At 73.4% G+C, this 57671-nt stretch carries 13 protein-coding genes and 1 pseudogene; 9 read left to right on the top strand and 5 right to left on the bottom strand.

Going from position 1 to position 57671, the window contains the following annotated elements; translation table 11 throughout:
- The first annotated feature begins 621 nt into the window (after positions 1 to 621).
- From CU044_RS06670 to CU044_RS06645, 6 genes are all read left to right on the top strand, one after another.
- Entirely contained in the window at positions 622 to 7833 is a 7212-nt protein-coding gene (locus CU044_RS06670; RefSeq protein WP_129767511.1) for a type I polyketide synthase, read from the top strand.
- Between the two features lie 5 nt (positions 7834 to 7838).
- Positions 7839 to 12380 (top strand): type I polyketide synthase, encoded by a 4542-nt coding sequence (locus CU044_RS06665; RefSeq protein ID WP_129767510.1) that lies wholly within the window; start codon positions 7839 to 7841, stop codon positions 12378 to 12380.
- The gene (locus CU044_RS06660) at positions 12370 to 12705 is read left to right on the top strand and encodes a phosphopantetheine-binding protein (protein WP_205124054.1); all 336 of its coding nucleotides are present in this window, start codon (positions 12370 to 12372) and stop codon (positions 12703 to 12705) included. Before CU044_RS06665 ends, CU044_RS06660 begins: the two co-directional genes overlap by 11 nt.
- 4 nt (positions 12706 to 12709) lie before the next feature.
- Positions 12710 to 13519: an alpha/beta hydrolase gene (locus CU044_RS06655; RefSeq protein ID WP_129767509.1), complete on the top strand. Its 810-nt coding sequence runs from the start codon at positions 12710 to 12712 to the stop codon at positions 13517 to 13519.
- Entirely contained in the window at positions 13516 to 14706 is a 1191-nt protein-coding gene (locus CU044_RS06650) for a glycosyltransferase (RefSeq protein ID WP_129767508.1), read from the top strand. Before CU044_RS06655 ends, CU044_RS06650 begins: the two co-directional genes overlap by 4 nt.
- A 79-nt stretch (positions 14707 to 14785) precedes the next feature.
- Complete coding sequence (locus CU044_RS06645; protein ID WP_129767507.1) at positions 14786 to 16645, top strand: ABC transporter ATP-binding protein; 1860 nt, start codon at positions 14786 to 14788, stop codon at positions 16643 to 16645.
- Between the two features lie 89 nt (positions 16646 to 16734).
- Here the strand turns inward: CU044_RS06645 and CU044_RS06640 are convergent, their stop codons facing one another.
- From CU044_RS06640 to CU044_RS06620, 5 genes are all read right to left on the bottom strand, one after another.
- Positions 16735 to 17535, bottom strand: coding sequence for an SGNH/GDSL hydrolase family protein (locus CU044_RS06640; protein ID WP_129767506.1), 801 nt, complete (start codon positions 17533 to 17535; stop codon positions 16735 to 16737).
- Positions 17536 to 17610: 75 nt separating this feature from the next.
- Positions 17611 to 18294, bottom strand: coding sequence for a 4'-phosphopantetheinyl transferase superfamily protein (locus CU044_RS06635; protein WP_129767505.1), 684 nt, complete (start codon positions 18292 to 18294; stop codon positions 17611 to 17613).
- Positions 18291 to 19139, bottom strand: a complete 849-nt coding sequence (locus CU044_RS06630; protein WP_129767504.1) for a metallophosphoesterase — start codon at positions 19137 to 19139, stop codon at positions 18291 to 18293. Before CU044_RS06630 ends, CU044_RS06635 begins: the two co-directional genes overlap by 4 nt.
- Positions 19140 to 19229: 90 nt before the next feature.
- On the bottom strand, positions 19230 to 21068 hold the full coding sequence (locus tag CU044_RS06625) for an ABC transporter ATP-binding protein (protein ID WP_205124053.1): 1839 nt from the start codon (positions 21066 to 21068) through the stop codon (positions 19230 to 19232).
- A complete protein-coding gene (locus tag CU044_RS06620; protein ID WP_129767502.1) occupies positions 21037 to 22803 on the bottom strand; it encodes an ABC transporter ATP-binding protein in 1767 nt (588 codons plus the stop codon). The genes CU044_RS06625 and CU044_RS06620 overlap by 32 nt, the downstream gene beginning before the upstream one ends.
- A 275-nt stretch (positions 22804 to 23078) precedes the next feature.
- Between CU044_RS06620 and CU044_RS06615 the strand changes: the two genes are divergently transcribed.
- The 3 genes and pseudogenes from CU044_RS06615 to CU044_RS39390 all read left to right on the top strand — a co-directional run.
- Positions 23079 to 24110, top strand: coding sequence for a GDP-mannose 4,6-dehydratase (locus tag CU044_RS06615; protein WP_129767501.1), 1032 nt, complete (start codon positions 23079 to 23081; stop codon positions 24108 to 24110).
- Between the two features lie 183 nt (positions 24111 to 24293).
- Complete coding sequence (locus tag CU044_RS06610) at positions 24294 to 52928, top strand: type I polyketide synthase (protein WP_129767500.1); 28635 nt, start codon at positions 24294 to 24296, stop codon at positions 52926 to 52928.
- 132 nt (positions 52929 to 53060) lie between these two features.
- Positions 53061 to 57671 (top strand): annotated as a pseudogene (locus CU044_RS39390) (beta-ketoacyl synthase N-terminal-like domain-containing protein); the annotation flags it as partial.

The raw sequence follows: 57671 nt of genomic DNA, 5'->3' as shown, positions 1-57671 counted from the left end.
GTGATCGTGAGGGGGCGTTAACCGGTCATGCCCGCACCGTTTTCCGGAGCTGTCACGGAAAGAGGGGACGCGCGCGGGGATCTGTTACGTCAACGGGCAGCGGCGGGCGGGCATATGGGCAGGAAGAGCTGTGATGGAACGTTCCTCACTCTTCTTCCTCCGGTTCACGCCGCGTTCACTGATGCGGTGGCAACTATAAGATTTATCTATCACCTGCTCAAGCGTCACCACGGCATGGCGCCGAGGCAGGTGAAGCGTTTCTGCGGCATTGTCACGCCGTGTAGGCATGCCCCGTGGGTGACAGAATGCGAGACCCGGGTACTGTGATCTGCGGCACAGCCGATGACCCGGAGACAGATCCTGCATTTCATGGGCATGACAGGTCGATATCACGCACATGATCCGCGGATTGCGGTCCTGGTAAGGCGTCCGATTACTGCCCCCTCGCGAGGTTCTTCGACTACGCAGTGTGTGGGGCAGCGGCTACGCGTAACTCGTTGCGCAGCGTGACCAGTTGACCCCCGGGAGGGAGGGCCAGTTAACTACCGGCCAGTCAACCTCACGGTCTGCCCCCCACGGCCAAGCCCTCGGTCAACCCCCCACCTCGATCCGGGAGACTTCATGCGGATGCCGGAATCCGTCGCGTCCATTGAGTTCTCGCTGCCTCAGTCGGTCATCGCCGTCAACCCCCTGCACCGCTCGTCGCCACGGCTGACGGCCGCCGCGGCACGGGCGGGTGCGCTCAGCGTGCTGGAGCTGACGACCGGTGACCCCAGGAGCGTCGCCGACACACTCGACCGCACCCTGCGCTGGTCGTCGCTCCCTTTCGGTGTGCGGATACGTCCCGGCTGCACCGTCACCGCGGCGGATCTGCCGGAGCCCGTGGACACCGTGCTGCTGGCGGACCCCGGGCGCACACCTGAGGAGTTCGCCGGCCGCCGGGTCCTCGTGGAGGTGACCGGTCTGGCGGGCGCGCGGGAGGCCGCGGGAGCCGGGGCGGCCGGGCTGATCGTGCGTGGCGCGGAGAGCGGTGGCAGGGCGGGCGAGCTGAGTACGTTCGTCCTGCTCCAGCAGGTGCTGGCGGACCCGGACATCACACTGCCGGTCTGGGCGTGCGGTGGCATCGGGCCGCACACGGCCGCCGCCGTCGTCGCGGGAGGCGCGGCGGGTGTCGTACTCGACACCCAGCTCGCGCTGTTCGACGAGGCGGGCCTGCCGGCGGAGCTCACCGGCGCGCTCACCGGACTCGACGGCTCGGAGACGGTGCTGCACCACGGGACGCGGGTGCTGCGCCGCCGTGGTCCCGGTGCCCCCGAACTCCCCCAGGATCCGGCCGAGTTCGCGGCCAGGGTGGGAAGCGACGATCTCCGCACACAGTTTCTGCCGGTGGGCCAGGACGCGTTTCTCGCGGCTTCCTTCGCCCGGCGCTGGAAGTCGGTGGGCGACGCGGTCCGGGGCGTCAGGGCGGCGATATCCGCCGCCGTCGAGGACGACCTGCCCGCCGCCGCGCTGGCCGCGGGATCGGCGGGCGCACGGGCACTCGGCACCGAATTCCCCATCGCCCAGGGGCCGATGACCCGGGTCAGCGACGAGCCGGCGTTCGCCGCCGCCGTCGCGGCCGGGGGCGGCCTGCCGTTCCTGGCGCTCGCGCTCGCGAACGCGGACCGCACCCGGACGATGCTGGAGCGCACCCGCGACGCCCTCGGCGACGCGCCCTGGGGCGTCGGTGTCCTCGGGTTCGCGGACGAGGAGATCAGGTCCGCGCAGCTGGAGGTGGTACGCGAGCTGAGGCCGACGCACGCGATCATCGCGGGCGGCAGGCCGGCCCAGGCCGCCGCGCTGGAGGCGGAGGGCATCGCCACCTTCCTGCATGTGCCCTCCCCGGGGCTGCTGCGACAGTTCCTCGCGGCCGGCGCGCGCCGGTTCATCTTCGAGGGCGCCGAGTGCGGCGGGCATGTCGGACCGCGCAACAGCTTCCCGCTGTGGGAGGCGCAGACCGAGGTCCTGCTCGACTTCGTGGCCGAGGCAGGCGACGAGGCCGCCGCCGAGCTGACCGTCCTGTTCGCCGGAGGCATCCACGACACCCGCTCGGCCGCGATGGCGGCGGCCCTCGCCGCCCCGCTGACCCGCGCGGGAGCCGCGTTCGGCGTGCTGATGGGCACCGCGTATCTCTTCACGGAGGAGGCGGTCGCGGCCGGTGCCATCCAGCCGCTCTTCCAGCGCAGCATCGTCGCCGCCGAGCGGACCGATCTGCTGGAGACCGCCCCCGGACACGCCACCCGCTGCGCCCACAGCGCCATCACCCAGGACTTCGCGCACCTCAAGGACGAACTGCGCGAACAGGGCGTGCCCGACCGGGAGATCTGGGAACAGCTGGAGCGGTTCAACGTCGGCAGGCTCCGGCTCGCCAGCAAGGGCATCGAGCGGGTCGGCGACGAACTGCGGCCGGTCGACGAGACGCGCCAGTCCGACGAGGGCATGTTCATGGCGGGGGAGGTCTGCGTCCTGCGTGAATCCGTCACCACCGTCGCGGCGCTCCACGAGTCCGTCGCCGAAGGGGCCGCCGGATGGCTGCGCTCCCGGGCCGCGGGACTGCGTACCGCACTCGGACTCGACCGGGTGGACGAGGACGCGGAGAGCGCCCCCGAACCGCTGCGGATCGCCGTGGTGGGCATGGCCGGCATGTTCCCCGGCGCCCCCGACCTCGCCGAGTTCTGGGCCAACATCCTGGCGGGCAAGGACTGCGTCACCGAAGTCCCGGCGCACCGCTGGGACGCGGAGCGGTACTACGCGCCCGACGGCGACGGCGAGCGCACCCCTTCGCGCTGGGGCGGATTCCTGCCCGAGATCCCCTTCGACCCGCTGCGCTACGGCATCCCGCCGGCCTCGCTGGCGAGCATCGAACCCGTACAGCTGCTCGCGCTGGAGGCGGCGCGGCGCGCGCTCGCCGACGCCGGGTACGACGGCGCGGACACCGATCACGCCCGTACCTCCGTGGTGTTCGGCGCGGAAGCGGGCAGCGATCTGTCCAACGCGACGACCCTGCGCACGGTGCTGCCCGGATACGTCGGCACCATCCCGTCCGCACTCGACGAGCAGCTGCCGCGGCTGACCGAGGACTCCTTCCCCGGGATGCTCGCCAATGTCATCGCGGGCCGGATCGCCAACCGGCTCGACCTCGGCGGCGCCAACTACACCGTGGACGCGGCCTGCGCGTCCTCGCTCACCGCCGTGGACGTGGCCTGCAAGGAACTGGTCACCGGCACCAGCGATCTGGTGCTCTGCGGCGGCGCCGACCTGCACAACGGCATCAACGACTATCTGCTGTTCTCCTCCGTGCACGCGCTCTCCCCGACCGGCCGCTCCGCCACCTTCGACGGCGCCGCCGACGGCATCGCGCTCGGCGAGGGGGTCGCCTGCGTGGCGCTCAAGCGGCTGGCCGACGCCGAGCGCGACGGCGACCGGATCTACGCCGTGATCGACGGCGTCGGCAGCGCCAGCGACGGCCGGGCGCTCGGCCTGACCGCGCCCCGCCCGGCGGGCCAGCGCTCCGCGCTCACCCGCGCCTACCGCAACGCCGGTGTGTCCCCCGCCGATGTCGGACTGATCGAGGCGCACGGCACCGGCACCGTCGTCGGCGACCGCACCGAACTCGCCACACTGACCGAGGTGTTCACCGAGGCGGGGGCCGAGCCGGCCGGCTGCGCGATCGGCTCGGTGAAGTCCCAGATCGGCCACACCAAGTGCGCGGCCGGACTGGCCGGACTGATCAAGACCACACTGGCGCTCTACCACGGGGTGAAGCCGCCCACCCTGCACGTGCGCCGGCCCAACGAGGCATGGGACGGCGCGAGCAGCCCGTTCGTCTTCCACACCGCCGCCCGTCCGTGGGCCGCGGAGCCCGCCGACCGTGTCGCGGGAGTAAGCGCTTTCGGATTCGGCGGCACCAATTTCCATGTCGTTCTACGCGCGTATGACCAGGCGCCACCTGCCCATACGCTGGACGCCTGGCCCGCGGAGCTGTTCACGTTCCGTGGCCGGGACGCCGCCGCGGCGCGCCGCGCGGCCCGCGCGCTGCTCGACCTGATCCAGCGCGGAGGCGACTGGCGGCTGCGCGACTACGCGCGCCACGCGGCCCACCGCGGCGACCAGGCGGCGGTACGCGGCGAGCCGGTACGGATCGCCGTGGTGGCCCCGAGCCTCGCGGCGCTGCCCGAACTGCTGCGCAGGGCCGCCGAAGGGGAGCGCGACCCGGAGGCCGGGCTCCATGTCTCCGACGACACCGCGCTCGACGGCACCGCGACCGGTGCCCCGGACAGCGACGGCGAGGGAGCCGGGAAGCTGGCCTTCCTCTTCCCGGGCCAGGGCAGCCAGCGCCCCGGCATGCTCGCCGAACTCTTCGTCGCCTTCCCCGAGTTGCAGCGCTACCTCCAGCTCGGCGCGCGCTGGGCGGACGCGCTCTACCCGCCGGCCGCCTTCGACGAGGAGACGAAGGCCGGCCAGCTGGCCCGGATCACCGACACCTCCGTCGCCCAGCCCGCGCTCGGTGTGGTCGAACTCGCCGCCGCGGAACTGCTCGCCTCGGTCGGCGTACGCCCCGCCATGGCCGCCGGTCACAGCTACGGCGAACTCGTCGCGCTCGGTGTGGCCGGGGCACTCGCGCCGCAGGACGTCCTCAGCGCGAGCGCCGCCCGCGCCGAGGCGATCCTCGCCCAGGTGGCGGACGGCGACGCCGGCACGATGGCGGCCGTCACCGCCACCGTCGAGCAGGTCGAGGAGGTACTGCGGCTGGCCGGTCTCGCCGAGGACGTCGTCGCCGCCAACCACAACGCGCCCCGGCAGACCGTCATCTCGGGTCCCACCGAGCCGATGGCCGCGGCCGTCGCCCATCTGCGGGACGCCGGCCACCCGGCGAAGCCGCTCCAGGTGGCCTGTGCCTTCCACAGCCCCCTGCTGGCCGGCGCGGGCGACGCCTTCGCCGACCGCCTGGAGTCCATGACCGTCTACCCGACCGCCTTCGACGTCTGGGCCAACCGCACGGCCGAGTTGTACCCGGCCGAGCCCGCGGCGATCCGGGCCGGCCTCGCCGCTCAGATCGGCGCGCCGGTCCGGTTCACCGAGCAGATCGAGGCCATGTACGCGGCGGGCGCCCGGGTCTTCGCCGAGGTAGGCCCCGGACGCGTACTGAGCAAGCTGGTCTCCGCCGTCCTGGGCGACCGCCCGCACCGTACGATCCCGCTCGACGGCGGCCGGGGCGCCGGACTGACCGGCTTCCTCACCGCCCTGGCCCAGCTCGCCGTCAGCGGAGCCGACGTCCGCGCCGGACGGCTCTTCCAGGGACGCGACGCGGTCGACCCCGAGACCGCCGTCCCCGGGCGCACCGCCGGCTGGACGGTGGACGGCCAGCTCGTCCGCCTCGCCGACGGCACCATTCCCCCCAACGCCCTGCACCCCGCCAGACCCGTTACGGAGCTGATCGTGCCGGAGAACTACGCCCCCCACGGCGCCGCGGCGTCCGGTCCCGACGCACTCGTCGCCGAATTCCTGCGCACCAGCCGGGACTTGGTGGCGGCGCAGCGAGACGTCATGCTGAGCTATCTGGGCGGCCCCGCGGCCGTCCCCGCGGACCGGCCTCTTGTCTACGCCGCCGCACCACAGCTGTCCGCCCCCGCCGCGCTGCCCGCGCCCGTCCCGGCGACCGCTGTCGTCACGGCCGCCGCCGCGGCCCCCGCTGCCGCTGCTCCGGTGCTGGATCGTGAGGCGGTGCTGGGTGCGGTGTTGGCGGTGGTGGCGGAGCGTACGGGTTATCCGGTGGACATGATTGAGCCTGATCTTGATCTGGAAGCGGATCTGAGTGTGGACTCGATCAAGCGGACGGAGATCGCGGGTGAGCTGGCGGTCAGGCTGGGTCTGCCGGTCGATGGCGGTGCGGAGCTGGACGGGCTGAGTGCCGCCCGTACGGCCGCCGGGATCGCCGGACTGCTCGCCGCGAAGGTCGCCGAACTGCCCGCGCACTCACCGGCCCCCGCGGTCGCGGCGCCCGCTGCCGCCGGTCCGGTGCTGGATCGTGAGGCGGTGCTGGGTGCGGTGTTGGCGGTGGTGGCGGAGCGTACGGGTTATCCGGTGGACATGATTGAGCCTGATCTTGATCTGGAAGCGGATCTGAGTGTGGACTCGATCAAGCGGACGGAGATCGCGGGTGAGCTGGCGGTCAGGCTGGGTCTGCCGGTCGACGGCGGTGCGGAGCTGGACGGGCTGAGCGCCGCCCGTACCGCCGCGGGCATCGCCGGACTGCTCACCACCCGGCTCGGCGGAGGGGAGACGACCTCCGGGACCAGTGACGCCCAGGCCGCGCCCGCCGCCGTATCCGCCTCGCCCGCCGGACCGGCGGCCGAGGTCGTGCCCCCGCAGCGGCTGGAGTTCACCGAGGCCGAACTGCCCGCCGTGACCGGGACCGTGGAGAGCGGCAGTACGGTGCTGATCCTGGGCGGCGGCGAGCTGGCCCCGGTCGTGGCCGAGCGGCTGCGCGCCGCCGGCGCCGAGCCCCGGCTCGTACCCACCGGAGAGCTGCCGGAGACCGGCGCCGACGCCGTGCTCTACCTGGACGCCCTCGACGCGGCCGAGGCGCCGCTGCCCGAGGCCTTCCCGCTCTTCCGGACCGTGCTGGCCGGCGCCCCGCGCCGACTGCTCGCCGTCGAGCGCAGGACCGAGGGCGCGGCCAGCGGGCTGCGCGGCTTCTTCCGCAGCGTCGACCGCGAATACCCCGACCTCGCCGCGACCCTGGTCGAGGTGGCGCCCGGCGCGGCACCGGACGCGGTCGCCGACGCGCTGGTCACCGAACTCGCCGCCACGGACCGGGAGCCGGTCGTCCTGACCGGCGGCGGCACCCGGCGCGCCCTGCGGCTGACCCTCACCGATCTGGGCGCGCTGGCCGCCACCGGCGCGGGCCCGGCCGGTGACGGGGTCGCCGAGGCCGAGGCGGCGGGGCTCGACCGTGACGCGGTCGTCCTGCTGGTCGGCGGAGCCCGTGGGATCACCGCGCGGTTCGCCCGTACGATCGCCTCCGTCAGCCGGTGCCGTATCGAACTGATGGGCCGCACACCGGTCCCCTCCGACACCGAGGACCCGGCGACCGCCGGAGCCACGGACCGCGCCGGGCTGCGGGCCGCCTTCCTCGCCTCCGGGCTGACCTCGCCCGCCGAGGTCGAGCGCCGGGTGTCCGCCACGCTCGCCGCGCGCGAGGTGCGCGACACCATCGCCGGACTGCGGGCGTACGGCAGCCAGGTCCGCTACCACTGCGTCGATGTGCTCGACGCGGAGGCGGTACGGGCGACGGTGAAGGACATCCACGCCGAGCACGGCAGGCTCGACGGTGTCGTCTACGCCGCCGGGGTCATCGAGGACAAGCTGATCGCCGAGAAGCCGGTCGAGTCGTTCCGCCGGGTGTTCTCCACCAAGGTGGGCGGGGCGCGCGCGGTGCTCGACGCGGTCGACTCGCTGCCCACCGGGCCGCGCTTCGCCGTACTGTTCGGCAGCATCGCCGCCGCGCTCGGCAACCGGGGCCAGTCCGACTACGCCGCCGCCAACGACGCGCTGGAGGAGCTGGGCCGCCGCTGGTCCACCGCGGACCGGCGCGGGCTGACCGTCCACTGGGGCCCCTGGGCGGCCTCCGAGACGAACGGCGGCATGGTCACCCCGGAGCTGATGCGGTCGTACGCGTCCCGCGGGATCAAGCTCATCGACCCGGAAGAGGGACCGCTGAGCCTGCTGCGTGAACTCGCCTGGGGCGCCCCCTCGGTGCACGCCGCGGTCTACACCGCCTCCGGCTGGTGACCGGGATGGATCCCCGGACGCCCGCCGGCTCCGCGACACCGGTGGCCATCGTCGGGATGGCCGCGTTCTTCCCCGGCGCGAGGGACCTGGACGGCTACTGGCACAACATCGTCAACGGGGTCGACGCGATCAGCGACGTACCGGCCGACCGCTGGGACGGCGAGTTCTACGCGCCCGACGGGCCCCGGCGCAGCGACCGGGTGTACTGCCGGCGCGGCGGATTCGTCGACCAGGAAGCCGAGTTCGATGTCACGCGGTTCGGCATCATGCCCACGTCCGTGGCGGGCACCGAGCCCGACCAGCTGATCGCGCTGGATGTCGCCCACCGGTCCATCGAGGACGCCGGCGGGGACCCCGTACTCCCCGTCGACCGGCAGCGCGCCGGGATCGTCCTCGGCCGGGGCGGGTATCTGACGCCCGGCCTGGTCAGGCTCGACCAGCGGGTGCGTACGGCGGGCCAGCTGGTCCGTACGCTCCGGGAGCTGGCGCCCGAGCTGGGCGAGGACAGGATCGAGGAGGTACGGGCGGCGTTCGCCGCGCAACTCGGACCGGAACAGCCGGAGTCGGCCATCGGGCTGGTGCCCAACCTGGCCGCCTCGCGCGTGGCCAACCGGCTCGATCTGCGCGGCCCCGCCTACACCGTGGACGCCGCCTGCGCGTCCTCGCTGGTGGCGGTCGACCACGCGGTCCGCGAACTGGCCGCCGGCCGGTGTGATGTCATGCTGGCCGGCGGTGTGCACCACTGCCACGACATCACCCTCTGGAGTGTGTTCAGCCAGCTCGGCGCGCTCTCGCCGAGCGAGCGGATCCGCCCGCTGCACGCCGGCGCGGACGGGGTGCTCATCGGCGAGGGCACCGGCATCGTGGTGCTCAAGCGGCTCGCCGACGCCGAGCGCGACGGCGACCGGGTCTACGCGGTGGTGTCCGGGACCGGAGTGGCCAGCGACGGCCGCTCCGCCAGCCTCTTCAACCCCGACCCCGGCGGCCAGATCCGCGCGGTGCGGCAAGCGTGGGACGCGGCGGGGCTCGACCCGCGCGCGGCCGACGCCCTGGGGCTGCTGGAGGCACACGGCACCGCCACCGTCGCCGGTGACCGCGCCGAACTGACCACGCTCGCCGAGGTGTTCGGACCGGCGGTGGGCGAGCGGGCGGCGATCGGCTCGGTGAAGTCCATGATCGGACACACCATGCCCGCCGCCGGGATCGCGGGGCTGATCAAGGCGGCGCTCGCGATCCACCACGGGGTGCTGCCCCCGACCCTGCACTGCGACGAGCCGAACCCGGCCCTGGACGGCACACGGTTCGCCCCCCTCGCGAAGGCCAGGCCCTGGGCGGAGCCGGCCACCGGCGCCCCGCGCCGGGCGGGCGTCAACGCCTTCGGCTTCGGCGGCATCAACGCCCATGTCGTCCTGGAGCAGCCGGGCACCGCCCCGGCCGCGCGGACAGCCCGTACGACGGTGACCGAGCCCGAGCGGGTGCTGCGGCTCGCCGCGGCGGGCCCCGCGGAGCTGGCCGCGCTGCTGGACGCCGACGACTCCACGGTCCTGGCGGCCGGGCTCGACGAGCGCGACCCGGCGGCAGCGGGCCCCGTCCGCCTCGGCATCGTCGACCCGACCGCGCGCCGGCTGAAGCTGGCACGCAAGGCCGTGAGCAAGGGCAACGCCTGGCGCGGACGCAGCGACGTGTGGTTCAGCCCGCGCCCGCTGCTGGGCCCGGCGGGCGGCGGGCGCACCGCGTTCGTCTTCCCCGGCCTCGAAGCGGAGTTCGAGCCCCAAGTGGCCGAACTCGCCGAGCGGTTCGGCCTTCCATGGTCGGCGGGCGAGGACGCCAGGGTCGGCGATGTGGGCCGGCACGGCGCCGCGGTGTTCCAGCTCGGCCGCGTCCTCGACACCGCGCTGCGCAGGCTCGCCGTCGTGCCCGACGCGGTCGCCGGGCACAGCGTGGGCGAGTGGACCGCCATGGCCTGCGGCGGCATCCACGCCGCCGACGAGGTGGACACCTTCCTCGCGGGCTTCGACCCGGACGCGCTGCGCGTCCCCGGCGCGGTCTTCGCCGTGCTCGGCATGCCCGCCGACAAGGTGCTGGCCGAGCTGGGCGGACGTACCGATGTGGTGCTCTCGCACGACAACGCGCCCAACCAGTCGATGATCTGCGGCCCGGAGGAGGCCGTCGGCGAACTTGTCCTGCGGTTCAGGGGCCAGGGGGTGATCGGGCAGGTGCTGCCGTTCCGCTCCGGCTTCCACACCCCGATGCTCGCGCCGTACCTCGATCCGATCCGGCGCGCGGCGGAGACGTACACCCTCCATCCGCAGACCACCCCGGTCTGGTCCGCGACGACCGCCGCGCTCTACCCGGCGGAACCGGCCGCCGTACGCGAGCTGTTCGTCCGGCATCTGCTCGAACCGGTGCGGTTCCGGCTCATGATCGCCGCGATGCACGAGGCGGGGTACCGCGCCTTCATCCAGCTGGGCGCCGGGCAGCTCGGCTCGCTCATCGACGACACCCTCGCGGGCGAGGACCGGCTCGTCGTCTCCGCCCACTCCACGGCCAGGGACAGTCTGGCGCAGCTGCGCCGGGTGGTCACCGCGCTCTGGGTGGACGGCGCCGCACCCGAGGTCGCGCCGCTGCTGGGGCCCGCGACCGCCACGGCGGCCCGTACGGCGACCACGTCCGCACGGCCGGTCCGGGCAGGCGTACGGCTGGATCTCGGCGGGGCGCTCGTCTCCCTGCCCGAACAGACCAGGAAGGCGCTGGCGGGGATCGTGCCCCGGCCCGTCACCCCCGCCGCCTCGCCCGCGCTCGCCGTCGCCGACGGCGGGGCGCTGGAGCTGCTCGGCCGGGCCGGCGCGCGCTTCCCGGTGGCGGCCGAACTCTCCGCGCTGCTCAACGACACCGCGGCCGTCGCGAACGAACTCATCGGCGCGGGCGCCGCGCACCGGCGTACCGCCCCGGCCCGCCGGGGACCGTCGACGGGCACGCCCGCTCCCGTCCCCGCTCCGGCCGCGGCGCCGGTCCCCGAGGTGCTGCGGGTGGACGTCGCCGCGATGCCGTATCTGCTCGACCACTGCTTCTTCCGGCAGCGCCCCGGATGGCCCGACGAGGCCGACCGCTGGCCGATCGTCCCCGCCACCACGGTCATCGGCCATCTCATGGAGATCGCCGAACGCGTTGTGCCCGGGACGCGGGCCGTCGCCGTGCACGAGGTGCGGCTGCTGAAGTGGATCGAGGCCATGCCGTCCGTCGACGTACCGGTGGTGGTACGGCGCCAGGCGCCCGACCGGGTCGAGGTCGGCCTGACCGGCTACTCCCGGGCGGTGGTCGAACTGGCCCCGCGCTACCCGGAACCGCCCGCGCCCTGGCCGGTGGACCCGGCCGCCGAGCGCACCCCCGGGCTGCGGGCCGAACAGCTCTACAGCGAACGGTGGATGTTCCACGGGCCGCGCTTCCAGGGCGTCAGCGAACTGACCGCCCTCGGCGATCTGTCGGTGCGGGGTGTCATCACCGCGCCGGACGCCCCCGGTGCCCTGCTGGACAACGTCGGGCAGCTCCTCGGTTACTGGATCATGGCGACGCTCACCGAGCGCACCACGGTCTTCCCGATCGGGATGGACCGGATCCGCTTCCACGGGCCGGAGCCGAAGCCGGGCGAACGGCTGGACTGCCTGATCCGTATCACCGAGGTCACCGACCTCACGCTCACCGCGGACATGCAGCTCGTCCACGAGGGCCGGGTCTGGGCGGAGTTCACCGGCTGGCAGGACCGGAGGTTCGACACCGACCCCAACATCCGCGCGGTGGACCGCTTCCCGGGCCGCAACACCCTCTCCACGGCCGAGCCCGAGGGCTGGACGAAGGTGCACGAGCGCTGGCCCGACCTGGCCACCCGCGAACTGATCATGCGCAACATGCTCGGGGGCGCGGAACGCGGGGGATACGACGGGCTGTCCCCCGTCCGCCGCCGCCAGTGGTTGCTCGGCAGGGTCGCCGCCAAGGACGCGGTCCGCGGACTGCTGTGGGGCGAGGGCGCGGACGAGATCTATCCGGCCGAGATCGCGATACACAACGACGACACGGGGCGGCCCGTCGCCCACGGTGTGCACGGACGCGTCCCCGGCGAGCTGACCGTGTCGATCGCGCACTGCCGGGAGACCGGCGTGGCCATCGCCCGGCGCGGCGCGTGCGGGATCGACATCGAGGAGATCACCGACCGGCCGAGGTCCGCCGTCGAGATGGCCTGCGACAGCGGTGAACTGGCCCTGCTGGACGGGCTGGTGGCGGCGGACCCGGACGGCGGACCCGGCTGGTTCACCCGGTTCTGGACGGCCAAGGAGGCCGTCGCCAAGGCACGCGGCACCGGTCTGCGCGGCCGGCCCGCCGACTACCGCGTGGAGGCGGCGGACGCGGGCAGGCTGCGCGTGGTGACCGAGGGCCGGGCGTACGGGGTGAGTGTGCGGCAGGTGGCCAATCCACCGGGACTGCCCGAGCGGCAGTACATCGTCGCCTGGACGACCGATGACAACGAGACAGGAGAGTCTGATGAGCACTGAGGCGATCGGGTTCATGACCACGGAGCCGCTGGACACCGATGATGCCGCTGTGCTGGCGGACATCACCCGGATGCTGCGCGAACTGCTGGAGGAGGATGGTCTCGACGACGCCGAGATCACCCGGGAGACCACCTTCCACGACGATCTCGAACTGGAGAGCATCGACCTGGTGACGCTCGCCGGTGTCCTGCGCGAGCACTACGGGGACCGGGTCAACCTCGCCCTGTTCATCGCCGATCTCGAACTCGACGAGATCATCGCCCTCACCGTCGGTGAGCTGGCCGACTATGTCGCGGCGTCGCTGCGCGCCGACGGGCAGGGCTGATCCGATGACCAAGATTCGTACCGGCGAGATCACCACGCATGTGCAGCGGCTGCCCGCCGCCACCCGGCCCGCCGACGGGGGTGAACCGGACGTCGTCGTCTTCGTGCACGGCCTGCTCACCGACAGCCTGGCCAGCTACTACTTCACCCTCGGCCCGGCCTTCGCCGCCGCGGGCTTCGACGTGATCATGTACGACCTGCGCGGCCACGGCCGCAGCGACCGGCCGGCCACCGGCTACCGGCTGGAGTCCTTCGTCGGCGACCTCGCCGGGTTGCTCGACGCGCTGGGCGAGACCCGCCGGGTGCATGTCGTCGGCAACTCCTTCGGCGGTACGGTGGCCGCCGGTCTCGCCGCGTGGCACCCCGACCGGGTCGCCACGGTCACCATGATCGAGTCCGAGCCGCCGGTCGCGGAGTGGACCCGGCACATGGCCGACGGACTCGCGGACGCCAAGCGCCAGCTCGCCCGCGAGGATGTCATCGGCTGGATCTCCGCCCATCACGGCGCGCACACCGCCCGGCTCTCCCGGGGCGCGAGCCGTATCCTGCGGGTCACCACCCTCGCCGAGGACATCCCGGCGGGCCACGTCATCGATGACGATCTCTCCGCGCTCGGCTGCCCGGTCCTGGCCATCTTCGGCGACGAGTCCGGGCTGAGCGCCCAAGTGGACTCCCTGGAAGCCAAGCTGGCGTCCTGCCGCACCGTGGTCCTCGCCGAGCAGGGGCACTCCGTACTCGTGGAGCGGACCGAGGAGACCCGGGACCTGATCCTGGAGTGGATACGGGATCACACACTCGCCGGGGCGGTGCGGTGACCCGCTTCCTGCTCGTCGTCCCGCCGCTGGTCGGGCATGTCAACCCGCTGGTCGGCGTGGCCGGTGAACTCGCCCGGCGGGGGCACCAGGTGGCGTGGGCCGGCCAGGCCGAGCAGATCCGCCGGCTCGCGGGCGCGGACGCCACGGTCTTCGACTGCGCCATGCCCGCCCATGGGCTGTCCAGGCCGCCGGAGCTGACCGGGCCCGCCGCCTTCCGCTTCCTGTGGGCGGAGTTCTTCGTTCCGCTGGCCGACATGATGGCGCAGGACGTCGAGGCCGCCATCGACGCCTTCCGGCCCGACGTCGTCCTCGGTGACCAGCACGCCGTGGCGGGCGCGCTCGTCGCCGAACGCAAGGGCATCCCCTACGTCACATCCGCGACCACCTCCGCCGAACTCATCGACCCACTGGCGGGGATGCCCAAGGTGGCCGCCTGGCTCGGTGATCTGCTGGGCGCGCTGCGCACCCGGATCGGCGACCAGGCGGCCACGGCCGACCCGCGGTTCTCCCCGTACGGTGTCATCGCCTTCACCGGTCGCGAACTGCTCGGTGACGCACCGCTGCCCTGGGAGCGGACGCATCTGGTCGGACCGGCCATCGCCCCCCGCGCCGACCACTCCGACTTCCCCTGGGAAGAGCTGGATCCCGGGCGTCCCACCGTGCTCGTCTCGCTCGGTACGGCCAACGCGGACGCGGGCGGCCGGTTCCTGGCGGAGGCGGTCACCGCGCTCGACGGGTTCGGGGACGCCGTACAGGGCGTCGTGGTCGACCCCGGCCATACGCTCTCCGCGGTTCCGCCGGGGGTGCTCGTGCGCGCCCATGTCCCCCAACTCGACCTGCTGGCACGGGTCGACGCCGTCGTCTGCCACGCCGGACACAACACCGTGTGCGAGTCGCTGTGGCACGGTCTGCCGCTCGTCCTCGCCCCCATCCGCGACGACCAGCCCATCGTCGCGCAACAGGTGGTCGACGCGGGCGCGGGGGTGCGGGTCCGCTTCAACCGGGTGAACGCCGCCCGGCTGGCCACGGCCGTCGAAACCGTACTGGACAGCGCGGGCGGCCACCGCGCGGCGGCCGAGGCGATCGGCCGGTCCTTCCGCGCGGCGGGCGGCCATGTCACCGCCGCCGACCACCTGGAGCGGATCGCGGCGCGGCGCGCGCCCGCGCCCGTCCCCGCGACCCACTGAACACCCCGCTCCCCACCGGCGAGCACCATTCACCCCCCACCGGGAACCCCCCTCCCGACCAGCGAACCCGGGACCACCCATGACAACGGCTTCCGCTCCTCCCGCGCCGGCTGAGACCCCGCGGCCACCCGCGCAGGCCCAGCCCCCCGAGCCGCCCGCCACGCCCCCGCTGCGCGTACTGCTGCGCTACGCCCGCCCGCACCGGACGGTGCTGCTCGCCACCCTGCTCCTCGTGCTGGCCGCCAGCGCGGCCGGACTCGTCCAGCCACTGGTGGCCCAGCACGTACTGGACGGACTGAGCGACGGGCGCGGGGTGCTGGGGCCCGTGCTCCTGCTGGCCGCGCTCGTCGTCCTGGGCGCCGGACTCACCGGACTCCAGTCCTGGTGGCAGCAGCGCACCTCGGAACGGGTCGTCCGGCAGATCCGCCGCGACCTGGTGTTCCGGCTGATACGGCTGCGCGTACCCGAACTGGACCGCCGTCCACCCGGCGACCTCATCTCCCGCGTCACCTCCGACAGCGCCCTCGTCCAGAACGCCGCCACCGAAGGGCTGGTGATGGTCTCCAACGGAGTGCTCAGCATCCTCGGCGCGGTGGTCCTGATGGGCGTCGTGCATCTGGGTCTGCTCGGGGTGACCGCCGCCGTGCTGATCGCCGTCGCCCTGGTCATGGTGCTCGTGCTGCCCCGGATCCGGGAGGCCGTCGCCCGCGCCCAGGAGTCGGTCGGCGCGGTGGGCGCCGCGCTCGACCGTACGCTCGGCGCCGCCAGGACCGTGAAGGCCAACGGCGCCGAAGGCCGGGAGACCGAACGCGCGGGAGACGCCATCGAGGGCGCCTACCGCGCGGGACTGGCCGGCGCGCGCTACGTCGCGCTGGTGAAGGTCCTCTCCGGGGTGTCCATCCAGGCGGCGTTCCTCGCGGTGCTCGGCGTCGGAGGGGCGCTGGTCGCCTCCGGCAGCCTCGAAGCCTCCGCGCTGATCGCCTTCCTGCTGTACGTGTTCTATCTGGCCAGCCCCGTCGGCTCCCTGGTCGCCGGGCTGAGCATGCTGCAACAGGGGCTCGGGGCCGTCGGCCGTATCGAGCAGGTCAAGCACATGCCCGTCGAAGACGATGTGGACGACCTCCGCGACCCGCGCGACCCGCTCGCCGCCGTGGCCGCGCCCGGCGCGCCCCCGGTCGAGTTCCGGGACGTACGGTTCTCCTACCCCGGCCGCGCACCCGCCCTGCGCGGTATCTCGTACACCGTCCCCGGCGGCACCCAGACCGCGCTGGTCGGGCTCTCCGGCGCGGGCAAGACCACGATGTTCGCCCTGCTCCAGCGCTTCCACGACCCGGCCGCGGGACAGATCCTGATCGACGGCATCGACATCGCCACCCTGCCCCGGTCGGAGGTGCGCCGGCGCATCGCCTACGTGGAGCAGGAGTCGCCGGTGATGGCCGGCACCATCGGGGACAACCTGCGGTACGCGGCGACCGGCGCCTCGGACGAGGACATCGCGGAGGTCCTGCGGCTCACCCGGCTCGACACCCTGATCGACCGGCTGCCCGACGGACTGCGCACCGAGGTCGGCAACCGCGGCGTCACCCTGTCGGGCGGCGAGCGGCAGCGGCTGGCCATCGCGCGCGCCCTGCTGCGCCGGCCGGAGGTGCTTCTCCTCGACGAGGCCACCGCCCAGCTCGACGCGAGCAACGAACGGGCGCTGCGGGACGCGGTGGACCAGGCGGCCAGGCGCTGCACCGTGATCCTGATCGCGCACCGGCTGTCCACCGTGACCGGCGCCGACCAGATCGTGGTCCTCGAACACGGTCTGGTGCGCGCCGCGGGAACCCACGCGGAGCTGGTCGAGGCCGACGTCCTCTACCGCGAACTCGCGTCCTCCCAGATGCTGGTGAGCGAAGGAAATGAGGACGTCGGCGAATTGGCCGACGTGCCGCGCTGACAAAAGGAAACGGCAGTGGGGGCGTTCCGCCGAATGAAGCGGAACGCCCCCACTTATTTGATCCGCCGGCCGGTCGGCCGGTCGCTCCGTCAGCCGGTGAGGGCGTTCAGAGCGGCCAGATAACCGTCGCGGTGGCCCGCGGCGTTCGGGTGGTAGGACTCGTTAATCTTGTCCCATTCCAGACTGGTGACCCAGGGGGAACCGGACGAGCAGAGCGTGTGCGGGTCGAATACCGGTCGCGCGTCGAGGTATTCGAAACCGGCGGCCGCCGCACGGCTGGACATGACCGAGGCGAGAGTGTCGGCCGCGGAGTTCATCGCGGCACGCTCGGTGTCGCTCAGGCCCAGCACTCCGCAGGAACCCCCGATGGTGTAGAGCCGGGGATATCCGACGACGATGACTCTCGCGTTGGGGGCGGCGGCGCGCACCGCCCCGTAGGTCTGCGTGAGCGCGGGGGACAGGACCGACTGCGCCGCCTGCTTGGCCAGCTCGACCCCGTTGACGCAGTCCCGGTCGTCGATGGTGAGGATGCAGTTCGTCAGTACATCGACGAAGCCGACGTCATTGCCGCCGACCTGCAGCGTCACCAGGGTGGTGTCCGCGGTGAGCTGCGGTATCTGGGAATTGATCACATCGGTCGTGGTCGCACCCGAACACGACGCCTCGACGAATGCCACCGAGCTGTGCTGAGCCGCCCACAGCCGTGGGTAGGTCAGCGGGCCCCGGCGGCACGCGTCGTTGGGGTCGTCGTAGGTACGGGTGCCGGGAGCGACCGCGTACGAGTCACCCAGCGCCACGTACTTACCGTCGGCCGCGTGGGCCGAGGGTGCGATCGTGACCGCCGCGACGATTGCCAGAAGTGCGGCGAACAGTGCCTTTGTTGAACGCATGGAGATGCTTCTCCAGGAGTGGGGGGACAAGGACCCCACTTGGATAGCAGCTCACGGGGATGATTGACGATGGATTCAATGAAAAACTGATGACGATTCAGACGCCAGATGGATCGCTGTGGCCACCAGGCCGCGTTCCGTGATCCAACGGCCCTGGAATTCACCGATATGACGGCCATTCACGATGGGGCCCGGTACCAGAAGCCTTGCCTGAAAGGTCCGTTCAACCGGATCGATGTCGATTTCCGCCTCGGAGAAGTCGAGTTCACGTCCGGTGAGCGGATACCACACCTTGAAAACGCTCTCCTTGGCGCTGAAAATCAACCGGTCATAGCTGACCCCGGGGTGACGCACGGTCAGCGACGCGATACGCGTCCGCTCGGCCGGCAGCGCGATGACGTCCAGCACCCCCTCGGGCAGTGGCGCGTCGGGCTCCGCGTCGATGCCGAGCGCCGCCGTCCCCTCGGACCTGGCCACGACCGCGGCGCGGTAGCCGTCGCAGTGCGTCATGCTCCCGACGATGCCGTCCGGCCACTGCGGCGCCCCGCGCCGGTTGGGCAGCAGCGGTACGGGCCGCTGACCGAGACGGCGCATCGCGCGCCTGGCCAGGAACCGTACGGTGGTGAACTCCCGCTGCCGCTTCGGGACCGCGTTCGCCACCAGCGCCTTCTCCTGCGGGAACAGCTCTTCGCCCGGCTCGTGCCCGTCGTCGTAGGCCGCCTCGACGGCGACCGAGGCGGGCAGCACCTCCCCGATCACCGGGCGGCCTGTCCGGCCGGCTCGGGCAGGATCTGGCGCAACGGCTCCCGGGGCGGGCGTTTGCGCCACTCGCGCGGATAGCCGATCGAGACCTCCTCGAAGCGCACCCCGTCGTGCCAGGTGACCCGGGGGATGTGCAGATGGCCGTAGACCACGGCGGCGGCACGGAAGCGCACATGCCAGTCGGCGGTCAGTTCCGTACCGCACCACTGCGCGAACTCCGGGTAGTACAGAATGCGGGTGGGGTCACGGACCAGCGGGAAGTGATTGATCAGCACCGTACGCAGGGACGGATCGACGGCCGACAGCCGGCGCTCGGTCTCCTCGACCCGCGACCAGCACCAGGCGTCCCGGCCCGCGAACGGGTCGGCGTGCAGGAAGTACTCGTCGGAGCAGACCACGCCCGCCTCATGCGCCAGCCGCAGCGACTCCTCCGTCGTGGTGGCGCCCGGCGCCCGGAACGAGTAGTCGTAGAGCACGAACAGCGGAGCGATCGCCACCGGCCCGCCGGCGCCCCGCCAGACGGGATAGGGGTCCTCCGGGGTGGCGATGCCCAGCCCCCGGCACAGCTCCACCAGATGGAGATAGCGCTTCTCGCCCCGCAGATCGCAGGGATCCTGCGGATGGGTCCACAGCTCGTGATTGCCCGGAGCCCAGATCACCTTGGCGAACCGCTCGCTGAGCAGCCGCAGCGCCCACTCGATATCGGCGTACTTCTCGGCGACATCTCCCGCGACGATCAGCCAGTCGTCGTCCGAGGCCGGGCGCAGTTCCTCGACCAACGCGCGGTTCTCGTCGTACACGACATGCAGATCGCTGACGGCCAGGAGTTTTCCGTCGGGCACAATACCGTCCTTATCGGTCGGGCTCGAACGCCGGTGGTCGGACCGGGTGCGCTGACCCTTCGAGGTTACGCGGAAGCGGGCGGCGGTGCCTCAGCCACCGGTAACCAGCCGCTCGTCGTCGGCGGCCGGCCGGGGCGAGCCGGGGGAGCGGGCGGCGTGCAGCCGCGCGTATGCGCCCTGCTCACGGATCAGTTCGTCGTGCGTACCGCGCTCCACGATCCGTCCCGACTCCATGACCACGATCACATCGGCGTCGCGGATGGTGGACAGCCGGTGCGCGATGACGAAGCTGGTCCTGCCCGCGCGCAGGGTGTTCATCGCACGCTGGATCAGTACTTCCGTCCGGGTGTCGACGGAGCTCGTCGCCTCGTCGAGCACCAGCACGGCGGGCCGGGCGAGAAACGCCCTGGCGACCGTGATCAGCTGCTTCTCGCCCGCGCTCACTCCGGCCGACTCGTCGTCCAGCACGGTGTCGTAGCCGTCGGGCAGCGTACGGATGAAGCGGTCCGCGCAGGTGGCGCGCGCCGCGGCGACGATCTCCTCACGGCCGGCGCCGGCGTTGCCGTACGCGATGTTCTCGGCGATCGTGCCGCCGAACAGCCAGGTGTCCTGGAGCACCAGGCCGAACTGCGCGCGGAGATCGTCGCGGGTCATCGTCGCGATGTCCGTGCCGTCGAGCAGGATCCGGCCCTCGTCCACCTCGTAGAAGCGCATGAGGAGATTGCCCAGTGTGGTCTTGCCCGCCCCGGTCGGGCCGACGATCGCGACCGTACTGCCGGGTGCCACGGTCAGGGAGAGATCCTCGATGAGCGGTGTCTCGGGGGAGTAGCGGAAGCTCACCCGGTCGAACTCCACCCGTCCCGTGACCCGTTCGGGCCGGACCGGGCGGACCGGGTCGGGGCCCTGTTCCTCCGCGTCGAGCAGGGTGAAGACCCGAGCGGCGGAGGCGATCCCGGACTGAAGACGGCCGGCCACACTGGCGACCTGCACGATCGGCTGGCTGAACTGCCGGGAGTACAGGATGAACGCCTGGACGTCCCCGAGCGTCAGCGCACCGCTCACCACCTTCCACGCGCCCACCACCGCCACCACCACATAGCCGAGGTTGGCGATGAACATCATGGCGGGTTCGATGGTGCCCGAGGCGAACTGGGCCTTGGCGCCCGCCCGGAACAACGCGTCGTTGTGCGCGTCGAACCGCCGCTCGGCCTGCTCGCGCCTGCCGAAGCCCTTGATCAGCGAGTGGCCTGTATAGACCTCCTCGACCTGCGCGTTCATCGAGCCGGTGGCGGCCCACTGTTCGGTGAACCGGGGCTGGGCGCGCTTGCTTATCCACGCGGCGAGCACCCCCGACACCGGCACGCTCGCCAGCATGATCAGCGCCAGGGACGGCGAGATCACCAGCATCAGGACGAGCATGGTGATGATGGAGAAGACCGAGGTGATCAGCTCGGCGAGGGTCTGCTGAAGGGTCTGCTGGAGGTTGTCGACATCGTTGGTCGTACGGCTCAGCACCTCGCCCGCCGGATTGCGGTCGAAGTAGCGCAGCGGCAGCCGTCCGAGCTTCTCCTCCGCCCTCTCCCGCAGATCGAAGACCACCCGCTGGACGACGGCCGCGACCAGCCTGCCCTGCGCCAGCATGAACAGTGATGCCGCGACATACAGCACGAGCAGGAGCAGCAGCACCCGCCCGACCGCGCCGAAGTCGACACCTTCGGTGGTGCCCCCCGGTGCGGGGGCGCCCAGACCGTCCACGATCAGGTCCGTGGCCCTGCCGAGCAGCAGCGGGCCGAACGCGTTGAGCGTGATCCCGCCGATGCCCACCAGAAGGGCGACGGCGATCCGTGGGCGGTGCGGCCGGAGCAGTCCGAGGAGCCGGCGGCCGGGCCCCCGGGTTTCAGTGGGGCCGGGGCCGGCCGACGAGACCATGGACGGTCTCCTCCTCGGTGAGCTGGGAGAGGGCGATCTCGCGGTAGGTGGCGCTGTCGTGCAGGAGTTCGTCATGGGTGCCGGTGGCGACGACGCGTCCGCCGTCGAGGACGACGATGCGGTCGGCGTACCGCACGGTGGCGACCCGCTGGGCGACGGTGATCACGGTCGACCCCGCGATCTCCGGCGCCATCGCGGTGCGCAGCGCGGCGTCCGTGGCGTAGTCGAGCGCGGAGAAGCAGTCGTCGAAGAGATAGACGGCGGGGCGGCGCAGCAGGGTGCGCGCGATGGCGAGCCGCTGGCGCTGGCCGCCCGAGACGTTCGTACCGCCCTGGGAGATCTCGGCGTCCAGCCCGTCGGGCATGCGCGCGACGAACTCGTCGGCCTGGGCGATCCGCAGGGCGTGCCACAGCTCGTCGTCGGTGGCGTCCGGGTTCCCGAAGCGGAGGTTGGTCGCGACGGTCCCGGAGAACAGATACGGCTTCTGCGGTACGAAGCCCACGGCCCCGCTGAGGACGTCCGGGTCCAGCCGCCGTACGTCGACGCCGTTGACCCGTACCGAACCCTCGGTGGCGTCGAACAGCCGCAGGACGAGATTGAGCAGCGTCGTCTTGCCGCTGCCGGTGGAGCCGAGGATCGCCACGCTCTCCCCGGGCCCCGCGGCCAGGTCGATCCCCTGGAGCACCGGCTTCTCGGCGCCCGGGTAGCGGAACTCCGCCCCGCGCAGCTCCAGCCGGCCGACGGCGTCCGGCGCGGCTGCCACCGGCTCGGACGGCGGGGTGACGCTCGTCGGCGTCGCCAGGATCTCCTGGATGCGCCCGGCGGAGACCTTCGCACGCGGCACCGACAGGAAGACGAACGCGACCATCACGACCGACATGAGGATCAGTGAGAGATAGCTGAGGAAGGCGCTGAGCGCGCCGATCCGCATCGCCCCGCTGTCGATCCGGTAGGCACCGGCCCAGAGGACGGCGACCATGAACCCGTTCATGAGCAGCAGCACCAGGGGCAGCATCGACGCGATGAGCCGGCCGACCCGCCGCGAGACCTCGAACAGCTCGGTGCTCGTCCGGGCGAACCGCTCGCGCTCGTAGCCGTCCCGTACGAAGGAGCGCACCACGCGTACGCCGGTGATCTGCTCGCGCAGCAGCCGGCCGAGCCGGTCGAGATACGTCTGCATCCGCTCGTAGAACGCGCCCATCCGGACCAGCAGCAGCCCGAACGCGACGGCGACGACCACCACGAGGACCACCAGGATCAGCGCCAGCGGTACGTCCTGCTGAAGCGCGAGCACGATGCTTCCCAGACACATCAGGGGCGCGGCCACCACGATGCCGAAGCCCGACTGCGTCAGCGTCTGCACCTGCTGTACATCGTTGACCGTCCGGGTCAGCAGCGACGGCGTACCGAAGCGGCCCACCTCACGGGCGGAGAAGTCCAGCACCCGGCGGAAGACGACGGCGCGGATGTCGCGTCCCATCGCCATCGCCGTACGGGAGGCCAGGGACACCGCGCCGGTCGCCGCGGCCACCTGGACCAGGGCCAGGGCGACCATGACCGCCCCGAGCCGCGAGATGTAGCCGCTGTCCCGGGCGACGACCCCGTTGTCGATCAGGGCGGCGCCGAGCGTCGGCAGCAGCAGCGTGCCGAGGATCTGGATCAGTTGGAGGAGGACCAGCAGGGCGGCGGCTCGCCGGTACGGGCGCACATGGGCACGCAGAAGTCCGAACAGCACGGAAAGACGCTCCGGTTGACAGAGCCGGCCCGAACGCCGACGCACACAGTGCACCGCATCGCGGGCCCGAAAATTACTAGTGTTCTGCCTCTCCACGCCTTCCCCGCTCCCCTCCGACTCGGGAATTCCCTAGTAAGCACGGGATTTCTTGACACCGTGGTCGGAGGCTTGCGAGCGTGCCGATGTCTATCGTCCGGACAGAAGCGTATTCGATGCAAGGTCGTCGACCGAGCTCTGCGTTTGGGCGGTCTCTCCGTGGTCGAGAAGGGGTTGGTATGACCAAGCGTGCGCTGATCACCGGAATTACCGGGCAGGACGGTTCCTATCTGGCCGAGCATCTCCTGTCACAGGGCTACCAGGTTTGGGGATTGATCCGAGGACAGGCCAACCCGCGAAAGTCCCGGGTCAGCCGGCTCGTCTCCGAACTCTCGTTCGTGGACGGCGACCTGATGGACCAGGGCAGTCTGGTCTCCGCCGTCGACACCGTGCAGCCGGACGAGGTGTACAACCTCGGCGCGATCTCGTTCGTGCCGATGTCCTGGCAGCAGGCCGAACTCGTCACCGAGGTCAACGGCATGGGCGTGCTCCGCGTCCTGGAGGCCATCCGGATGGTGAGCGGCCTGAACAGCTCGCGCACCGCGGGAGACGGCCAGATCCGCTTCTACCAGGCGTCGTCCTCGGAGATGTTCGGCAAGGCCGCCGAGACTCCGCAGCGTGAGACGACGCTGTTCCACCCGCGCAGCCCCTACGGCGCCGCCAAGGCGTACGGGCACTTCATCACCCGCAACTACCGTGAGTCCTTCGGGATGTACGCCGTGTCCGGGATGCTCTTCAACCACGAATCCCCGCGCCGCGGCTCGGAGTTCGTGACCCGGAAGATCTCTCTCGCCGTCGCCCGGATCAAGCTCGGACTCCAGGACAAGCTGCACCTCGGAAACCTCGACGCGGTACGTGACTGGGGCTTCGCCGGCGACTATGTGCGCGCCATGCACCTCATGCTCCAGCCCGACGAGCCGGACGACTACGTGGTGGGCAGCGGCACCATGCACTCGGTACGGGACGCGGTGCGCATCGCCTTCGAACACGTGGGCCTGGACTGGCAGGACTACGTCGTCATCGACCCCGAGCTGGTCCGCCCCGCCGAGGTGGAGGTCCTCTGCGCGGACAGCGAGCACGCCCGTACGAAGCTGGGCTGGAAGCCCAGCGTCGACTTCCCCGAACTGATGCACATGATGGTCGACGCCGACCTGAATCAGGTCTCCCGGGAACACGAATACGGGGATCTTCTGCTGGCCTCCAACTGGTAGCGGAACGAAGGCCGCGGAGGACTAGGGAATTCCCGTAGCGGTCCGTACGACACTCGCCACATGGCTTCCCGCGGAACGGCTGCGAAGCCATGTGGCTTTCTCTTTATCGCATTGCACGGCGAACGCGAGATGCCCCGCGTGATTCATGTTCGGCCGTCGGCTGTCGAGATGGGTTGAGTTGAGATGGACAACGAACAGAAGCTCCGGGACTACCTCAAGCTTGCGACCGCCGATCTCCGACGGACGCGGCAGCGGGTCAATGAACTGGAGACGGCTGCCCAGGAGCCGATCGCCATCATCGGAATGACCTGCCGCTACCCCGGCGGTGTCAGCAGCCCGGAAGACCTCTGGCGGCTGGTCGAGGCCGGTGAGAACGGCATCACGCCGTTCCCCACCGACCGTGGCTGGGACGCCGAGGCGCTCGCCTCGTCCAGCACCTCGTCCGGCGGATTCCTGCACGACGCCCCCGACTTCGACGCCGACTTCTTCGGCATCTCGCCGCGCGAGGCCGTGGCGATGGACCCGCAGCAGCGTGTCGCGCTGGAGTCCGCCTGGGAGGCGTTCGAACGCGCGGGCATCGACCCGACCTCGGTCAAGGGCAGCCAGACCGGGGTCTTCATGGGCGCGATGGCCCAGGACTACCGGGTCGGCCCCGCCGACGGTGCCGAGGGGTTCCAGCTCACCGGCAACACCGGCAGCGTCCTGTCCGGACGCATCTCGTACACCTTCGGCACGGTCGGCCCCGCGGTCACCGTGGACACCGCCTGCTCCTCCTCGCTGGTGGCCGTCCATCTCGCCACCCAGGCGCTGCGCACCGGGGAGTGCACCCTCGCGCTGGCCGGCGGCGTCACCGTCATGTCGAGCCCCGGCACCTTCATCGAGATGGGCCGTCAGGGCGGCCTCTCCGCCGACGGCCGCTGCCGCTCCTTCGGGGACACCGCCGACGGCACCGGCTGGGCCGAGGGCGTCGGCATCCTCGTCCTGGAACGGCTCTCCGACGCCCGCCGCAACGGCCACGAGATCCTCGCCGTGGTGCGCGGCACCGCCGTCAACCAGGACGGCGCGTCGAACGGACTGACGGCCCCCAACGGCCCCTCCCAGCAGGAAGTCATCCAGCAGGCCCTGATCAACTCCCGGCTCTCCGCCGCCGAGATCGACGCCGTCGAGGCGCACGGCACCGGCACCACGCTCGGTGACCCGGTCGAGGCCCAGGCCCTGCTCGCCACCTACGGCCAGGGCCGCGACGAGAACCGGCCGCTGCTGCTGGGCTCCGTCAAATCGAACATCAGCCACACCCAGGCCGCCGCCGGTGTCGCCGGTGTCATCAAGATGGTCATGGCGATGCGCCATGGAGTGCTGCCGCGGACCCTGCTGGCCGACGAGCCCTCGTCCCATGTCGACTGGTCGGGTGGCGCGGTCCGGATCCTCGACCGGAACGCCCCCTGGCCCGGGACCGGCGCGCCCCGGCGCGCGGGCGTCTCCTCGTTCGGTATCAGCGGCACCAACGCGCACACCATCATCGAGCAGGCCCCGGCCGCGCCCGGTCCCGAAGGTGACGCCGACGCTGCCGGCGCCCCCTCGGACGGCGCCGGCGTCGAGCCGGGCACCGTACCGCTGCTGGTCTCCGGACGGACCCGGGAGGCGCTGCGCGCCCAGGCCGCCGGACTGCTGGCCGCGCTGGAGGCAGACCCGGCCGCGACCGTACTCGACACTGCCTACTCACTGGCCACCACTCGCGCCGGTTTCGAGCACCGTGCCGTGCTCATGGCCGCCGACCGCGACGGCGCGCTCACCGCGCTGACGGCGCTGGCCGGGGACGAGGAGACGGCCGGCCAGGTGCGGGGAGCCGTCCAGGGCGCCGTCCAGGGCGATGGGAAGCTGGCGTTCCTCTTCACCGGCCAGGGCTCCCAGCGTCTCGGCGCGGGCCGGGAACTCCACGCCAGATTCCCGGTGTTCGCCCGGGAGCTGGACGCCGCCTTCGCCGCGTTCGACCCGCTGCTCGGCCGGCCGCTGCGTGACGTGCTCTGGGGCGACGACCCCGACGCGCTGCACCGCACCGAGTACGCGCAGCCCGCGCTGTTCGCCGTCGAGGTCGCGCTGTACCGCCTGGTCGAGTCCTGGGGCGTCAAGCCCGACTACCTGACCGGCCACTCGATCGGCGAGATCACCGCCGCCCATGCCGCCGGAGTGCTGTCGCTGACCGACGCGGCCGTCCTCGTCGCCGCCCGCGGCCGGCTGATGCAGGCGCTGCCCGAGGGCGGCGCGATGATCGCCGTACAGGCCACCGAGGACGAGGTCACCCCGTTGCTGGCCGGCCACGAGGACGCGGTGTCGGTCGCCGCCGTCAACGGGCCCTCCGCGCTTGTCCTCGCCGGTGAGGAGAGCGCGGTCACCGCGATCGCCGCCCGTCTGGCGGACGAGGGGCGCAAGACCAAGCGGCTGACGGTCTCGCACGCCTTCCACTCGCCGCTCATGGAACCCATGCTCGACGAGTTCCGCGCCGTGGTGGCCGGCCTGTCGCTCCAGGCCCCGCTGCTGCCGTTCGTCTCCAACCTCACCGGTGAGCCCGCCACGGTCGCGCAGGTCACCTCCGCCGACTACTGGGTGGACCATGTCCGCCGGGCCGTACGGTTCGCCGACGGCGTCGGCTGGCTCGCCGGCCACGGCGTCACCACGTTCCTCGAACTCGGCCCCGACAGCGTCCTGTCCGCGATGGCCGAGGAGTGCCTCGACGCGACGGACACCGGGGGCCACGCCGCGCTGCCCGCGCTGCGGGCCGGCCGCCCCGAGACCGACACCCTCACCACCGCGCTGGCCGGACTGTACGTACGCGGTGTCACCGTCCGCTGGGCGGAGTACTTCGCGGGCACCGGCGCGCACCGTCACGACCTGCCGACCTACGCCTTCCAGCGCCGCAGGTACTGGCCCAGGGGAGGCGCCCAGAACCAGTCGGCCGACCTGCGGGCCGCCGGGCTCGGCGCGGCCCACCACCCGCTGCTCTCCGCCGCCGTGTCCCTCGCCGACTCCGAGGGCGTGCTCCTCACCGGCCGGCTCTCGCTCCAGTCCCACCCCTGGCTCGCCGACCACGCGGTGCGCGGCACCACGCTGCTGCCCGGCACCGCCTTCCTCGAACTCGCCCTCCGCGCGGGCGACGAGGTCGGCTGCGACCTGGTCGAGGAACTGACCCTGGCCGCGCCGCTGATCCTCCCGGAGCGGGGCGGTATCCAGGTCCAGCTGTGGATCGGCAACCCCGACGACTCCGGCCGCCGCACCGTCAACGTCTACTCGCGCCCCGAGGGAAGCGACGAGACGGCCTGGACGCGGCACGCCACCGGCGCACTGGCCGTCGGCGAGCGTGCCGGGGAGCGGGGCGCCGGGTTCGACGCCGCGGTGTGGCCCCCCGCCGGGGCCGAGCCCGTCGCCGTCGAGGGCGTCTACGACCGGCTGGCCGACGACGGCTTCGCCTACGGTCCGGTCTTCCAGGGCCTGCGGGCCGCCTGGCGGCGCGACGACGACGTGTACGCCGAGGTCGTGCTGCCCGAGGGCGGCGCGGCCGACGCGGACGCGTTCGGTCTGCACCCCGCGCTGCTGGACGCGGCGCTGCACGCGGCGTCCTTCGTCGAACTCGGCGCGGACAGCCGCGGCGGGCTGCCCTTCTCGTGGGAGGGCGTGTCGCTGCACGCGACCGGTGCCTCCGCGCTGCGCGTACGGCTCTCCCCGGCCGCCGAGGACGCGGTCTCGATCGCCGTCGCCGACACCTCGGGCGAACCGGTCGTCTCCGTCGAGTCGCTGGTGCTGCGCGCGGTCGCGGAGCGGCAGCTGGGCGGCGCCGCCACGGCCGCCCGCGACGCGCTGTTCGGCCTGGACTGGGTCCCCGTACGGCAGGGCGCGAACGCCCCCGGATCCGTTGCCCTGGTGGGCCCCGACACGTTCGGACTCGCCGCGGTCGAGGCCCTGGCGGACACGGTCGGGGTCCATCCGGATCTGGCGGCGCTGGCCGCGGGCGAGGAGCCGGTGCCGGCGGTCGTACTGGTGACGGTCGGCGGTACGGCCGACGCGGACGCGGCGCGCTCCGCCCACGCGCTGACCGCCGAGGTCCTGGCGTCGGCGCGGGCCTGGCTCGCGGAGGAGCGGTTCGCCGGATCACGGCTGGTGTTCGTGACGCGCGGCGCGGTGGGCGGCGCCGATACGGCGTCGGCCGCGGCGTGGGGCCTGGTGCGCTCCGCGCAGTCGGAGAACCCCGGCAGCTTCGGACTGATCGACCTGGACCCGGCGGCGCCCGTCGCGCTCCCGCTCGGGGCACTGGACACGGACGAGCCGCAACTGATCGTGCGGGACGGTGAGATCAGGACCGGACGGCTGGTGCGCAGGGCGCTCGGCGAGATCGGGGCCGGGACGGTCTGGGACACCGAGGGCAGCGTGCTGATCACCGGTGGTACGGGCGGTCTGGGCGCGGTCATGGCACGGCATCTGGTGGCGGAGCACGGCGCGCGCCGGCTGCTGCTGGTGAGCCGCCGCGGCCCGGACGCCGAGGGCGCCGGAGCGCTGACGGACGAGCTGACGGAGCTGGGCGCCGAGGTCACGGTCGAGGCGTGCGACGCCGCCGACCGCGACGCGCTGGCCGGGCTGCTGGCCCGCCACACCGTCTCCGCCGTGATCCATACGGCGGGTGTGCTGGACGACGGCCTGATCGGTTCGCTCACTCCGGAACGGCTGGACACGGTCCTGCGTCCCAAGGCGGACGCGGCCTGGAACCTGCACGAACTGACACGCGGTCAGGACTTGGCCGCCTTCGTGGTCTTCTCCTCGGTCGCCGGAGTCATCGGCAGCGCGGGACAGGGCAACTACGCGGCCGGGAACGCCTTCCTGGACGCGCTGATGGAGCGCCGCAGGTCCGAGGGCCTGCCGGGCGTGTCCCTCGCCTGGGGCCCCTGGGACCGTACCGGCGGTATGACGGGCTCCCTGGCGGAGGCCGAGGCGGAACGGCACGCACGCTCCGGGGTGCCCGCGCTCCCTGTCGAGCAGGGCGTGGCGCTGTTCGACGCGGCGCTGACCACCGGCGAGGCCGCCGTCGTACCCGTACGCCTGGATCTGCCGGTGCTCCGCGCCCAGGGTGACGTACCGCCGCTGCTGCGGTCGTTGATCCGCACCCGTGTCCGCCGCGCGTCGTCCGTCGCGGGGGCGGGTACGGCCGGCGGCCTCGTCCAGCGGCTGACCAGGCTGGAGGCGACCGAGCGTGCCGAGCTGCTGCTCGATCTCGTACGCGGACAGGTCGCCCTCGTCCTGGGGCACGCGGGTGGCGCGGACATCGACGCCGGGCGCGCCTTCCGTGAGCTGGGCTTCGACTCGCTGACGGCGGTGGAACTGCGCAACCGGCTCAGCACCGTCACCGGACTGCGGCTGCCCGCCACCCTGGTCTTCGACTACCCGACCGTGCGCGCCCTGGCCGCCTACCTCCTCGATGAACTGCTGGGCTCCGACGCGGCGGTGGCCGGGCCGGCCGCCACGCGGACCGCCGCGGTGGCCGACGATCCGATCGTGGTCGTCGGGATGAGCTGCCGCTATCCGGGCGGGGTCGCCTCGCCGGAGGATCTGTGGCGGCTGGTCACCGAGGGCGCGGACGCCATCTCCGGCTTCCCCGCCAACCGCGGCTGGGACGTCGAGTCGCTCTACCACCCGGACCCGGACCACGCCGGTACGGCGTACACCCGCTCGGGCGGATTCCTGCACGAGGCGGGTGAGTTCGACCCGGCGTTCTTCGGGATGAGCCCCCGCGAGGCGCTCGCCACCGACTCGCAGCAGCGGCTGCTGCTCGAAGCCTCCTGGGAGGCCGTGGAGCGGGCGGGCATGGACCCGACGACCCTGCGCGGCAGCGCGACCGGGGTGTTCGCCGGGGTGATGTACAGCGACTACGGCGCGGTGCTGGCCGGCCCGGAGTTCGAGGGCTTCCGGGGCGGCGGCAGCTCGGCGAGCCTGGCCTCCGGCCGGGTGTCGTACACGCTGGGCCTGGAGGGTCCGGCGGTGACGGTGGACACGGCGTGCTCGTCGTCGCTCGTCGCGATGCACTGGGCCATGCAGGCGCTGCGCAGCGGCGAATGCTCGCTGGCCCTGGCCGGTGGCGTGACCGTGATGTCGACCCCGTCGGTGTTCGTGGACTTCGCCCGACAGCGCGGCCTGTCACCGGACGGGCGGTGCAAGGCGTTCTCCGACTCGGCGGACGGCGTCGGGTGGTCCGAGGGCGTCGGCATGCTGGTCCTGGAGCGGCTGTCCGACGCCCGGCGCAACGGACACGAGATCCTCGCCGTGGTCCGGGGTTCGGCCGTCAACCAGGACGGAGCGTCGAACGGACTCACCGCCCCCAACGGCCCGTCGCAGCAGCGCGTGATCCGTCAGGCACTGGCCAGTGGCGGACTCGCGGCCGACGACGTCGATGTGGTGGAGGCGCACGGTACGGGCACGACGCTCGGCGACCCGATCGAGGCGCAGGCACTCCTCGCCGCGTACGGCCGGGACCGCGACCCGGATCGCCCGCTGCTGCTCGGCTCGGTGAAGTCGAACATCGGTCACACGCAGGCCGCGGCCGGTGTCGCCGGAGTGATCAAGATGATCATGGCGATGCGGCACGGAGTGCTCCCGCAGACGCTGCACGTCGACGCCCCGTCCTCGCATGTGGACTGGTCCGAGGGCGCGGTGGAGCTGCTCACCGAGCAGACCCCCTGGCCCGAGACCGGACGCCCGCGCCGGGCCGGCGTCTCCTCGTTCGGTATCAGCGGCACCAACGTCCACACCATCGTCGAGCAGGCCCCGCGCACCACGGTCCCCGCGCGCACCGCCCCGCGCCGCGAGCCCGGCGCCGTGCCCTGGCTGATCTCGGGCCGGACCCGGGACGCCCTGCGCGGCCAGGCCGCCCGGCTGCTCTCCTACGTACAGGCGCGGCCCGGACTCGACCTGGTGGACGCGGCGTTCTCGCTCGCCACCACCCGCACCCGGTTCGAGCAGCGCGCCGCCGTGGTCGCGGGGGACCGTACCGCGCTGCTGCGGTCCCTCACCGCGCTGGCCACCGACCGCCCCGACGCCGGACTGATCGAGGGGGAGGCGGCACGGCGGGGCAGGACCGCCCTGCTCTTCACCGGCCAGGGCAGCCAGCGGCCCGCCATGGGCCGCGAACTGTACGAGCGGTTCCCGGCGTTCGCCGAGGCGCTCGACGCGGTGCTCGCCGAGCTGGACCCGCTGCTCGACCTGCCCCTGCGCGAGGTGCTGTTCGCCGGCGAAGGCACCGCCGAGGCCGCGCTGCTGGACGAGACCGGCTGGACCCAGCCCGCGCTGTTCGCGTTCGAGGTCGCGCTGTTCCGTCTCGTACGGTCCTGGGGCGTCACACCGGACTTCGTGGCCGGCCACTCGGTCGGTGAACTCGCGGCGGCCCATGTCGCGGGCGTGCTGTCGCTCGCGGACGCCTGCGCGCTGGTCGCGGCCCGCGGCCGGCTGATGCAGGCGCTGCCCGCCGGCGGCGCGATGGCCGCGGTACAGGCGGCCGAGGACGAGGTCGCCCCGCTGCTCGCCGGCCGCGAGGACACCGTCTCGATCGCCGCGGTCAACGGGCCCGCCTCGGTGGTCGTCTCCGGCGACGAGGACGCGGTCCTGGAGATCGCCGCCGCGTTCGACGCGCGCGGGCGCAAGACCAAGCGGCTGCGGGTGAGCCACGCCTTCCACTCGCCGCGCATGGCCGGGATGCTCGACGCGTTCCGCACCGTCGCCGAAGGACTCACCTACCACGCGCCGCGGATCCCGCTGGTCTCCAACCTGACCGGCGCTCTCGCCACCGACGAGCGGATGTGCTCGGCGGAGTACTGGGTCGCGCACGTCCGCGACGCGGTCCGCTTCGCCGACTGCGTGCGCACCCTGCGCGACGCCGGCACGACCACCTTCGTGGAACTGGGCCCCGACGCACCGCTCTCCGCCATGGTCCAGGACACCCTGGGCGACACCCACGACGCCGAACTCGTCCCGCTCTGCCGCGCCGACCGCGGCGAGGAGACGGCCGTCACCACCGCGCTGGCCCGGCTCCAGGTACAGGGCGTCGCGGTCGACTGGGCGGCCTACTTCGCGGACGGCGCCCGTCGCGTCGATCTGCCCACCTACGCCTTCCAGCACACGTTCTACTGGCCCGAGCTGCCCACGGCCGCCGCCACGGCGAGCACCGACCCGGGGGACCAGCGGCTGTGGGCCGCCGTGGAGCGCGGCGACGCCGACGAGCTGGCCGCCCTCCTCGGTCTGGGCGAACAGGAACACGGCTCCCTCGGCTCCCTGCTGCCCGCGCTGACCTCCTGGCGCCGCGGCACGCGGGAGAAGACCCTGCTGGACTCGCTGCGCTACCGCGTCGAATGGACCGGGCTCAGCAAGCCGGCCGCCCCGGTCCTGGACGGCACCTGGCTGCTCGTCACGAGCGACACCGACACCGACGCTGCCCCCGCCGAGGACGGCCACGACCTCGCCGAGCGACTGACGGGCGCGCTCAGCGCCCACGGCGCGCGGGTACGCCGCCTCGTCCTCGACCCCTCGTGCGCCGACCGGCATGTGCTGGCCGCGCGGCTCCAAGCCACCGCGTCCACCGACGATTTCGACAGCACCGCCCACGTACTCTCCCTGCTCCCGCTGGACGAGCGCCCGAGCGACGGTCACGCGCCGCTCACCCACGGCCTCACCCTGACGCTCGCGCTCGTCCAGGCACTCGACGACACCGGATCACGGGGACGGCTGTGGACGGCCACCCGGGGCGCCGTGTCCACCGGCCCCGCCGACCCGGTCACCCACCCCGCCCAGGCCGCCGCCTGGGGCCTCGGCAGGACCGTGGCCCTGGAGCACCCGCGGCTCTGGGGCGGGCTGATCGACCTGCCCGGCACACTCGACCAGCGGGCCGCGCAGCGGCTCGCGGGCGTGCTCGCCACGAAGGACGCCCCCGACGGGGAGGACCAGGTCGCGCTGCGCGCCTCAGGCGTCTTCGGCCGCCGGCTCGTCCGGTACACCGTCGACGCGCTGCCCGCCGCGGAGGAGTTCACCGCCCGCGGCACCGTACTGGTCACGGGCGGCACCGGTGGCCTCGGCGCCGAGGTCGGCCGCTGGCTGGCCCGCTCCGGCGCCGAGAACCTCGTCCTCACCTCCCGGCGCGGCCCGGACGCCCCCGGCGCCGCCGAACTCCGGGCCGAGCTGGAGGAACTGGGCGCACGCGTCGAGATCGTCGCCTGCGACGCCGCCGACCGCGACGCGCTCGCCGCCGTACTCGCCGGCATCCCGGACGAACTGCCGCTGACCGGCGTCGTACACACCGCGGGCGTCGGCCAGTACGGCCCGCTGGCCGAGCTGACCCCCGCCGAGTTCGCCGGGCTGACCTCCGCGAAGCTGGCGGGCGCCGCCCATCTCGACGCCCTGCTCGGGGACCGTGAACTCGACCTCTTCGTCCTCTTCGGCTCCATCGCCGGTGTCTGGGGCAGCGGCGGCCAGAGCGCCTACGGCGCCGCCAACGCCTATCTCGACGCCCTCGCCGAGCACCGGCGCGCCCGGGGACTGACCGCCACCTCCGTCGCCTGGGGCCCCTGGGCCGAAGCGGGCATGGCCACCGACGAGGCGGTCTCCGGCGCCCTGAAGCGTCAGGGACTCGGCTTCCTGGAGCCGGGCCCGGCCATGACCGAACTGCGCCGCGCCGTCGTCCAGCGGGACATCACCGTCACGGTCGCCGACGTCGACTGGGACCGCTACGCGCCGGTCTTCACCTCGGTACGCCCCAGCGCGCTGCTCACCGGCCTGCCCGAGGTACGGGCGCTCGCCGCCGCCACCGAACAGGAAGGCTCGGGCAGCGCCTCCGAGTTCGTCACGCGCGTACGCGCCCTGGACGGGCCCGAGCAGGACCGGCTCCTCTCCGACCTCGTACGGAGCGAGGCCGCGGCGGTCCTCGGCCACAGCTCCGCCGACGGCGTCCCGGAAGGACGTGCCTTCCGCGACATCGGCTTCGACTCGCTGACCGCCGTCGAACTGCGCAAGCGGCTCTCCGGCGTCACCGGTCTCACCCTGCCCAGCACCATGGTCTTCGACTATCCGACCCCGGTGGAGCTGGCGCGGTATCTGCGGGCCGAGATCCTCGGCTCCGTCCTGGAGGTGGCGGGCCCGGTCGCCACCGGCGCGGCCGACGACGAGCCCCTCGCCATCATCGGTATGAGCTGCCGGTTCCCCGGCGGCGCCGACTCCCCGGAACAGCTCTGGGACCTGGTCACCAACGGCGCGGACGCGGTGACGGAATTCCCCGTCAACCGAGGCTGGGACACCCAGGGGCTCTTCGACCCCGACCCCGACCGGCAGGGCAAGACCTACTCGACACTCGGCGGATTCCTGCACGAGGCGGACGCGTTCGACCCCACGTTCTTCGGCATCTCCCCGCGCGAGGCGCTGGTGATGGACCCCCAGCAGCGGCTGCTGCTGGAGACCACCTGGGAGACCTTCGAGCGCGCCGGGATCAACCCGGCCGAGGCGCGCGGCAGTCTGACCGGTACCTTCATCGGCTCCAGCTACCAGGACTACGGACTCGGCGCGGGCGACGGCGCCGAGGGCCACATGGTCACCGGCAGCAGCCCGAGCGTCCTGTCCGGACGCATCTCGTACGTCTTCGGGCTCGAAGGCCCCGCCGTCACCGTCGACACGGCCTGCTCGTCCTCGCTGGTCGCGCTCCACCTGGCCTGCCAGTCGCTGCGCAACGGCGAGTCCACGCTCGCCGTCGCGGGCGGCGCCACGATCATGACCACGCCCGCCCCCTTCGTCGCGTTCAGCCGGCAGCGGGCCCTCGCCCAGGACGGCCGCTGCAAGGCGTTCTCCGACGAGGCGGACGGCATGACGCTCGCCGAGGGCGTCGGCATCCTGCTGGTCGAGCGGCTCTCCGACGCACAGCGCAACGGGCACCCGGTCCTCGCGGTGATCCGCGGCTCGGCGATCAACCAGGACGGCGCGTCCAACGGACTCACCGCCCCCAACGGCCCCTCGCAGCAGCGGGTGATGCGCCAGGCCCTGGCCAACGCGCGCCTCGCCCCCTCCGACATCGACGCCCTGGAGGCGCACGGAACCGGTACGCCCCTCGGCGACCCGATCGAGGCGCAGGCGCTGCTGGCGACGTACGGCCGGGACCGCGACCCGGAGCGCTCCCTGCTGCTCGGCTCGGTCAAGTCCAACATCGGGCACACCCAGTCCGCCGCCGGTGTGGCGAGCGTGATCAAGATGGTGATGGCACTGCGCCACGGCGTCCTGCCCAGGACGCTGCACGCCGAGAACCCGTCCTCGCACGTGGACTGGTCCTCCGGCACCGTGCGGCTGCTGCACGAGACCGTCGAGTGGCCCGAGACGGGCCGCCCGCGCCGGGCCGCCGTCTCGTCGTTCGGCATCAGCGGCACCAACGCCCATACGCTGCTGGAACAGGCGCCCGTGGCCGACGAGCCCGAGGAGACCGGTCCCGCGCTCCCGCCGGTGCCCGTCGCGGGCGGCGTCGTCCCGTGGGCCGTCTCGGCGAGGACCGGAGCCGCGCTGCGCGAGCAGGCCGGCCGGCTGGTCTCGTACGTCGAGAACGCGGACCCCGCGCCCCGCCCGCTCGACCTGGGCTTCTCGCTCGTCGCGTCCCGCTCGGTCTTCGAACACCGCGCCGTGGTGGTGCCCACCGAGGACAGCGACCCGCTGGAGGCCCTGCGCGCCGTCGGGACCGACGGGCCGTCGTCCGTGGTGGCCCGGGGCGTGGCCGATGTCGAGGGCAGGACGGTGTTCGTCTTCCCGGGACAGGGCTCGCAGTGGGCCGGAATGGGCGCCCGGCTGCTGGAGGAGTCGCCGGTCTTCGCCGAGCGGATCGGTGAATGCGCCGCCGCCCTCGGCGAGTTCGTGGACTGGTCCCTCATCGATGTGCTGCGGGAGGCGGAGGGCGCGCCCACGCTGGAACGCGTCGATGTCGTCCAGCCCGCCTCGTTCGCGGTCATGGTGTCGCTCGCGGCCCTCTGGCGCTCGCGGGGTGTGGAGCCCGCGGCGGTCGTGGGCCACTCGCAGGGCGAGATCGCGGCGGCCGTCGTGTCCGGCGCGCTGTCCCTGCGGGACGGCGCCCGGGTCGTGGCGCTGCGCAGCCAGGCGATCGGCCGCACGCTGGCAGGCCACGGCGGAATGATGTCCGTGGCACTGCCGGTGGACGAGCTGGAGAGCCGTCTCGAGGCCTGGCCCGGCCGGGTGTCCGTGGCCGCCGTCAACGGGCCGCGCTCGGTCGTCGTCTCCGGCGAACCGGACGCGCTGGACGAGCTGTCGGCGGAGCTGACGGCCGAGGACGTACGGGTCCGCCGGGTCGCGGTGGACTACGCCTCCCACTCCGCGCAGGTCGAGGATCTGCGCGACGAACTCCTCGACGTGCTCGCGCCGGTCGCCCCGCGCACCTCCGACATCCCGTTCTTCTCGACGATGACCGGCGACTGGCTGGACACCGGGGAGATGGCCGCGGACTACTGGTTCCGCAATCTGCGCCGACCGGTCCTCTTCGCCGACGCCGTACGCGCCCTGCTGGGCACCGGGCACCACGCCTTCATCGAGGTCAGCTCGCATCCCGTACTGACCATGTCGGTGCAGGACATGATCGACGAGACGGCCGAACCCGCCGTCGCCACCGGCACACTGCGCCGTGACCAGGGAGGCGTCTCCCGCTTCCTGCTCTCGGTCGCCGAGGCGTACGTACGCGGCGTCGGGGCCGACTGGGCCGGACTCTTCGCCGGCACGGACGCCCGCCGGGTCGAGCTGCCGACCTATGCCTTCCAGCACGAGCGGCTCTGGGCCGTACCGCCCGCCCCCGCGCACGCGGTCACCGCCGACCCCGTCGACGAGGAGTTCTGGACGGCGGTGGAGCGGGAGGACCTCTCCGCGCTGACCTCCACCCTGGGCACGGACGAGGACTCCGTGGCCGCCGTACTGCCCGCGCTGTCGTCGTGGCGCAGGTCCCGCAAGGACCGCGACACCGTCGGCTCCTGGCGCTACCGGGTGTCCTGGACACCGGTCGGCACCGTCCCGCGGCGGTCGCCGGCCGGCAGCTGGCTCGTCGTCTCCGCCGACGGGCACGACACCGGTGAGGTGGCCGACGCGCTCGCCGGCCAGGGCACCGAGGTGATCCGGCTGGCGCTCGACGAGTCCTGCGCCGACCGCGCCGTCCTCGCCGAACGGCTGGCCGCCATCGGCCAGTTCACCGGGGCCGGCCAGTTCGCCGGGGTCGTCTCGACGCTCGCCGCCGCGGAGGAGCCCGGCGACCTCGACCCCGGGCTGACGCTCGGCCTCGCGCTGACCGTCTCGCTCGTCCAGGCCCTGGGCGACGCCGGAATCGAGGCGCCGTTGTGGTTCCTCACCCGGGGCGCGGTCTCCACCGGCCGCTCCGACGAGGTCACCTCGCCCGTCCAGGCGCTGGTGTCCGGCGTCGGCTGGACCGCCGCGCTGGAGCACCCGCAGCGCTGGGGCGGCGTCATCGACCTGCCGCGGGCGCTCGACCGGCGGGCGGCCGAACGGCTCGCCTCCGCGCTCTCCGGCGCGCTCGGCGAGGAGGACCAGCTCGCCATCCGCTCCTCCGGCGTCTTCACCCGCCGTATCGTCCGCGCCGGAGCAGGGGAGCAGGGGAGCCCCCGCGACTGGACACCGCGCGGCACCACGCTCATCACCGGCGGCTCGGGCACCCTCGCGCCGCATCTCGCCCGCTGGCTGGCCGCACAGGGCGCCGAGCACGTGGTGCTGATGAGCCGCCGGGGCATGGACGCCCCGGGCGCCGCCGAACTGGTCGCGGAACTGGCCGCGTCGGGTACCGAAGCCGCCGCCGTCGCCTGTGACGTGACCGACCGCGACGCCGTCGCCGCGCTCCTCGCGGACCTCAAGGCGCGGGGCCGTACCGTACGCACGGTCGTCCACACCGCCGCGCTCATCGAGCTGTACTCCCTGGCCGAGACCACCATGGACGCCTTCTCCCGCGTCCTGCACGCGAAGGTGACCGGGGCGCGGGTCCTGGACGAACTCCTCGACAACGACGACCTGGACGACCTGATCCTGTACTCGTCCACCGCCGGCATGTGGGGCAGCGGAGCGCACGCCGCCTATGTGGCGGGCAACGCCTATCTCGCCGCGCTCGCCGCCCACCGGCGCGCCCGCGGTCTGCGCGCCACCTCCCTGTCCTGGGGCATCTGGGCCGACGACATCAAGGCCGGCCGTGTCGACCCGAAGATGATCCGCCGCAGCGGTCTGGAGTTCATGGACCCGGGGCTCGCGCTGAGCGGACTGAAGCGGGCCCTGGACGACGACGAGACCGTCATCGCCGTCGCCGACGTCGACTGGGACACGTACTACCCCGTCTACACCTCCAGCCGCCCCACGGCACTCTTCAGCGAGGTCCCCGAGGTCCGCGCGCTCACCGAGGCCGCGGAAGAGACCACCGGCACCGTCGTGGAAGGCGAGTTCACGGCCCGGCTGCGCGCGCTGTCCGCCGCCGAGCAGGAACGGCTTGTGCTGGAGACCGTCCGTACCGAAGCCATGGCCGTCCTGGGCCTCTCGTCCCCCGACGCCCTGCCCGACCAGCGTGCCTTCCGTGACGTCGGCTTCGACTCGCTCACCGCCGTCGGACTGCGCAACCGTCTCTCGTCCGTCACCGGCCTGACGCTGCCGACGACCATGGTCTTCGACTACCCGAGCCCCGCAGCGCTCGCCGGCTTCCTCCGCTCCGAGCTGGCCGGCGCGCACAGCGCCCCGGACCCGGCCGCCGTCACCGCGTCCCTCTCCGCCGCCGACGACGACCCGATCGCCATCGTCGGCATGAGCTGCCGCTACCCCGGCGGGGTCACCTCGCCCGAGGAGCTGTGGAAGCTCGTCCTGAACGGTACGGACGCCATCTCCGGCTTCCCCGCCGACCGCGGCTGGGACGCCGAGGGGCTCTACGACCCGGACCCGGACCGCTCCGGCAGGACCTACTCCGTCCAGGGCGGATTCCTGCGGGACGTCGCCGAGTTCGACCCCGGCTTCTTCGGTATCTCGCCGCGTGAGGCCATGTCGATGGACCCGCAGCAGCGCCTGCTGCTGGAGACGGCCTGGGAAGCCTTCGAGCACGCCGGGATCGACATCGTCGCCCAGCGCTCCAGCCTCACCGGCACCTTCATCGGCGCCAGTTACCAGGACTACGCGACCAGCGTGGCCAACTCCGCCGAGGGCTCCGAAGGCCACATGATCACCGGCACGCTCTCCAGCGTGCTGTCGGGCCGGGTCTCCTACCTCTTCGGCTTCGAGGGCCCCGCCGTCACCCTCGACACCGCCTGCTCCTCCTCGCTGGTCGCGCTGCATCTGGCCTGCCAGTCGCTGCGCAACGGCGAGAGCTCCCTCGCGCTCGCCGGCGGCGTCAGCATCATGTCCACCCCCAGCGCCTTCGTCGGTTTCAGCCGGCAGCGGGCGCTCGCGGTCGACGGCCGCTGCAAGGCGTACGCCGAGGCCGCCGACGGGATGACGCTCGCCGAGGGCGTCGGGCTGGTCCTGCTGGAGCGTCTCTCCGACGCCCGGCGCAACGGCCACACCGTACTCGCGGTCGTCCGCGGCTCCGCCGTCAACCAGGACGGCGCGTCCAACGGGCTCACCGCCCCCAACGGCCCCTCGCAGCAGCGGGTCATCCGCCAGGCCCTGGCCAACGCCGGAGTCGAATCCCGCGAGGTCGACGTCATCGAGGGCCACGGCACCGGCACCGCGCTGGGCGACCCCATCGAGGCGCAGGCCCTGCTCACCACCTACGGACAGGACCGGGACGCCGAACGGCCCCTGCTCCTCGGCTCGGTGAAGAGCAACATCGGCCACACGCAGATGGCCTCCGGCGTCGCCAGCGTCATCAAGATGGTGCACGCGCTCCAGCAGGGCATCGTCCCGAAGACCCTGCACATCGACACCCCGTCCTCGCATGTCGACTGGTCCTCCGGCGCCATCGGCCTGCTGACCGAGCGGGCCGACTGGCCCGAGACCGGCCGCCCGCGCCGCGGCGCCGTCTCCTCCTTCGGACTCAGCGGCACCAACGTGCACACCATCCTCGAACAGGCCCCCGACGAGGAGCCCGCCGGGGCCCCGGCCCCCGACAGCGAGCCCCGCCCCGGCGTCCTGCCGCTGGTGGTCTCCGCCAGGAGCGAGGCCGCGCTGCGCGCCCAGGCGGGACGGCTGCTCTCGCTGGTGGAGGAGCGCCCCGACGCGCGCCTCACCGACCTCGCGTTCTCCCTGGCCACTTCCCGGGCCGGTCTGGAGCGCCGCGCCGCCGTCGTGGCGGGCGAGCGCGACGAACTGCTGCGGGGCCTGCTGGCCCTGCGCGAAGGACTGCCGGGCCCCGGCGTCATCGAGGGCGGTACGGGCCGCGGCCGTACGGCGTTCCTCTTCACCGGCCAGGGCAGCCAGCGCCCCGGCATGGGCCGGGAGCTGTACGAGCGGTTCCCCGTCTTCGCCGACGCCCTCGACGCCGTACTGGCACGGGTCGACGGCGCGCTGGACCGGCCGCTGCGCGAGATCCTCTTCTCCGCCGAGGGCTCGCCGGAGGCGGCCCTGCTCGACCGGACCGCGTACGCGCAGCCCGCGCTCTTCGCCGTCGAGGTCGCGCTGTTCCGGCTGGCCACCTCCTGGGGCGTCACGCCGGACTATCTCGCCGGGCACTCCATCGGCGAACTCGCCGCGGCGCACGTCGCCGGGGTGTTCTCCCTGGAGGACGCGTGCGCCCTGGTGGTGGCGCGCGGCCGGCTGATGCAGGCGCTGCCCGAGGGCGGCGCGATGATCTCCGTCCGGGCCGCCGAGGACGAGGTCCTTCCGCTGCTCGCCGGACGCGAGGAACAGGTGTCGATCGCCGCCGTCAACGGCCCGGCGTCGCTCGTCATCGCGGGCGCCGAGGACGCCGTCCTCGACATCGCCGCGGCGCTCGGCGCCGACGGGCGCAAGACCAGGCGGCTGCGGGTGAGCCATGCCTTCCACTCGCCGCTCATGGACGCCATGCTCGACGACTTCGCGCGGGTCGCACGGGGCATCACGTACCACCCGCCGCTGATCCCCCTCGTCTCGAACGTCACCGGTTCGCTCGCCACCGACGACCAGATGAGCACCCCGGAGTACTGGGTCACGCACGTGCGGCAGGCCGTCCGCTTCGCCGACGGGATCAACTGGCTCTCGGCACAGGGCGGGGTCCGCACCTTCCTGGAGACCGGCCCCGACGGCGTGCTCTGCGGCATGGCCAGGGAGAACCTCACCGACGCGCCGCGCACCGGACTGCTCCCGCTGCTGAGGGCCGGCCGGCCCGAGGAACAGACGGTCGTCACCGCACTGGCCGGGGCGCACGCCCACGGCGTGGACATCGACTGGGCCGCGTACTTCGCGGACACCGGCGCCCGCCGGATCGAGCTGCCGACCTACGCCTTCCAGCGCGAGCGGTACTGGCCCGACACGCTCGCCGCCGCATCCCCGGAGGAGAGCGCGGGCAGCGCGGCGGACGCCGAGTTCTGGTCGGCCGTGGAGCGCGACGACATCGGCTCGCTCGCCGCCTCGCTCGGCCTCGACGACGCGACCGTCACCGCGATGGTCCCGGCGCTCACCGCCTGGCGCCGCCGCCGCGACGAGCAGTCGGAGGTGGACGCCTGGCGCTACCGGGTCACCTGGAAACCGCGGAGCGGATCCACCGCGCCGACCGCGCTCACCGGCCGCTGGCTCGTCCTCGCGCCGTCCCGTACGGACGACGCCGAGTGGTCAGCCGAGGTCGTCCGCGCCCTCGGCACCCCGACCGTCCTGTGCGAGGTCACCGGCGCCGACCGGACCGCGCTCGCCGCGCGGCTGGCCGGACTCCACGCCGAACACGGGGAGTTCGCCGGAGTCCTGTCGCTGCTCGGCCTCGCCGGCTGCGAGAGCGTCGCCCGCACCGGCGTACCGGACTCCCTCCTCCTGACCACCGTCGCCGTACAGGCGCTCGGCGACGCGGGCATCGGCGCGCCGCTGTGGGCCGTCACGCGCGGCGCGGTCTCCGTGGGCCGCTCCGAGCCGGTGGTCGGACTCGACCAGGCCGCCGTCTGGGGCCTCGGCCGTGTCATCGCGCTCGAACAGCCCGACCGCTGGGGCGGCTGCGTCGACCTGCCCGAACGGCTCGACGCCCACACCGCGCGCAGGCTGCGCGGCGTCCTGGCCGGGACCGGCGGCGAGAGCGAGTCGGCCGTACGCGCCTCCGGCGTCTTCGTACGCCGGCTCGCCCACAGCCCCGCCGCGCGGAGCGACGGGCGCCCCTTCGACCCGTCAGGAACCGTCCTGATCACCGGCGGCACCGGCGGCCTCGGCCGACATGTCGCCCGCGGTCTCGCCCGCGCCGGCGCCGAACACCTGCTGCTCGTCAGCCGGCGCGGCGAGGACGCCCCCGGCGCGGACGCGCTGCGCACCGAACTGACCGCACTCGGCGCCCGGGTCACCCTCGCGGCCTGCGACGTCGCCGACCGCGAGGCGCTGGCCGCCCTGCTCGGGACCGTTCCCGAGGACGCCCCGCTCGGCGCGGTCATCCACACGGCCGGTGTCGTGGAGGACAGCGTGGTGGACGCGCTGACCCAGGACAGCTTCAGGACCGTCCTGGACGCGAAGGTCGCCTCCGCGCGCCATCTGCACGAACTGACCGCCGGGCTGCCGCTGTCCGCGTTCGTCCTCTTCTCGTCCACGGCAGGCGTCTTCGGCGCCGCGGGACAGGGCAACTACGCCGCGGCCAACGCCTATCTGGACGCCCTCGCCGAATACCGGCGCGCGCACGGACAGACCGCGCTCTCGGTCGCCTGGGGCCCCTGGGCCGGATCCGGCATGGTCGCCGACGCCGCCGAGATCGAGACCCGCGTACGGCGCGGCGGATTCGAGCCGCTCGCCCCGGAACCCGCCGTCCGCGCCCTCTTCCGGGCCATCGAGCAGGACGACACCGCCCTCGCGCTCGTCCACATCGACTGGACCCGCTTCCTCCGCGCCTTCGCGGCGACCCGCCCCCTGCCGCTCGTCGGCGACCTGCCCGAGGTACGGCGGTCCGCCACCGCCCCGTCCGGAGCCACCGGCGGGGAGCCGGAGCTGCGGCAGCGGCTCGCGGAACTCCCCGAGGCGGAGCGCGGCGGATACGTAAGGGACCTGCTGCGCGGTCAGGTGGCCGCCGTGCTCGGTCACTCCGACGCCGGTGCCATCGAGGACGACCGGGCCTTCCGCGACCTCGGCTTCGACTCACTGACCACACTCGAACTGCGCAACGGGCTCGCCGCCGCCACCGGGCTCAGCCTCCCCGTCTCCCTCGTCTACGACCGGCCGACCCCGCGCGAGATGGGCGAGTTCCTGCTCGCCGAACTCCTCGGCTCGCTGCCGGGGCCGGCCGCCGCCGCGCCGGTGGCGGCGGGACGCCCGCTCGACGACGACCCGATCGCCGTCGTCGGCATCAGCTGCCGCTTCCCCGGCGGGGTCTCCTCGCCCGAGGAGCTGTGGCAGCTGCTCGACGAGGGCAGGGACGGCATCACCCGCTTCCCGGAGGACCGGGGCTGGGACATCGAGGCCCTCGGCGCGGGCGCGTCCGACACCCTCGAAGGCGGATTCCTCACCGGGGTCGCCGACTTCGACGCCCGCTTCTTCGGTATCTCGCCACGTGAGGCGCTGGCGATGGACCCGCAGCAGCGCCTGCTGCTGGAGGCCACCTGGGAGGCGCTGGAGCGGGCCGGGATCGACCCGTCCACTCTGCGCGGCTCCACCACCGGCGTCTTCGTCGGCACCAACGGCCAGGACTACCCCCACCTGCTGCGCCGGTCCGCCTCCGACGTCCAGGGGTACGTGGCCACCGGCAACACGGCCAGTGTCATGTCCGGCCGGCTCTCCTACGCCCTCGGCCTGGAGGGCCCGGCGGTCACCATCGACACCGCCTGCTCCTCCTCGCTGGTCGCGCTGCACTGGGCCGGCAAGGCACTGAGCGCCGGTGAGTGCTCGCTGGTGATCGCGGGCGGCGTCTCCGTGATGTCCAGCCCCGACTCCTTCGTCGAGTTCTCCACCCAGGGCGGACTGGCCCCCGACGGCCGCTGCAAGGCGTTCTCCGACTCGGCCGACGGCACCGCCTGGTCCGAGGGCGTCGGCATCCTGGTCCTGGAACGGCTCTCCGACGCCGTACGCAACGGACACGAGGTCCGCGGCATCATCCGCTCCACCGCCGTCAACCAGGACGGCGCCTCCAATGGACTCACCGCCCCCAACGGCCCCTCGCAGCAGCGGGTGATCCGGCAGGCCCTCGCCGACGCAGGACTGACCGCCGCCGACATCGACGCCGTCGAGGCCCACGGCACCGGCACCACCCTGGGCGACCCGATCGAGGCCCAGGCCCTGCTCACCACCTACGGCCGGGACCGGGAGCGCCCGCTGCTCCTCGGCACGGTCAAGTCCAACATCGGCCACACCCAGGCCGCCGCCGGCGTCGCGGGCGTCATCAAGATGCTGCTGGCGATGCGGCACGGCACCCTGCCCAAGTCGCTGCACATCGGCGCCCCCTCCGCGCATGTGGACTGGACGGCGGGCGACGTACGACTGCTCACCGAGCCGGAGGCATGGCCGGAGACCGGCCGCCCGCGCCGCGCCGGAGTCTCCGCGTTCGGTGTCAGCGGTACGAACGCGCATGTCATCGTCGAGCAGGCACCGGCCGCCGAGGCACCGGCCGCCGAGGCACCGGCCGCCGAGGCGCCGGTGGCGGAGACCGCCGAGCCCGTCGCCACCCCGGCCGTCGTGCCGTGGATCGTCTCCGGCAGGACCCGCGAGGCGCTCATGACCCAGATCGACCGGGTCACCTCCTTCGCCGAGGCGCACAGCGGCCTGTCAGCGCTGGACATCGGCCGCTCGCTCGCCACGGACCGTACGCTCTTCCCGCACCGCGCGGTGCTGCTGGCCGGCCCCGACGGCGTACGGGAGAGCGCGCGCGGCGTCGCGCGCCGCGCCCCCGGCTCGACCGCGTTCCTCTTCTCCGGCCAGGGCAGCCAGCGCGGCGCCATGGGCCGCGAGCTGTACGAGCGGTTCCCGGTCTTCGCCGAAGCCCTGGACGCGGTCCTCGCCCATCTGGACACGGAGCTCGAATTCCCGCTCAGGGAAGTGCTGTTCGCCGATCCGGGCACCTTCGAGGCGGAGCTGCTCGACGAGACGGGATGGACCCAGCCCGCGCTGTTCGCGGTCGAGGTCGCGCTGTTCCGGCTCGCCGAATCCTGGGGCCTCACTCCGGACTTCGTGGCCGGGCACTCCATCGGTGAGATCGCCGCCGCGCACGTGGCCGGGGTGTTCTCCCTGGCGGACGCCTGCCGGCTGGTCGCGGCCCGCGCCACACTCATGCAGGCGCTCCCGCAGGGCGGCGCGATGGTCGCTCTCCAGGCCACCGAGGACGAAGTCGCCCCGCTGCTGGACGGCGACGTCTCCATCGCGGCCGTCAACGGCCCGCGCGCACTGGTCATCGCCGGTGCGGAGGACGCCGTGCTGGAGATCGCCGAGGTGTTCGCCTCCGACGGCCGCCGCACCAGGCGGCTGCGGGTCTCGCACGCCTTCCACTCGCCGCTGATGGACCCGATGCTCGCGGACTTCGCCCGGGTCACCGGGGCACTCACCTACGAGGAGCCCCGTATCCCGGTGGTCTCCAACCTGACCGGCGCCCTGGCGACGGCGGACGAACTGCGCTCGCCCGCCTACTGGGTACGGCACGTACGCGAAGCCGTACGGTTCGCCGACGGCGTGCGCGCCCTGCGCGACGCCGGGGCCGGGACGTTCGTGGAACTGGGCCCCGACGGCGTGCTCGCCGCCATGGCCCAGCAGAGCCTGGACGGTGTCGAGCCCGCGCCCGCGGTGGTGCCGCTCCTGCGCAAGGACCAGGGCGAGGAGGCGGCCGTCGTCGCCGCGCTGGCCGCGCTGCACACGCACGGCACGGGACCGCGCTGGGCCGCCTTCTTCGAGGGCCTGGGCGCGCGCCGGGTCGAGCTGCCGACGTACGCCTTCCAGCGCGAGCGGTACTGGCCCGAGCCCGCCGCGCTCGCCGCCGCCGGCGCGCCCGACCCGGTGGACGCCGAGTTCTGGTCGGCGGTGGAGCGCGAGGACCTGGAGTCGCTGGCCGCCTCGCTTGACCTGGACGGCGACACCGTCACCACGATGGTGCCCGCGCTCTCGGCCTGGCGCCGCCGCCGGGGCGAGCAGTCCGCCGGTGCCACCTGGCGCTACCACGAGACCTGGACACCGCTCGCCGCACCGGCCCCGGCCGCGCCGTCCGGCGACTGGCTGGTGATCGTGGCGGCCGGCGACGACTCGCCGTGGCTCTCCGCCGCCGTCGAGGCGCTGCGTACGGGTACGGCACGGCTGGACACGGTCGCGGCCGACCCCGCCGACCCCAGCGGACTGGCGCAACGGCTGGCCACGGCGCGCGCGGACCGGGACGGAGCCCGCTACACCGGCGTCGTCTCACTGTTCGCCGCCACGGCTGCCACCGACGCCGGGGACCTGCCCGCGGACGCGGCCTGGCCCGACGCGCTGCTGACCGCGCTGGGCGAGGCGGGGATCGACGCGCCGCTGTGGTGCGTCACCCGCGGCGCCGTCTCCGCGGCCCCCTCCGAACCGCCGCTCAGCGCCGGACAGGCCGCCGTATGGGGCCGGGGCCGGGTCACCGCCCTGGAGCACCCCGACCGCTGGGGCGGCCTGATCGACCTCCCCGGGACGATCGACGACCGGACGGCCGCCGCCTTCGCCGCGATCCTGACGGACGATCAGGGCCGTGCCGGCGAGGACCAGATCGCGGTCCGCGCCGACGGAGCACTCGGACGCAGGCTGGCCCGTACGACCACCACCCCGGCCAACCCGTCCGGCGCCTCCTGGCGGCCCACCGGCACCGTGCTCATCACCGGCGGTACGGGAACGATGGGCGGCAGGGCGGCCCGCCGGCTGGCCCGCGAGGGCGCCCGGCATCTCCTGCTGACCGGCCGTCACGCCGCCGACCTCGCCGGGGCCGACGCGCTCGAAGCCGAACTGAAGCGGCTCGGCGCCACCGTCACCTTCGCCGTCTGCGACCTCTCCGACCTCTCCGACCTCTCCGGCCACGATGGGCTGAGCGCACTGCTCGCCGCGCTCCCCGAGGACGCGCCGCTGACCGCGGTGATCCACGCGGAGGAGTCAACCGCCACCGGCACCGCGGCCCTCGCCGCCGCGGCGGCCGCAGTCGGCCGGCTCGACACCGTCCTCGGCGACCGGCCGCTCGACGCGTTTGTCCTCTTCGGCACGGTCGCCGGGGTCTGGGGCGTCCGGGGCCGGGCGGACGAGGCCGCCCTCGGCGCGTACCTCGACGCCTTCGCCCGGCAGCGCCGCGCCCGAGGAGCCACCGCGCTCTCCGTCTCCTGGAGCGCCTGGTCGGACGTGGTCGACACCACCATGGCCGCGCACCTGCGGATGAACGGACTGCCGGTCCTGGACGCCGACGCGGCGCTCGCCGCGCTCGGCAGGGCCGTCGCGGACGGCGAGGCCGCCGTGACCGTGGCCGACGTGCGCTGGGAGACCTTCGCACCGGCCTTCACCGAAACGCGCCGCAGCGCCCTGCTGGCGGACCTGCCCGAAGCACGCGAGGCCGTCGCCGCGGCCGAACGCGACCGCGGCGACGAGCGGCCGGCGGCCGGCGCCTACCGTCAGCGGCTGCTGGAACTGCCCGAGGCGGAGCGCGCCGACGCCCTGCTCACCCTGGTCACCGACAAGGTCGCCGTGGTCCTCGGACACCCGGACACCGCGGCCGTCGAGTCCGATCTGCCCTTCCGCGACCTCGGGTTCGACTCGCTGACCGCCGTCGACCTGCGCAACCAGCTCACGGCGAGCACCGGCGTCACCCTGCCCGCCACCCTGGTCTTCGACCACCCGACCCCGGCCGAACTCGCGGGCCATCTGCGCGGCCTGCTGCTCGGCGAACTGCCGGACATCGCGGCCCCCGTGGCGGCCTCGGCCCAGAGCGGCGACGACCCCGTCGTCATCGTCGGCATGGCCTGCCGCTACCCCGGCGGTGTCGGATCGCCCGAGGACCTGTGGCAGCTCGTCATGGACGAGACCGACGCCGTGGGGGAGTTCCCCACCGACCGCGGCTGGGACCTCGACACCCTGCTCGGCGGCCCGCCCGAGGGCGGACGCGGACGCAGCACCACCGGAAACGGCGGCTTCCTCTACGACGCCGCCGACTTCGACCCCGGAGTCTTCGGCATCTCGCCGCGCGAGGCCATCGTGATGGACCCCCAGCAGCGCATCGTGCTCGAAGCGGCCTGGGAGGCGCTGGAGCGGGCGGGCATCGACGCGGCGACCCTGCGGGGCAGCACCACCGGCGTCTACGTCGGCGGCGGCAGCGGCGACTACCGGCCGCCGGCCGAGGCGGGCCAGTGGGAGACGGCCCAGTCGGCGAGCCTCCTGTCCGGCCGGCTCGCGTACTCCTTCGGCCTCCAGGGACCGACGGTCTCCGTCGACACCGCCTGCTCCTCGTCGCTGGTCGCCCTGCATCTGGCGGCCCAGGCGCTGCGCTCGGGCGAGTGCTCCATCGCGCTGGCCGGCGGGGTGACCGTGATGGCCACCCCGGCGGGCTTCGTCGAATTCAGCGCCCAGGGCGCGCTGTCGCCGGACGGCCGCTGCAAGGCGTTCTCCGAGGACGCGGACGGCACCGGCTGGTCCGAGGGCGTGGGCATGCTCGTCGTCGAGCGGCTCTCCGACGCCCGGCGGAACGGCCACCACGTCCTGGCGGTCCTGCGCGGCTCCGCCATCAACCAGGACGGCGCCTCCAACGGACTGACCGCGCCCAGCGGACCCGCCCAGCAGCGGGTGATCCGGCAGGCGCTCGCCAACTCCGGCCTCACGGCCCCCGAGGTGGACGCCATCGAGGCCCACGGCACCGGCACCAGGCTCGGCGACCCGATCGAGGCACAGGCGCTGCTGGCGACCTACGGCCAGGACCGCGACCCGGGGCGCCCGGTACTGCTCGGCTCGCTGAAGTCCAACATCGGCCACACCCAGGCCGCCTCCGGTGTCGCGGGCGTGATCAAGATGGTGATGGCGATGCGGCACGGCACCCTGCCGAAGTCGCTCCACGCCGGCACCCCGACCTCGCACGTGGACTGGACGGCGGGCGCCGCCCGGCTGCTCACCGAACCGGTCGCCTGGCCCGAGTCGGGCCGCCCGCGCCGCGCCGGAGTCTCCTCGTTCGGTGCCAGCGGCACCAACGCCCACGTCATCCTGGAACAGGCGCCCGCCGGGGCCGCCCCGGCACCCACCGCGCCCGGAGCGCCCGTTCGCGAGGCGGAGACGCTGCCGGTCCTGCTCTCCGGCAAGTCCGGGAACGCGCTGCGGGCCCAGGCACGCCGACTGCTCGCCCACGTGACGGCGCGGCCCGACGACCCGCTGACCGACCTGGCGTACTCGCTCGCGACGACCCGCGCGGTCCTCGACCACCGGGCCGCCCTGACGGTCACCGGCCGGGACGGTCTGCTCGCGGGACTCGCCGCGCTGGCCGAGGGCGGTACCGCCTCGGACCTGGTCGAGCACCAGGTGGAGCGGACCGGAAAGCGCGCGTTCCTCTTCTCCGGCCAGGGGTCGCAGCGGATCGGCATGGGCCGCGAACTGTACGAGGCGTTCCCGGTGTTCGCGGAGGCGCTCGACACCGTACTGACCGCGCTGGACGCCGAGTCGGGACGTTCGCTGCGTGCGGTGATGTGGGGCGACGACGCCGAGGCGCTGAACGAGACGGGCGTCACCCAGCCCGCGCTGTTCGCCGTCGAAGTGGCGCTCTTCCGGCTGGTGGAGTCCTGGGACCTGACGCCGGACTTCGTGGCGGGCCACTCGATCGGGGAGATCGCCGCGGCCCATGTGGCGGGGGTGTTCTCGCTGGAGGACGCGGCCCGGCTGGTGGCCGCGCGGGCCCGGCTGATGCAGGCCCTGCCGGCCGGCGGTGCCATGGCCGCCGTCCAGGCCACCGAGGAGGAGGTCCTGCCGCTGCTGTCGGAGCGGGTCTCCGTCGCGGCGGTCAACGGCCCCACGTCGCTGGTGATCTCCGGTGACGAGGACACGGTCCTGGAGGTCGCGGCCCGCCTGGAGGCCCAGGGCCGCAAGACGAACAGGCTGCGCGTCTCGCACGCCTTCCACTCGCCGCTGATGGACCCGATGCTCGACGAGTTCCGCACCGTCGTCGCCGGGCTGTCGCTCCGGGCGCCCCGTGTCCCCGTGGTGTCCAACCTGACCGGAGCCCAGGCCACGGCCGACGAGCTGTGCTCGCCGGAGTACTGGGTACGCCACGTCCGCGAGGCCGTCCGCTTCGCCGACGGCGTACGGACCATGGCGGAGCGCGGCGTGACCACGTTCCTGGAGCTGGGCCCGGACGGGATCCTCTCCGCACTCGCCCAGGAGACGGCGCCACACGGCGCCGTGGCCGTACCGGTCCTGCGCAAGGGCCGGGGCGAGGAGACCACGCTCGTCACCGCGCTCGCCCGGCTGCATGTCCACGGGGTGAGCCCCCGCTGGTCCGCGTTCTTCGCGGGCACCGGAGCCCAGTGGATCGACCTCCCCACCTACGCCTTCCAGCACGGCCGGTTCTGGCCGGACGTCATGCCGGGCGCCTCCGCCGCCGACGCCGCCGCGCGGGAGACGGAGACCACGGACCGCGCGTTCTGGGACGCCGTGGAACAGGAGGACTTCGCCTCGCTGGAATCCGCCCTGGACGTCGAGGGCGACGCCCTGTCGAAGGTGCTGCCCGCCCTGATGGACTGGCGCAGGCAGCGCAACGACGAATCGGTCGTCGAAGGCTGGCGCCACCGGATCGTCTGGAAGGCACTGGCCGGCGCGTCCCTCGCCCACCGCAAGCCGCTGACCGGCACCTGGCTCGCCGTGGTCCCCGCCGAACTGACCGGGGACGCCTGGGTGTCCGACGCGCTCGACGCGCTCGGCACCAAGGTCGTACGGCTGGCCGCGGGCAGCCCCGACCGGGCCGCGCTGGCCGGCGAACTGCGCGACCTCGCCGCGAGCGCGCACGCCGAGGACGGCACGCGCTTCGCCGGTGTCGTCTCGCTGCTCGCACTGCGCGAGACCCTCGCGCGCAGCGTGCCCGGGGGAACCGCCCTCACCGCCGTACTGCTCCAGGCACTCGGCGACGCCGGGATCGACGCGCCGCTGTGGTGCGCCACCCGGGGCGCCGTGTCCGTGAACCGCGCGGACGGCGCGCACCGCCCGCTCCAGGCCGCCGTATGGGGCCTCGGCCGGGTCGCCGCGCTGGAGTACCCCGAGCGCTGGGGCGGTCTCGTCGACCTCCCCGGGACGCTGGACGAGCGCGCCGCCGCGGGCTTCGCGGGAGTGCTCGCGGGCCTCGACGGCGAGGACCAGGTGGCGGTACGCACCTCCGCGGTCCTCGCCCGGCGCCTCGTACGGGCACCCGGCAAGCGGTCCGCCCGCGCCTGGGACCCGGACGGCACCGTCCTGATCACCGGCGGCACCGGCGCCCTCGGCGGCCAGGTCGCCCGCCGGCTCGCCAGGGACGGCGCCCAGCACCTGGTGCTGCTCAGCCGGAGCGGCCCCGACGCACCGGGCGCCGACGCCCTGCGCGCCGAACTCGACGCCCTCGGCACCGCCGTCACGATCGCGGCCTGCGATGTCGCCGACCGCGCCCAACTGGCCGCCGTACTGGCCGGCATCCCGGCGGAGCACCCGCTCACCGGCGTGGTCCACGCGGCCGGTGTCCTGGACGACGGAGTGCTCGACCGGCTCACCCCCGAGCGGTTCGAGGCGGTCTTCCGCGCGAAGGTCACCTCGGCCCTCCTGCTCGACGAACTGACCCGTGAGCTGGACCTCGCGGCGTTCGTGCTCTTCTCCTCCGCCTCCGCGGCCGTGGGCAACCTCGGCCAGGCCAACTACGCCGCCGCCAACGCCGTCCTGGACGCCCTGGCCGAACGGCGCGGGGCCCAGGACCTGCCCGCGACCTCCATCGCCTGGGGCGCCTGGGGCGGCGGCGGAATGGCCGGCGGCGCCGGCGCCGACGAGGCCGCCAAGCGCGCCGGAATCGGCGCCATGGACCCGGAGCTGGCCTGCGAGGCGCTGCTCCGGCTGGTCATGGAGCCCGAGCCGACCGCGCTCGTCGCCGACGTCGCCCTGGACCGCTTCGTCGGAGCCTTCGGCGCGGCCAGGCCGAGCGCGCTGCTCCGCGAACTCCCCGGCTACGCCGAGAGGGTGGCCGCCACGGCGGCGGCGCCCGGAAACGGCGCGGCCGAGGGCGGTCTGCGGGACCGGCTCGCGGGCCTCCCGGCGAACCGGCGGCTGGAGACGGTCGTGGACCTCGTCCGTACCCGGGCCGCGCAGGTGCTCGGCTACCCGGACACGGACGCCGTCGGCGCCGAACGGTCCTTCCGGGACCTCGGAGTGGACTCGCTCGGAGCCGTCGAGCTGCGCAACCAGCTCAGCACGGCCACCGGCCTGAGCCTCTCCGCGACGCTCGTCTTCGACCACCCGACACCCACGGCCCTCGCCGGCCACCTGCTCCGCGAGCTGATCCCCGACGAGGCGGACGCGGCCGGGGCCGACGGCGAGGAAGCGGAGATCCGGGCCCTGCTGGCGTCCGTACCGCTCGCGCGGTTGCGGGACATCGGCGTGCTGGAACCGCTGCTCCAACTGGCGGGCCGGGGCGATACGGCCCCGGAGCGGGACGAGGAGACCGACGACACCGACGAGTCCATCGACGCGATGGCAGTGGCAGACCTGGTGCGGGCCGCGCTCAACGGCCAGTCCGACGCGTAGCGCGAGAGAGTGATGGAGCAGACCATGAACGGCCCCACCGAGAAAGCCCCCGACGCCAACGTCGTGGAAGCGCTCCGCGCCGCGATGAAGGAGGCGGAGCGGCTGCGGCGGCAGAACCGCATGTTCGTCGCCGCGGCCAAGGAACCCATCGCCATCGTCGGAATGAGCTGCCGGTTCCCCGGCGGCGCGCATTCCCCCGAAGGACTCTGGGACCTCGTCGCCTCCGGCACCGACGCCATCTCAGGATTCCCCGCCGACCGGGGCTGGGACCTGGACGCGCTGCGCGACAGCACCACCGACGCGCGCGACACCTCCGTCAGCCAGCAGGGCGGATTCCTCAGCGCCGTCGCCGACTTCGACCCGGGCTTCTTCGGGATCTCGCCCCGCGAGGCCGTCACCATGGACCCCCAGCAGCGGCTGCTGCTGGAGACCACCTGGGAGGCCATCGAGCGGTCCGGGATCGACGCCACCCGGCTGCGCGGCACCCGTACCGGCGCGTTCATCGGCACCAACGGCCAGGACTACGCGTACCTGCTGGTCAGGTCGCTGGACGACGCGACCGGCGACGTCGGCACCGGTATCGCCGCCAGCGCCGTGTCCGGCCGGCTCTCGTACACCCTCGGGCTCGAAGGCCCGGCCATCACCGTCGACACCGCCTGCTCGTCCTCGCTGGTCGCCCTCCACCTCGCCGTGCAGTCGCTGCGCAACGGCGAATGCGGACTCGCGCTCGCCGGCGGCGTCAACGTGATGTCCACCCCCGGCTCGCTCATCGAGTTCAGCCGGCAGGGCGGACTCGCCAGGGACGGCCGCTGCAAGGCGTTCTCCGAGTCGGCCGACGGCACCGGCTGGTCCGAGGGCGCGGGCGTCCTGATGCTGGAACGGCTGTCGGACGCGCGGCGCGACGGGCACCCGGTCCTCGCCGTCATCCGGGGCTCCGCCGTCAACCAGGACGGTGCCTCCAACGGCTTCACCGCCCCCAACGGCCCCTCGCAGCAGCGGGTGATCCGGCAGGCACTCGCCAACGCCGGACTCACCCCGGCGGACGTGGACGCCGTGGAGGCACACGGGACGGGCACCCCGCTGGGCGACCCCATCGAGGCGCAGAGCCTGCTCGCGAGCTACGGCCAGGACCGGGAACACCCGCTGCTGCTGGGCTCGGTCAAGTCCAACATCGGGCACACCCAGGCCGCCTCGGGCGTCGCGGGCGTCATCAAGATGGTCATGGCGATGCGGCACGGCGTGGTGCCGAAGACGCTGCACGCCGACGAACCGTCGTCGCACGTCGACTGGTCGTCCGGCAGGGTCGAACTCCTCACCGAGGCGCGCCCCTGGCCGGACGCGGGCCGTCCGCGCCGAACGGGCGTCTCCTCGTTCGGGGTCAGCGGCACCAACGCGCATGTGATCATCGAGCAGGCGCCGGACGCCGGGGAGCCCCCTGCCCCGCAGGACGAGACCGCCCCCGCCCGCCGCGCGACCGCGCTGCCGTGGGTCGTCTCGGGGCGGACCGCCGAGGCGCTGCGCGACCAGGCCGCCGCGCTGCTGAGCAGGCTGGAGGCCGAGCCCGGTACGCGCGCGCTGGACACCGCGCTCTCCCTCGCGACCTCCAGGGCGAGCCTGGAACACCGTCTCGCCGTCGTCGCGGACGAGGACGGCCGGGCGGGACGCGCGGCGCTGGAGAGCTGGATCGAGAACGGCGCGGCGGCCGGTGCGGTCGAGGGCACGGCGGCGGCACGCGCGAAGAGCGCGGTGCTGTTCTCCGGCCAGGGCAGCCAGCGGCTCGGGATGGGCCGCGAACTGTACGAGAGCTTCCCGGTGTTCGCCGAGGCGCTGGACACCGTACTGGCCCGGCTGGACGACGAGTTGGACCGTCCGCTGCGCGAGGTCATCTGGGGCGACGACGCGGAGGCGCTCAACGACACCGGGTTCACGCAGCCGGCGTTGTTCGCGGTCGAGGTGGCGCTGTTCCGGCTGGTGGAGTCGTGGGGTGTGGTCCCGGACTTCGTGGCGGGGCATTCGATCGGTGAGATCGCGGCGGCCCATGTGGCGGGGGTGTTCTCGCTGACGGACGCCTGCACGCTCGTGGCCGCGCGGGCGCGGCTGATGCGGGCGCTTCCGCCGGGCGGCGCGATGGTCGCCGTCCAGGCCACCGAGGACGAGGTGCTGCCGCTGCTGTCCGGCGAGGTGTCCGTCGCCGCCGTCAACGGCCCCGCCTCCCTGGTGATCTCCGGTGACGAGGACGCCGTCCTCAAGGCCGCCGCGCGGCTGGGGGAGCAGGGCCGCAAGACGACCAGGCTCCGGGTCTCGCACGCGTTCCACTCGCCGCTGACGGACCCGATGCTGGACGAGTTCCGCACCGTCGCGCGGGGCCTCGTCTACGCGGAGCCGGTCATCCCCGTCGTATCGAACCTGACGGGCCGTCTCGCGTCGGCCGAGGAGCTGTGCTCGGCCGGGTACTGGGTGCGGCATGTCCGCGAGGCGGTCCGGTTCGCGGATGGTGTGCGGACGCTCGGCGAGCAGGGTGTGACCGCCTTCCTGGAGCTGGGTCCTGACGGTGTGCTGTCGGCCATGGCCCAGGAGTCCGTACCGGACGGGGCCGTGACCGTACCCGTGCTCCGCAAGGACCGCCCCGAGGAGACCTCGGCCGTCACCGCGCTGGCCCGGCTGCACGTCCACGGCGTACGGGTGGAATGGCCGGCGTTCTTCGCGGGCACCGGCGCCCGGCTGGTGGATCTGCCGACCTACGCCTTCCAGCACGAGCGCTTCTGGCCGAAGACGACCTTCCGGCCCGCCGACGCGACCGGTCTCGGACTGGCCTCCGCCGACCACCCGCTGCTGGGCGCCGCCATGTCCGTGGCCGGCTCCGACGAACTCCTGCTGACCGGCACCCTCTCGCTCGCCACCCATCCGTGGCTGGCCGACCATGTCGTCAGCGGGATGGTCTTCTTCCCCGGCACCGGATTCCTCGAACTGGCGATCAGGGCCGCCGACCAGGCGGGCTGCGACCGCGTCGAGGAACTGATGCTCGCCGCCCCGCTCATCCTGCCCCGCACCGGCGCCGTCCAGGTGCAGATCTCCGTCGGCGGCGCGGACGACGAGGGCCGGCGCGAGCTGCGCTTCTACACCCGCCCCGCCGACGCCCCCGACGACGAGTGGACCCTGCACGCCTCCGGCCGCATCGGCGGCGGCGAGCGGATCCTCGGCTTCGACGGGTCCGTCTGGCCGCCCAAGGGCGCGACCGTGGTGGACATCGAGGGGCTGTACGACCGTTACGCGGGCAACGGGCTCGACTACGGACCGGTCTTCCGCGGCCTGCGCGCCGTCTGGCGCCGGGGCGAGGAGATCTTCGCCGAGGTCGCCCTCGACCGGGGTGTCGGCGACGCGAACGACTTCGGCATGCACCCGGCGCTGCTCGACTCCGTCCTGCACAGCACCGTGTTCGCCAGCGCGGACGGCGACGACCGCAGCCTGCTGCCCTTCGCCTGGAACGGCGTCTCCCTGCACGCCTCCGGCGCGTCGGCTCTGCGCGTGCGGATCACCAGCAACGGTCAGGACTCCGTCCAGCTCGCCGCCGTCGACGTCCAGGGCGAACCCGTCATCTCGGTGGACTCGCTGCTCCTGCGGGCGGCGGGCCCCCAGGCGGCCGACAGCGGACGCCGGGACGAACTGAACTCGCTCTTCCGCGTCGACTGGGTGCCCGGCACCCCGGAGGAGGTCTCCGAGGACACCGAATGGGTGGTGCTCGGCACGGACCGGCTGGGCCTGACGGCCGCCCTCGCCTCGACCGGCGCGGCCAAGCTCGGCGCCCCGGCGCGCACGCTCGCCGAGCTGATTGCCCGTGACGAGGAGGCGGTGCCGGGGACCGTGGTCGTACCGCTCCGTGGCGACAGTGCGCGCGGCGCCGAGTCGGCGCATGAACTCGCCCACTACGCACTGACGTTGGTGCGGGAGTGGCTGGCCGAGGAGCGCTTCGCGGACTCGCGGCTGGTGTTCGTCACCCGGGGCGCGGTCGAGGACGGCGCCATGGACGTCACCGATGTCGCCGCCGCCCCCGTATGGGGCCTGGTGCGCTCGGCGCAGGCCGAGAACCCCGGCCGGTTCCTGCTGGTGGACGCCGACGACGCCGCCGGCTCGGCGGCCGTACTCCCCACGCTGCCGGGGCTGATGGCCGCCGATGAGCCGCAGGCCGTGGTCCGCGCGGGCGCGCTGCGCGTCGGCAGGCTCGCCCGGCTGGAGTCGGGTACGGGACTGGTGCCGCCGGCTGGTGGGCCATGGCGGCTGGGCAGCCGGGCCAAGGGCAGTCTCGACGGGCTGACCCTGGCCCCGTTCCCCGAGGTCCTCGAACCGCTGACCGGCCGCGATGTACGCATCGAGGTCCGCGCCGCCGGAGTGAACTTCCGCGATGTCCTCAACGCGCTGGGCATGTACCCCGGCGACGCGGGGCTGTTCGGCTCCGAGGCGGCCGGTGTCGTGGTCGGGACCGGACCCGACGCGACCGACCTGCGGGTCGGCGACCGGGTCATGGGCATGCTCTTCGGCGGCTTCGGCACCCATGTGGTGGGCCACGAGCGCATGATGACCCGCGTACCGGACAACTGGTCGTGGGAGACGGCGGCCTCGATGCCGCTCGTCTTCCTGACCGCCTACCACGCGCTGGTGGAGCTGGGCGGTTTGCGGCGCGGCGAGAAGGTGCTGATCCATGCCGGTGCGGGTGGTGTGGGTATGGCGGCGATCCAGGTGGCGAAC

Source organism: Streptomyces sp. L-9-10 (genome assembly GCF_004151105.1).
Lineage (GTDB): Bacteria > Actinomycetota > Actinomycetes > Streptomycetales > Streptomycetaceae > Streptomyces.
Note: the sequence above shows the minus strand (reverse complement) of the source record. Positions and strands in the feature narration are given on the sequence as shown.

Excerpts from the sequence above, each read along its gene's own strand:
- CU044_RS06670 (WP_129767511.1), top strand. The coding sequence starts at position 622 with ATGCGGATGCCGGAATCCGTCGCGTCCATTGAGTTCTCGCTGCCTCAG.
- CU044_RS06665 (WP_129767510.1), top strand. The coding sequence starts at position 7,839 with ATGGATCCCCGGACGCCCGCCGGCTCCGCGACACCGGTGGCCATCGTC.
- CU044_RS06660 (WP_205124054.1), top strand. The coding sequence starts at position 12,370 with ATGAGCACTGAGGCGATCGGGTTCATGACCACGGAGCCGCTGGACACC.
- CU044_RS06655 (WP_129767509.1), top strand. The coding sequence starts at position 12,710 with ATGACCAAGATTCGTACCGGCGAGATCACCACGCATGTGCAGCGGCTG.
- CU044_RS06645 (WP_129767507.1), top strand. The coding sequence starts at position 14,786 with ATGACAACGGCTTCCGCTCCTCCCGCGCCGGCTGAGACCCCGCGGCCA.
- CU044_RS06640 (WP_129767506.1), bottom strand. The coding sequence starts at position 17,535 with ATGCGTTCAACAAAGGCACTGTTCGCCGCACTTCTGGCAATCGTCGCG.
- CU044_RS06625 (WP_205124053.1), bottom strand. The coding sequence starts at position 21,068 with ATGGTCTCGTCGGCCGGCCCCGGCCCCACTGAAACCCGGGGGCCCGGC.
- CU044_RS06615 (WP_129767501.1), top strand. The coding sequence starts at position 23,079 with ATGACCAAGCGTGCGCTGATCACCGGAATTACCGGGCAGGACGGTTCC.
- CU044_RS06610 (WP_129767500.1), top strand. The coding sequence starts at position 24,294 with ATGGACAACGAACAGAAGCTCCGGGACTACCTCAAGCTTGCGACCGCC.